This window comes from Brachybacterium sp. 107 (assembly GCF_052379725.1).
Classification (GTDB): domain Bacteria; phylum Actinomycetota; class Actinomycetes; order Actinomycetales; family Dermabacteraceae; genus Brachybacterium.
In genome coordinates, this window is the sequence record NZ_JBQSYW010000004.1 from 1 (window position 1) to 57,671 (window position 57,671).

Sequence of the window (57,671 nt, forward strand, 5' to 3'; positions counted from 1 at the left end):
CGACCTGGTCGTGGGCCTGGGCGACCTCGCCAACGGCGCCGTCGACCTGCAGAACGGGACCGCGACCCTCACCAGCGGAGCACAGCAGCTCAGCTCCGGCCTGGTCGAGCTCGACGAGAAGGGACGCCCGCTGCGCACCGGGGCCTCCGACCTCGCAGCGGGCACGGACCAGCTCGCCACCGGGGCCTCCGACCTCGCCAGCGGCGCCGGCCAGGTGGCCGACGGCACCCAGCAGCTCGACGACACGATCGCCGCCGCCCAGCAGCGGGCCGACGAGATCGGGGTGACCCCCGAGAGCGTCCAGAAGACCAGCGACGACCTGGTCACGGCCATCGACGACCTCGAGAGCGCGGCCGAGGCCGCGGACGTCTCCGGGCTGCTCGACCAGCCCGCGACCGATGCGGGGACCCTCTCCGACGCGGCGAGCAGCCTGGACAGCACCGCGACAGACGTCGCAGGGGCCGCGCAGACGCTCAGCGAGGACACCGCGGACCGTGCCGCCGATGCTCGCACCCTCCAGGACGGGGCCGCCACGATCCAGGAGGACGTCTCCGCGCTGGACACCTCCGTGCAGGACACGGCGCGCGCCACCGGGTCCGCGGCGGAGAGCGCCGAGACCTCCTCGAGCTCCGTGGACACCTACACGGGTTCGGTCGACGACCTCGCCGCCCACTGCGAGGAGTCCGGGGCCGACCCCACCTTCTGCGACGAGCTCGCCGGCGTCTCGGAGACCTCGCAGAGCACGCGCGACGACGCCTCGCAGGCCTCGACGGATGCGAGCACGGCAGACGAGACCGCCGGGGCCGCCGCGCAGCAGACCACCGACGTCGCGGACACCGCCACCGGGATGACCGATGCTGCCGACCGCATCGTCACCTACACCGATGACCTCTCCACGACCACGAGCTCCCTCGCCGAGGACGCCTCCCAGCTCTCCGACACCACCGGGACGCTCGCCGAGGACGCCTCCACGCTGAGCACCACGCTCGCCACGCTGCGCGAGGACGCCGGGACGGGCCTGCCCGACACCCCCGAGGGATCCTCCGCGAGCGACCTCGCCGCAGACCTCACGGCGCAGGCGCGCGCCGCGGCCGTCGCCCTGCCCGACGCCTACGCGACCCTCCAGCAGGGCGCCGACGACGTGCACCTGCTCAACTCCGGCGCGCAGGATCTCTCCTCGGGCGCCGCGCAGCTCGCCGAGGCCACCGACACCGCGAACTCCGGGGCGCAGGATCTGGCCTCCGGCGTGGGCCAGTACACCGACGGCGTGGGCACCGCCCGCACCGGCGCCGAGGACCTCGCGAGCGGATCCGCCGCCCTCGCCGACGGAGCGGGCCAGCTGGCCGACGGCACCTCCGACGCCCAGTCCGGGGCCGAGAAGCTCGCCGCCGGGGCCGGTGACCTCGAGGACGGCACCGGGACCCTCGCCGACGGGGCCGGGAAGGTCGACGACGGGGCCGGCGATCTCGCCGACGGCGCCGTGGATCTGGACGACGGCGCGGGTCAGCTCGCGGACGGCTCCGTCGAGCTCCGCGACGGGCTCGAGGATGCGAAGGGCGATGTGCCCTCGTACACCGACGAAGAGAGCGACGAGCTCGCCGGGACCGCCTCGGACGTCGTGCAGATGAGCTTCGAGCGCGATCACGAGCTGACGCGATTCGGCGAGGGCCTGGCCCCGCTGTTCCTGGCGATCAGCCTGTGGGTGGGCGGCATGTCCATCTTCCTCATGATGCCGCCGTTCTCCGCCGAGGCCGCCTCCCGCGGGGTCGGCGCGCTCCGGCTGCTCGCCGGCGGTCTGGTGCCCGCGTTCCTGCTGGGCCTGGTGCAGTCCGCCATCGCCGTGAGCGCCCTGCGCTGGGGGGTCGGGATCACCGTCGGGGACCTGCCGCTGATGTTCGGGCTCGCCGGGTTCACGAGCCTGGTGTTCGTGGCCCTGAACCATGGCTTCGGGGCGCTGTTCGGCCCGGTCGGGAAGTTCGTGGCACTGGTGCTGATCGCCCTGCAGATCTCCGGCGCGGGAGGCACCTATCCGGTCGCCACCCTGCCGCCGTTCTTCCAGGCCATCCACCCGTACCTGCCGATGACCCACGCCGTGGACACCTTCCGCGCCGCGATCGGTGGCGGCTGGATCGATCCTCGCGGTGACCTGCTGTGGCTGGGCGGCTGGCTCGCGGTCGGCGTGGTCCTGGGTCTGCTCGGGGCCATCGTCCAGCGCCGCCGCGCACTGCAGACCGACGGGCACGACGGGTCAGACGGGTCAGACGGGTCAGACGGATCCGATGGTTCCGACGAGTCCGACGAGAGCGAGGACGAGGGCACCTCGTTCTTCGACGACCCGGAGCCCGAGACGGCCTGACCCGTCCGTCCCCGCGCGGCCCCGCCCGGCCCTGCCCGGCCCTGCCCGGCCCTGCCCGGACCCACGACCGGCGGAAGCGGGGTTCGCGGACCCGGCAGTTCGTAGAGTGGGCGGGATGAACCAGAACCCCTCCGATGATCGTCTCGTGCTGCACCTGGGCCGGGACGAGCTGATCATCCGCCAGCGCTACGAGACGCTGTCGATCCTCAACGACGTCCTGATCGGGATCATCTTCCTCATCGGCAGCCTCCTGTTCTTCTCCGAGGCGACCATGACGCTCGCCACGACCCTCTTCGTCATCGGCAGCGCCCTGATGCTGGTGCGTCCACTCATCCGCCTCACCCGGCGCGTGCACCTCACGCGCATCCACGACGACGTCCAGCACCCGGCGGAGACAGCTCGGGACTTCTGAGCCGACCGCCTCGCCCCTATGCCTGTGCCGCGGTGTCGATCAGGGCATCCGCGACGGGGTCCCTCCGGTCCTGCGCGGGCAGCGTGGTCGGGGCATCGGGGCGGCCCAGCGCCCGGAACTCCCACCCCGCTGCGCGCCATGCGCTCGGGGTGAGCACGGTGCGGCCGTCGAGGATGCGCGGCCTCGCGACCAGCTGCGCGACGGCGACCGGGTCCAGGTCCCGGTACTCGCGCCACTCCGTGAGCAGGAGCACCAGCTCGGCGCCCCGCAGCGCCTCGGTCGTGTCCTGCACGGCGGCCAGGCCCTCGACCCGGCGGCGGGCGTTCTCGAGCGCCTCGGGATCGGTGACCGTGACGTGCGCCCCGGCGGCCATCAGGCGGGAGACGACCTCGAGGGCCGGGGAGTCGCGCACGTCGTCGCTGTCGGGCTTGAAGGCCGCGCCGAGCACGGTGATGCGTCGGCCGCGCAGGGTCCCGAGCATCTCGCGGGCCAGGTCCACCACCCGCACCCGTCGGCGCTGGTTGATGGCGTCGACCTCGCGCAGGAACCCCAGCGCCTGGCCCACGCCGAGATCCTCGGCGCTGGCGATGAAGGCGCGGATGTCCTTGGGCAGGCAGCCGCCGCCGAACCCTGCGCCGGCGCGCAGGAACTTGTTCCCGATGCGGTCGTCCATGCCGAGCGCGCGGGAGATGTCGGTGACGTCGGCGCCGGTCGCCTCGCACAGCTCGGCCATCGCGTTGATGAAAGAGATCTTGGTGGCCAGGAAGGCGTTCGCGGAGACCTTCACCAGCTCGGCGGCCTCGTAGCCCATGACCAGGCGCGGCACCCCGCCGCCGGGGCTGCCGGGGTTGTCGGGCCTGACGGGGTTCTCAGGGCCGTCGAGCCTGTCGGACCTGCCTGGGCCGTCGGACCTGCCGGGGCCGCCGAGGATCTGCGCGTAGACCGCGTCGAGCATCGCGATCTCCGGGCCGGCGGCCTCGGGGTCGCGCACGCCGTAGACGATCCGGTCGGGCTCGAGGGTGTCGCGCACCGCGAAGCCCTCGCGCAGGAACTCGGGGTTCCACAGCAGGTGCACGCCGTCGATCTGTTCGAGCCGGTCGGCGAGACGGCGGGCGGTGCCGGTGGGCACGGTCGACTTCCCGACCACGAGCGTCCTCGCCCCGGCGCGGGCCGGGAGCACGCCGGCTAGGGAGTCGACGGCGGCGTCCAGAGCGGTGAGGTCCGCACCGAACCCGTCGGCCCGCTGCGGAGTGCCCAGCCCCAGGAAGTGCACGTCGGCGTCGGCGAGGTCGGCGACGTCAGCGGTGAAGCGCAGACGGCCTGCGGCCAGGCCGCGGCGCAGGAGCTCGGGGAACCCCGGTTCATGGAAGGGCGGTTCGCCGGCGGAGAGCCTCTCGAGGCGTTCGGTGTCGACGTCCAGGCCGATCACCTCGTGCCCGAGCTCGGCCATGCTGGCGGCGTGGACGGCGCCGAGGTACCCCACACCGATGACGGAGATCTTCATCGCGGACCCGCTTTCTCGCGCTGCCCCGGGAGATCACCGGTACGGCCGACGAACCCCGCGGGGCCCGGACAGTGGCTCCAGCGTGGCGCGGCCACATGTCACGGGCGTGTCAGGGACGTGGCCGCGCGGTGGCGCGGGATCGAGGGTCGAGGGTCAGCTGACGGTCTCGTCCTGGGCGCGCAGCCAGGTCGTGAGGCGGCTGTCGGGGTCAGAGGCCAGGACCGCGGGCGTCCCGTCCTCGCGGACCTCGCCACCCTCGAACCACAGCACGCGGTCCATGGCGGTGACGGTCTCGGGGTCGCGGCTGCGCACGATCGCCGTGCGTCCCTCGGCCAGCGCCGCCAGGGCCGCGAGGACGGGACGCCGCTCGGCGCCCGACAGTCCGGCGTCGGCCGCATCGAGCACCACGATCGGGGCGTCGCGGAGCAGGGCGCGGGCGATCGCGACGCGGCGCCGCTGACCGTCGGTGAGGACATCGCCGCGGCGCACCAGCACGGTGTCGAACCCATTGCTGAGCTGGGAGATCACGTCATCGATCCCGGCCCGGCGGGCCGCGTCGCGCACCTCGTCGTCGGTGGCGTCGGGGCGGCCGATGCGGATGTTCTCCCGCACGGTGTCGGTGAACAGCACCGGCTCGCGCTGGACGACGGCGAGCTGGCGGCGCAGATCGCCCAGGGAGACGGCGCGGGTGTCGTAGCGGTCCAGCAGCACGCGGCCGGTGTCGGGCTGGTCGAAGCGCAGCAGGTAGGCGATCAGGGCGGCGGATTCCCGACCCTCCCGGTCCAGCAGGGCCACGTGCTGGCCGCTGGGGACCACGAGGGAGACCATGTCGAACAGGTTCCCGCCGCTCCCGGCCGCGGTGTCCGCGGCAGTGGGGACGGGGGTGCTGACAGCGGTGTTGACGGCGGAGAACACGATCTCGCCGCCCACCCGGTCCACGGGCTGAGTGCGCTGGGGCTCGGCGATCGAGGCCTCGCGCTCGAGCAGGTCGGCGATGCGATCACCGGCGGCAGCGGCTCCCCGCAGGGAGCCGACGTTCTCCAGCAGGTCGCGCAGCACGATGAGCAGGATCAGCACATCGACCAGCACCAGCACGAGATCGCCGGGGGTCATGGCATCGGCCGCGACCCGCGATCCGCACAGGAGCAGGGTCCCGACCACGCCGATCCCGGCGACGAGCTGCGTGAGCAGATTCTGCAGGGAGTCGACCCGTCGGGACCGGGTCAGGGCGCGGCCGGCGCGGAGACCCGCCTCGGTCAGCCCGCGCGAGGAACGGGTCTCCAGGCCGTAGGTCTGGACGGTGCCCGTGGCGGCGACGAGCTCATCGGCGGTGTCGGCGAGCATGCGGCTCTCGGAGCGGGCGGTGGCCGCGGCGGAGCGGCTGCGGCGCATCGAGAGGCCGATCGCCAGGGTGTACAGCAGCCCGGTCGCGAGCAGCACGAGCGCCCCGAGTGGCGCGACGATGACCGTCACCACCAGGAGAGTCAGAAGGGTCAGGATGCTCGCCGCGGCCCGCGGCCCGGAATGCGAGAGCAGGTCGCGCAGGGCCGCGACATCCTCGATCAGCGGCCGGGCGACGTCGTCCTGGTCGGCCTCGCCCTGACGAGCGGCGGATGACCCCGAGGAGGGTCGCCCCTCGGCGCCCGGCGTCAGCCGGTGCAGGTGGGACAGGAGACTCGAGCGCAAGCTGGTGGCGGTTCGGACCCCGACCCGGCCGAGCGCGGCGACTGCCGTGAAACGGGTCGCGACCTGCAGGACCAGCAGTGCGGAGAAGACGATGACGCCGATCGCGAGGCGGCGGCCCGGGTCGCCCGTGAGCTCGGCCAGCGCCGGCAGATCGGCCCCGGTGGAAGCCACCGCCGCATCGACCGCGTACTTCAGCGGGAAGGGCAGCGCGACCAGCAGCCACACGCTCAGCAGCAGGGCGATCGCCCCGGTGAGCAGAGCGGCGCGGTGGGTGCGCAGGTACGGGCTGAGCACCTGGAGGACGTGATGGAAGCGTCCGGTGGGCGCGTCGTCCTCGGGGGTGCTCTGCGAGGAGGACACGTCGGCCGCGCCGATCATACTGGTCACGCCGGGCGTGCTGGTCGTGCTGGTCGTGCCGGTCGTGCTGGTCGTGCCGGTCGTCGCGGTGGACGTCGCGGTGGACGTCGCGGCCGCCGTCGATCCGGCGTACCCGGTGGATGCCGCCGAACCTGTCGAGGATGCGGAACCCTTCGACGACGGCGTTCCGGGCGGGGACGAGGGCGTTCCGGTCGGGGGTGCGGAGTTCGCGGACGTCCCGGAGTCGTCGGGCGATGCGAGCCCGGCGGAGTGTGCGGAATCAGTGGTCCGGTCGTGCTCCTCGACGTCGGCAGAGCCGGTTCTCTCGGCTGTCGGGCTACCGGCTTTCGCTCCCCGCACGCTGCGCCAGAGGTTCTTGGCCTTCTCCGTCGTGGCCTTCTCCGTCCTCGGCGAGCGCGAGTCGGGGGCGTCGCCCGCACTCGGTGCCGGCTGGCCGGTCAGGAGCGACTCCCGCGACCAGCCGAACTTCTTGGCCTTGGGGGACATCGTCACCGGAACGGGGAACGCCGGCAGAGCGTCGCTGGCCGAGCCGCTCGGAGCGGAGTTGGGGTCAGAGGCGTCAAGGGCATCAGGGGCGTCAGGTGCGGCGCCCGCGTTGGCGTCGGAGTCAGAGGCGTCGCCAGCGTCGGCGTCGGCCGAGTCGCCGCCGTACTGGGCCGACTGCTCCCCCGGTTCATCGCCGTCGCGTTCGGCGCTTCCGGCGGATTCATCGACGACGGTCCAGCGGTTCCCCGACTCCGGGTCGAACAGCCCCGACTCGTCGCCCGGCTGGGGGTCGGGAGCGCCGGGCTGTTCACGGTCGGGCGCGAGCGCGGGGTCGCCGGACTGCTCGCGCTCGGCCGTATCCGCTTCAGTCACCGTCGCGACCTGGGCGTCGATGTCGTCGGCGCCGTCCTGCAGCCACGCGGCCTCCGGCGTCGCCGGTGCGTCGCCCGCCGGGGCCTCCAGACGCTCGTCCTGAAGCTCTGTCTCGTCCGACGGGACTGTCTCGTCCGAGGGGTCTGTCTTGTCCGACGGGACTGTCTCGTCCGAGGGGTCTATCTTGTCCGACGGGACTGTCTCGTGCGACAGGTCCGTCTCGTCCGACGGGTCCGTTGCGGACCACACATCGGTCTCCGCGGCCATCGACCACGAGAGCAGGCGCGGGGACCGCTCGGACGTGCCGGCCTCTGAGCTGGTCCCGTTCCCTGCCGACTCGTCCGGGACGTCCAGGGCGTCGGTCTCGGTCTCGGACGCGGACGCGGACGCGGACGCGGTCACGGACCCGGTATCAGCTTCGGCCTCGGCCTCGGCCTCGGCGGCAGTGAGCGGGGTGTCCGTGAGAGCCACGTCGTCGGCCTCCGCCGGAGCGGGCGTGGAGGGGAAAGCGGGCGTCACCGCAGCAGGGCTCGTCGGCCGACTCGTGGTCGCGCGGCCCGTGGTCTGATTCCGCTTCTTGCGCGAGCTCATCAGCGCCGTACCTCCAGGGGTCGCAGGACCGACTCCGCAGCTGCGGGGGTGGCCGCGGTGGGCTCGAGAGGGGAGAACAGCAGGGACATGAGCATCCTGGTCGTCATCGGGGCGGGCTCGCCGTGCGGCGACGGGCACCGTCCAGTGTGGCACCGTCAGTCGGGACATCCCCAGTGTGACCGGTGACCGACCCCAGAGGTCAGCCGAGGAGGGCAACTTCTCAGCACTCACCGTCTCGGCGAAGGGCATCCCGGAGCGCGACTCCGCTCGCGGCGTCCGCGTTGTGCCGGAGGCGAAAGGTGATCCCGGTCCTCGCCGGAACGCAGCCCTCGTAGTACCTTTTTCAAGCATCTAGGGGTTGCTGCCAGACGGCCGCACACCCATCCCCGCCTTGGAGGGCACGATGACCGAGAGCACCACCGGCCCGAGCACCCCGACGGGCGCCACCGAGCCGCTGATCACCGTCGATGTGTGGACCGACGTGGTCTGTCCCTGGTGCTACATCGGCGAGTCCCGCCTGCACGACGCGATCGCCGCCGAGGGCCTCGAGGGCCAGGTGCATGTGCGCGCCCACTCCTTCGAGCTGGACCCCACCTCCCCCACCGACGCCGTGCGCGACAACATCGCCCACCTGGTCGCCGCCAAGGGCATGCCCGAGGAGAGCGTGCGCGAGATGGAGGCGCAGATCCAGGGGATGGCGCAGGAGCTGGGCCGTGAGTACGTGATCGGCCGGCCGATGGCCAATACCCGCGGCGTGCATCGTGTGCTGCAGGCGCTCCGTGAGGTCAGCGGCATCGATGCGGCGACGGGCTACTTCATGGACCTCCAACGCGGTTACTTCACCGGCGCCTCGAACCCCTTCGACGCGGAGACCGTCGTGGCGCGCGCGGTCGAGGCCGGCCTGCCCGAGGATGCGGCGCGGGCCGCCTTCGCCGGCGAGACCCACGAGGCCGAGGTCGAGGCCGATGTGCGCGAGGCCGTGCAGATGGGCGCCCGCGGCGTCCCGTTCTTCCTGTTCAACGACACCTACACCGCTCCGGGCGCTCTGCCGCTGGATGCCTTCCGCCAGGCGCTGCGGCAGATCGCCGAGGAGACCCGGTCCGAGCGGGCGCAGTCATGACCAGCGCAGATCAGCGGCCCACCACCGCAGGCCCGCGGGCCGACGCGGCAGACACGCGGGCCGACGTGGCAGGCACGGCAGACTCGCGAGCCGACATGGCTGGCACGACTGGCGCCGCTGGCACGACCGCCTCCGAGCGCTCGGCTCCCCTGACCTCGCTGTCCTCGCTGCTCGGCGGAGAATTCGAGAGTGGCACCGCGTGCGCTGCGGACGGCACCTGCGACTGACCGGATCCCGCACGGACTGATCGGCCCCCGGTCGGCGGATTCCCGCTGACCTGCCCGCCACCGACAGGTCAGCGGTTCAGCGGCTCAGCGGGCCAGAAGCTCCTCGGTGCTCGTCCCGGGCAGGCTCACGGTGACGGGCGTGCCCCACGGGTCGCGCACGGTCACGGAACGCCCGTCGTTCGCGAAGGAAAGCTTGGCTCCGGTCAGGCGAGCGGTGAGAGCGTCGAGGTCCTCGCGGCCGGGTACGGTGATCGCCACGTCGGCCAGGCCGAGCGAGGTGGCGCGGGGACCGGCCCCGCGGCTGTTCCAGGTGTTCATCGCGACGTGGTGGTGGTAGCCGCCGGCCGCGGCGAACAGGGCGCCGGGGTGAGAGCCCACGGTGGTCTCGAAGCCGAGGGTGTCGACGTAGAACGCCCGGGCCGTGTCGACGTCGCCGACCTGGAGGTGCACGTGGCCCACGATGCCCGGGCGCACGCTCGGGGCGGCGGTGACCTCGTCGGTCAGGTGCTCGCGGAGATAGGCGTCGGGATCGAGGTGCAGGGTGTCCATCGCGACGTGGCCATCGGTCCAGGTCCACTGGTCGCGGGGGCGGTCCCAGTACAGCTCGATGCCGTTGCCCTCGGGATCGGCGAAGTAGAAGGCCTCGGAGACGAGGTGGTCGCTGGAGCCCGCAAAACGGGAGCGGGGATCCTGGGCGGCGCGCAGCACGGTGCCGGCGAGCGCGGCCTGGTCCTCGAAGAGGAAGGCGGTGTGGAAGAGGCCTGCCTGGCGGGGGTCGACGCCCGGCAGCCCGGGCGTGGCGACGAGGCGCACGAACGGGACGGCGCCGCGACCGAGGACCCGATGGATCTCGCCGTTCACGCGGGACTGCTCCTCGATCGGGGTGAGGGCGAGGGCGCTCTCGTAGTAGGAGCTCATGAGCTCGAGGTCGCCGACGCGCAGCGTCACGGCATCCATGGCGAGGTCGGAGGAGAAGTGCCGCCCGTCGACCGTGCCGGCCGTCGCGGAGGGGGTGGTCAGGGGCGAGGAGTTCATGGGGCGATCCTTCCGATCGATGTCGTCCCGACCATCATGCGCCCAACTAGATGAAACTTCAATAAGAATGTGATGGGCGCCCGCAGACTCCGGGCTCAGTGCTCAGTGCTCAGTGCTCAGTGCCCAGTGCCCAGTGCCCAGTGCCCGGCGCTCAGCCATCAGTCCCCGTAGACCCGTAGCGACACGATGCGCGCCGTCGGAGCCCCGTTCATCTCCTCGACCACGACGCGGAGGGAGTCGGTCCGCACCGGGCGGGCGAGCGGGAAGGAGCGGTGGCGTTCGCGGTTCTCCTCCATCCGGGCGATCTCCTGCCACTGCCCGTCCACGAGCGCCTCGACACGGGCGGTGTGCACCAGGGACCGCATCGTGTCGTCCGGGGTGCGGTGATGGTGGAGGTTGATGAGGTCCTCGTTGACGTCGTCGTCGAGCACGAGGTCGACCGTGGTGATCTCCTGCGGCTCCGCCCAGTCCAGCTGCAGCCAGGGCTGCGGGTCCTCGGCGGCGTCGGCCGAGACCCACATCGCCGGGCCGCCGTAGGGCCGTGCGTAGCCGCCGATCGCCTGCTCGGGGGCGAAGGCGCGGGTGGGAGAGGTCGCGCGGAAGCAGATGCCGTGCCCGTGCAGGGTCTCCTTCCAGGACCGCCACTGCTCGGGGGTCGCCTCGTCCAGCGGCAGGTCCCGGTGCCGCATCGTGACGGTGCCGGGCTCGACCCGCTCGGCCTGATGGACCTCGAGCAGCGGGTTCCTCCGCAGGACCACAACGGTGTTCTGGGCCTCGCCCGGCTCCCAGCTCAGATCCGCCCGTGCCCAGGACCGTCCGTGGCGGACCGGGACCACGGCGCTGCGCTCGCGGGCGGCCGGCAGATAGTTCTGCGGCCTGCCCACGCTGTGCAGCTCGACGAGGAGCTCGGTGTCCTCGGCGGCGTCGAGAAGGATCTCAACCTCCCCGAGCTCCGGGTCGACCGGCAGCACGAGGGCGAGATCGTGGTCCAGGGTGATCCGCCCGGTGCTCCGCGTCGAACCGAGCATCGTCTTCGAGGTGGACGCGCTCACCTCGGCGCCGAGCGCCAGGTTCGCCGGGTCGTCGTCACGGACGCCGAGCAGCGAGGCGTCGGCCCGCACCATCGCCCGGTGCAGCTCGGGCACGTGGTCGGCGGCGAGGTCGCGGGGGCTCGCCCCGAGGCGGCCGGCGACCGCGGCGGCGATCCCAGCGGCCTCGCCGAGGATGGCGCAGGTGGCCATCACCCGGGTGCTGCCGAAAGCGACGTGGCTGGCACTGATGTCGCGCCCGGCCATCCACAGGTTCGTGACGTTGCGCGAGTACAGCGCGCGCACCGGGATGTGGTAATTCCCGTCCGGGTGCCAGTGCCGCGATCCCTTCTCGCTCGCATAGACCCCGCCCACGGGGTGGAGGTCGATCGACCAGCCGCCGAAGGCGACCCGATCCTCGAACTCCGTCTGCCCGAGCACGTCGTGCTGGGTGAGGACGTGATCGCCGACGAACCGCCGGTACTCGCGCTTGCCGGGGACGGCCCCCACCCACTCGAGGCTGAGCGTGTCCGCGTCGTACTGCCCGGAGTTCTTGATGTGGTCCCACAGCCCGTAGCAGACGGCCTGCAGCTCGTCGCGGATCCGCTCGTTGTCGTGGACGACGTCGAGGTGGCCTCCCCATTCGATCCACCAGAAGTCACATCCGCTCATCGTCTGGCGGATCACCCGGTTCTGCGGGATCGCGGTCTGGGCGATGTCGATCGCGAAGGGCGGGGCGACGAACTTCTGCGGATGTCCGACGTCCTTGGTGTAGAAGAGGATCGTGGAGCCGAGCATGTCCTCCCCCGCCTGCTCGGGGGCCCAGGACTCGCCGAACTGCTCCCGCGGCTCGCTCCCCCGCATGACCTCCGCCCCGGCGAGATGCCCCACCAGCCCGTCGCCGCTGCAGTCGATGACGCTCCCCCCGGTGAAGGTGATCCGTCGTTCGGAGCCGCTCATCCATCCGGTGACGGACCGGATCACCCGGGCGTCCTCGGGCCCGTCGGCCTCGACCTCGGTGACATCGGTGTTGAGGAACAGCTCGATGCCGGGTTCGGCGCGCACCTTCTCCAGCAGCAGCAGATCCCAGTAGTAGGGGTTGCCGTCGGGGTTGCGGAACTGGTTCTCGACATACAGCTCGCCCATGATCCCGGTCTCGCGGGCGAAGAGGTGGATGCCGTGCGCCGTGGCGCCGCAGACCCACACCCGCACCTCGCTCGAGGAGTTGCCGCCGAGCACGGGCCGGTTCTGGATGAGGGCGACCCGGCTGCCCTGCCGGGCGGCTCCGATCGCAGCGCAGACTCCGGCGAGGCCTCCTCCCACCACGACGATGTCAGTGGTGACGGATTCGGTGAGCATGGGGTTCCTTCCAGCAGGTGGGGTGGTGGGGGTCGTCAGCTGTTGTCGAGGTCGGGGGCGGCGGGGGTGTGCGACTGCAGGGTCCCGTCGTCCACGAAGCGCATGGTGGGGTCGGCAGAGCGGCGCTGGGCGACGAGCAGCCAGAGCATGCTGGTCAGCAGGGTGTCGCTCGCGCGACCGGCGAAGTGCTGGGTCCACACGGAGCCGTTGCGGATGCCGGTGAAGAGCGGGATGTCGGCCGCCTGCTCGAGGGCGGAGCCGGGAACGCCGTGCACCGCGATCGTGGTCGCCCCGGCGCGCTCGGCGCTCCGGAGCAGCTCGAGCGCCGTGGCGTCCTTCCCGGAGCGGTTCAGCACCAGGACCACGTCCCGCTCGGTGAAGGTGCGGGAGACGAGATCGAGGGTGCGCGGGCCGGACTCATGGCACCAGACGGCGACGCCGATCCGCTGGAGGCGCAGGTAGAGCTCGCGCACGGCGATGGAGTCGCCCCATTCGCCGTGCAGGTGGACGCGCTCGGCCGCGGTGATCGCGTCGGCCGCGCGTTCGACCTGGGCCTGGTCGATCACGGCGGCGGCGTCGCGGAGCGCGCGGGCCGCGGTGCCGGCGAGGATGTCCAGGACATCCCCGGAGGAGTCGGCGGGCGTGATCGCCGTGCCGATGTCCCGCTCCCACCCGGACTGCGCCGCCCGCCCGTTGTCCAGGGCGATCGCCGCGCGCAGGGCCGGGAAGCCGGCGTAGCCGAGCTTGCGGGCGAAGCGGGAGATCGCGCCGGGGAAGGTCTCCGCAGCCGTCGCGAGCGCGGTGATCGAGGAGTCGCCGGCGGCGAGGGGGTCGGCGAGGATCGCCTCGGCGATCCGACGGTTTCCGGGGTTGAGCTGGGGCAGCTCCTCACGGAGTCGCCGCAGGGCCGACGGGGAGGCGGCAGGGTCAGGGGTGGTGCTCATGGGCGGTGGTCCTTGTGCAGTCGCGGGAGGCGGGAGGTCGTCGGGTCGGTTCGTCGGGCCAGACCGTCGGACCGGAACATCGATCCGGTTCGTCGGGCCAGCCGACGACGGAGCCCGGTGCGGGCGTGACCGGGGCCCTGCCCAGTGTGCTCGGTGCGGCAGGCCCGGAGCTGCTCCGTCGCCACGTCTCCTACTTCAGTGCGCTCTCGGTCATGGCGCGCACGAACCGGCGCTGGAAGATCAGGAACACCAGCAGGATCGGGATGATCGAGATGACCGACGCCGCCATCGACAGGCCGGCCGCCATCGCCCCGTTCTCGTCGGTGAAGCTGGTCAGCCCCATGGGGAGCGTGTAGTTCTCGGGGGTGGAGAGGAAGACCAGCGGGGTCTCGTAGTCGTTCCAGGACCAGACGAAGGTGAGGATCGCCAGGGCGCTGATCATCGACATCGCATTGGGCAGGTAGATCCGGACAAAGATCTGGAACTCGTTCGCGCCGTCGAGCCGTGCGGCCTCCGCGAACTCGTCCGGCTGGGAGATGAAGTACTGACGCATGAGGAAGGTGCCCAGCACCGTGAACATGCCCGGGAGGATCAGCGCCCACAGGGTGTCGTACAGGCTGAGCTTCTCGAAGTACACGAAGCGCGGCACCAGCAGCAGCTGGGCCGGGATCAGAGACGTGGCGAGGTAGGCGATGAACACCTTGCCGCGCCCGGGGAAGCGGAGCTTGGCGAAGGCGTACCCGGCCAGGGTCGCGGTGGTCAGCTCGCCGAGCACGCGCAGCGCCGCGACGAACACCGAGTTCCCGAAGGGGATGAGGATCGAGCTCTCCCCGAACAGCACCTCCGTGTAGTTCTCCCAGCGCGGCTGGTCCGGGATCCACTGCATGGGGATCCTGAAGGCCTCCAGATCCGGCTTCAGCGAGGTGGAGATCATCCAGGCGAAGGGCAGCAGGAACACCAGCGCGAGGATCCACATCGGGATGCCCCAGGCCCAGCGGCGCACGCGGTCCCGGCGCGTGCGCAGCGCCTGCCGCTGCGCCATGCCCGTGCCCCGGCCCGGCCCGCCGCCGGCCGTCGTGGTCGTCGTGCTCGCCGTCGTCGTGGTCGCCGTCGTCGTCGCGTCAGTCATGGAGCGCCCTTCCTCGCTGGGCTCGCCACATCAGGAGCATGATGGCGAAGATGCCGATGAAGGTCACCAGGCCCACGGCGGAGGCATAGCCGAACCGGTAGAACTGGAAACTGGTCTGGTACATGTAGAACGACAGCGTGGTCGTGGAGTCGCCCGGACCGCCGTTGGTGATCAGGGCGATCATCCCGAAGGTCTGCGAAATCCCCACGAACAGCGTCACCAGCAGGAACACTGTGGTGGGCAGCAGGGACGGCCACGTGATCGTCCGGAAAGACGCCCAGCGCCCGGCCCCGTCGATGCGGGCCGCCTCGTACAGCTGGGTGGGAGCGTCCTGCAGGGCCGAGAGGTAGATGAGGTTCGCGTAGCCGGCCTGGGACCAGATCGTCACCAGGATCAGCGCGGGCAGCGCCCAGTTCGACGAGGCGAACCACTGCGGCAGGTTCTCCGCTCCGAAGACCCCGAGCACCTGGTTCACCAGGCCTGCCTCCGGGTCCAGCAGCATCTGCCAGGTCATGCCGATCGCCACGATGTTCACGATGTACGGCACGAAGAAGGCGGCACGCAGCATGCCCCGGGCCGGGATGTCCCGGTTCAGGGCGAGCGCGAGCGCGAGGCCGACCACGAGGGTCAGCGGCACGGCGACCCCGGCGTACACGATCGTGGTCAGGAGGCTGCGCCAGAAGGTCGGGTCCCGGAACACGGCGAGGAAGTTGTCCAGGCCGACGAACTCGATGCCCCCGAAGCCCGAGACGAGGTTCCAGCGGGTGAAGGAGAGCAGCACCACCGAGATCAGGGGCACGAAGGTGAAGGCCAGCACCCCCAGGAGGTTCGGGGCGATGAAGAGCCAGCCGACGTATGCCTTCGGCTCCGAGGGCGCGCGGCCCGTGGGCCGCCTGAGTCGTCCGTCTGCCGCGGCGGCGGGCCCGTCGGCCGTCTCGATCCTGGTGTCGACGATCGCCATGTCAGTCCTCCTCGAACCGGTCGATGAGCGCCTGGGCGTTGCTGTCGACGTTCTCGATGGCCTTCTGCGGAGTCCGCTCGAGGAGCCAGCACACGTCGCGCTGCTGCTGGTACTTCTGCGTGATCTCCGTGTACGCGGTCAGCTCGGTGTCCAGGTGCATGCGCGGCTGGTCCTCGAACAGGGTGCGGCGGAACGAGTCGACGTCGAAGAACTCCTCCGCGCCCTCCCCGAGGATCCCGTCCAGGAGCTCGTCGTCCCCGACGTCGCCCAGCAGGGAGATGTACCCCGCCTTGACCACGTCCTGCGCGCTCTCCAGCAGCCAGAACTTGCAGAACTCCCAGGCCAGGTCCTGCTTGGGGCTCTTGGAGTTGATCTGGAGGAAGGCCCCGTACTCGCCGGTGTTCCAGTCGTTGCCGTCCAGGGTCGGCACGGGCGCACAGGCGACCTTGAAGTCGTGGGGGTAGTTCTCCTGGTCGGTGAGGAACCGCAGCGAGTAGGGCGCCGTGGTCCACAGCCCGAAGTCCTGGGCGATGAAGTTGTTCTGCTGGTACGCCTCGAGCTGTCGGGCCAGCGCCTGTGACCAGGGATAGAGCACACCATCGCGGATCAGCTCCGCAGCCAGCTCGAAGTGCTCCAGGAAGGCGGGGTGGGAGAAGTTGGAGTTCCCGTCCTTCGTGAAGCGGTAGTTGGGGCCGAGCTCGATGCGGGCGATGTCCGGCAGCACGTAGGTGCCGTACTTCCCGTCGTCGGCGAGCGCGCGGATGACCTCGAGGTACTCCTCGACGGTCCACTGCGTGGGCAGCTCGATCCCTGCGCTCTCCCGGAGGTCCTCGTTGAACAGCACCATCTGCGGGATCCGTGTCGTCGCGAGCGCGGTGATCTCGTCGCCGTCGATGAGGGCCTTGGGGTCCTCGGTATCCAGGAAGGCCTCCAGCTCGGGAGTGGCGCGCACGAGATCGCCGACGTCCGCGGCCAGACCGGAGTTGGTGCGCATGGTGAGGTTCGGGACGCCGTAGGTGAAGAAGACGTCGATGTCGACGCCGCCCTGCAGGGCGGTGTTCACCTTGAGGTTCCCGCGATCGTCGTTGACGTACCGCGTGTAGGTGACGTGGGTGCCCGGGTGCTCCTCCTGGAAGCGATCGATCACGGCCTGCGGGCCGCTCTCGGCGGGGACGCCTCCCCAGACCTGGAGGGTGTCCATGTCCTTCGAGGCGGAGGAGGAGCAGCCGGTGACGGCCGCAGCACCGGCCGCGGCGCCCATCGCGCCCGCGAACTGCCGGCGGCTCAGGGAGAGTCCGGATGCAGGGAGCATGCGACAACCTTCCGACGCGACGGTGCGTGGGTCGAGATCCTGGGACGATGCACAACTTTTGCATTTGAGTTCAACAACGTCAACCCTTGATGCACATTCTGTGCAGTTCTATCGTGGAGCGATGGCGACACCCACCGAGCCGACGCGCGAGCCCCCGGAACGCCCCTGCCGTCCGGGCCACCCGGCCGGGACCGGACCGTTCGATACCGGGTCCGACGGCACCGAGCCCGACCGCTTCGGGCCCGACGGCTTCGACGAGTTCTGGCGGACCACCCTCGCCGAGCACTCGGGCCGCGAGGCCGCTCGCTTCGAGCCGACGGAGTCCCCGTTGCGCAGCATCGACGTCTGGGACGTGACCTTCTCCGGGTTCGACGGGCATCCCGTGAAGGGGTGGATGCTGGCCCCCGCGCACGGCGGCTCGCGCGGGACCGTGGTCCAGTTCCTCGGGAACAACACCGGCCGCGGGATCCCCGAGCAGTGGACGCTGCTGCCGAGCTCCGGCTGGTCGACGTTCGTGATGGACAACCGCGGGCAGACCGGCCCCGCCTCGCCGGGCGACACCCCGGACCCCGTGGGCAGCGGTCCGCAGATCGTGGGCCGCATGACCTCGGGGATCCAGCAGCCGGAGACGTACTACTACCGCCGCCTGTTCACCGATGCCGTGTGCGCGGTCGATGCCGTGCGTGCCCGGCAGGGCTCGGGGGCCGGACCGCTCGTCGTCTCCGGCGGCAGCCAGGGAGGGGCGACCGCCCTGGCCGCCGCGGCGCTGCGCGAGGACATCTCCGGCGCCCTGGTGGAGGTGCCGCTGCTGTGCGACATCCCGCGCTCGGTGGAGACCGCCTCCGACGGACCGTTCACCCAGATCCGCGACTACCTGCGCACCAGGCGCGGGGACGAGGAGACCGTGCTGCGGACGCTGTCGTTCTTCGACGGCGTGCACTTCGCCTCCCGGGCGCAGGCCCCCGCCCTGTTCGCGGTCGGCATGCTGGACCCGGTGTGCCCACCGGCAGGAGTGCTGGCCGCCTACCAGGCCTACGCCGGTGCCGGGAAGTCCCTGCGCACCTACCCGTTCGACGGGCATGAGCACGGGCAGTGGCAGCACAGGCGCCGCCAGCTGGAGTTCCTCGAGGGGCTCAGCGAGGGGCGTTGAGCGGCTCGGAGTCGCGGGGCAGGGAACTGCGGGGCCCGGAACTGCGGGGCACGGCGGAACGCCCCTGGTGCTCCGCCGCGAGCTGGGCCGCCCGCTCGATCACCAGCGTGCGTCGGGTGTGGCTGGTGGCGACGTCCTGGATCACCCAGGCCATCGCGACCGCGCAGTCATCCAGGAGGAGGTAACCCTCCTCGCTCGCGGCGTGCGCGGCGAACTCGCGGGTGTGCAGGGCGCCGCCCGCCCCGGTGATGCCCACGAAGGGGTGCAGGCCCGGCACCCGCTGGGACACGTTGCCCATGTCGGTGGAGGCGGCCATGACGCCGAGCGATCCGGCGAGCGGGCGACCCAGGGCGGCCATCGCCTCGTTCCAGGAGATGCCGAGCACCTCGTCCTGCTGGAGCGGTTCGTAGAGGGGTTCGGAGGCCTCGATCTCCAGCGTGCATCCGGTGGCCACGGCCCCGGCCTCGAAGCAGGCGACGAGCTGGGTGCGCAGCTGCTCGAACTCGGGCATCGTCAGCGCCCGGCACTCGAAGTCGACCACGGCGGTCTCCGGCACGATGTTGGTGACCCCGCCCTGCTGGGGCACCAGGGCCAGGCGCTGGCCGTCCTTGACCCGCTGGCGCAGCAGACCGGCGGCGACCTGGGCGACCACGGCGGCGTCGTTCGCGTTGATCCCGTCGGTCGGGTTCGCGGCGGCGTGCGCCCCGCGGCCCGTGTAGGTGGCGCGCCAGCGGCCGACGGCCTGGCTCGTCGAGCCCAGCACGTCATAGGTGTCCGTGTGCGGGGTGGGGTGGGACATGAGTGCGAGGTGCACTCCGTCGAACACGCCGCGATCGATCAGCAGCTGCTTCCCGCCGCCATGCTCCTCGGCCGGTGTGCCGATGACCAGCAGCGTCACGTCCAGCTGGTCGACGACGTCGGCCAGGGCGAGGGCGGCACCGAGGGAGGCGCCGGCGATGAGGTTGTGCCCGCAGCCGTGGCCGATCTCCGGCAGGGCGTCGTATTCCACGCACAGCGCTGCGACGAGGGAGCCGGCGCCGAGGGTGGCGCGGAAGGCGGTGGGCAGCTCGGCCACGCCGCGCTCGACCGTGAACCCGGCGCCCTCCAGCAGGTCCGCGCAGCGGTCATGGGCATGCTGCTCGGTGAAGGCGGTCTCGGGGTCGGCGTGGATCGCCCGCGCGACGGTGAGCACGTCCTCCCGACGGGCCGCGAAGGCAGCGGCGATCGCGGTCTTGCGCGGGTCGGGGTGCGTGAGGGCGGCGTCGAGGGTCACGGGTCGATCCTGCCATGGTCTGCGGCGTCGGCCCCCGGGGTGCTCACCCCGGAGCGATCACCCGGAGGCGATCGCGGCCCACCGCCGTTCACTCCCCCGCGCGCAGCAGGGGACGCCGGTTCACTCCCCCGCGCGCAGCAGGGGCGGCACCAGAGAGGTGCCGGGGCCTGCGGAGTACAGACGTGCGGGGCGGCCGCCGGTGGGGGCGGCGTGCTTGTCGAGCTCGAGCAGGAAGCCCTCGGTGCGGGTGGCCTTGCGATGGAAGTTGCCGGCGTCCAGGGTGGTGCCCCACACGCTCTCGTAGACCCCGCGCAGCTGGGAGATGGTGAAATCCTCGGGCAGGAAGGTCACGGCGAGCGTCGTGTACTCGAGCTTGGCGCGAGCGCGCTCGATGGAGCACGCGAGCACCTCGGCGTGGTCGAAGGCGAGGTCGATGTCGGCCAGCTCCTCGATGGCCCACCAGCGGGCGTCGGCCACGTCGTCGCCGCGCTGAGGATCCGGGAGATCCGCGCCGAGGGCCATGAAGGCCACGGAGATGACGCGGGCGCGGGGGTCGCGATGCGGGGTGCCGAAGGTGCGGACCTGCTCGAGGTGCACGGCGCTGCTGCCCAGCGAGGCCTCGTCGGCGAGCACGCGGTAGGCGGCGTCGTCGAGGTCCTCCTCGAGCTCGATGAATCCACCCGGGAGCGCCCAGGCGCCCCGGTGGGGGTCGTCCTCGCGCTGGACCAGCAGAACGTTGAGGGCGTCCGCCCGCAGGGTCAGGACGATGAGGTCGACGGCGACGCGGATGTCTTCAACGGGGGAGGCCATACGGTCACCTTAGGGGTGGTTATGGTCAGCTTGACTGCTACTGCAGTGCGTGTCACAGAACGAAGTCAGCCGTCTTCGCCCGTCGCGGACCGGCGGGAACCGGCCTGCCCGGTGGTCACGCTGCGACCCTCGGGCAGGCGGGCGGACCCTTTCACTCCGAGATCCAGCGGCCCCACTTCTCGGCGCGGTGCTCCGCCTCGACGATGCGCACGGTGCCGGACTGGGCCCGCATCACGATCGACTCCGTGATCAGGTGATCGCGCTGGTAACGCACGCCCTTCAGCAGGTCGCCATCGGTGATGCCGGTCGCTGCGAAGTAGCAGTTGTCGGTGGTGACCAGGTCCGATGTGGTGAGCACCCGGTCCAGGTCATGCCCGGCGTCGATCGCCTTCTGCCGTTCGGCGTCGTCGATCGGGGCGAGCCGGCCCTGGATCATCCCTCCGGTGGCCTTCACGGCGCACGCGGCGATGATCCCCTCGGGGGTCCCGCCGGTGCCCAGCAGCATGTCCACCCCGGCGCCGCGCGCGGCCGCGATCGCTCCGGCGACGTCGCCGTCCATGATGAACTTGACGCGTGCGCCGGCGTCACGGATCTCCTGCACCAGGGGCTCGTGGCGCGGCCGCTCGAGCACGCACACGGTGACCTGGCTGACCGGCTTGTCCAGGGCCTTCGCGACCAGGGTGATGTTCTGCGCGACCGGCAGGCGCAGGTCGACGTAGTCGGCGGCCTCGGGGCCCACCACCATCTTCTCCATGTAGAACACGGCCGACGGGTCGTACATGCTCCCCTTCTCGGCGACGGCGAACACGGCGAGCGCGTTGTTGTAGCCGAGCGCGGTGAGGCGGGTGCCGTCGATCGGGTCGACCGCGACGTCCACGTCGGGGCCGGTGCCGTCCCCGACGCTCTCGCCGTTGAACAGCATGGGCGCTTCGTCCTTCTCGCCCTCGCCGATCACGACGGTGCCGTTCATCCGCACGGTGTCCATGAAGGTGCGCATGGCATCGACGGCCGCGCCGTCGGCCCGGTTCTTGTCCCCCGCCCCCACCCAGCGGGCGCCGGCGATGGCGGCCGCCTCGGTCACACGGACCAGTTCGAGGGCGAGGTTGCGGTCTGGGGCGGTCGAGGTGCTGGCAGGGCTGGTCATGAAGGCCTCCGTCGTCGTCGTCGGGGTCGGTCCATCCCGCGCATCCGGGCACCCGATCGTGACGGGCCGGGCGATGCGGTGCGGGTCCTTCGGACTCTACCCGGCGGACGGTCAGCGCTGGGAGGACTGCGGGTGAATCCGCTGTGCAGAACGCCTGTGCACGACCTCTGTGCGGGATGTCCGTGCAGGGCCTCTGTGCAGGGTCTCTGGTCAGGTGCTGGAACAGGCAGGAGCCCTGCTGGCCCGGGGTGAGGTCCCGGGGAGCTGGCCCGGGGTGCTGGCTCGGGATGCGGTCTCGGGATGCGGTCTCGGGGCGTGCTGTTCGTGCGCCTGCTGCCGCCTCTGCGTATCCACCGGCACCTCTGGCGTACAAGCAGCCCGTCTCCACGCATCCACTGGCACCTGGCGTACAAGCAGCCCGTCTCCACGCATCCACTGGCACCTGGCGTACAAGCAGCCCGTCTCCACGCATCCACTGGCGCCTGGCGTACAAGCAGCCCGTAGAGGGCGGAGCCTGCACACATGGCGCCAGTCGCGCCCTCGCTGCCCTTTCCTACGCATCCACTGGCCCATGCAACCAATGGCGCCTGGTGTGCAGGCAACCCGTATAGGGCGGTCCCTGCACACCAGGCGCCAGCGGGTGCGCTCTCGAGAGAGGTCAGGCGGTGACGGTGTTCTTCTCGAGGGCTGCGGTGCGGTCCTTGATGCCGGCGCGCACGGCGATGAACAGGGCCACGAGGCCGACGGTCAGGAGCATGTGGCCGAGGCCCGCGATGCCGGGGATGGCGGCGCTGGTGGTGGCGGGATCCTGACCGTCGAGGGTGAGGAAGCCGCGCACGGCCTGCATCGCCACGGTCACCACGAGGCCCACGTTGTAGGTCCAGTAGAAGACCGAGAAGGAGCGGCGGCCGCTGAGGGAGAACACCGCATCCAGGGCGAGGACCACGAGGAACATGACCATGCCCAGGACGAGCAGGTGGGTGTGGAGGGTGTTGAGCTGGGTGTGGGTGCCGAGGTTGTCGGTGGCCTTGGTGAACTCGCGGTAGAAGAGTCCGGAGGCGAGGCCGAGGATGATGTACGCGAAGGCGGTGTTGAGGAGCTTGTTCATGTCTTCGACTTTAGATTTCCGGGCTGACCTGGGGATCAACCGAAGGATTGATCGCCGTGGTGGCCCGGGCCACGCAGCGAGGGCCGTGCTGTCAGACGGCGACCCGCTGGCGGGTGGCCCGGAGGTGCCAGGCCCAGAACCCGCCGCCGAGCAGGGCGAAGGCGAGGGACGTGAGACCGAGCGCCACGAGGCCCGTGGTGACCAGCGGCGCGATCAACCCGGCGAGCAGGGCGTTGAGGACCAGGCCGAAGAAGGTGCCCAGTGAGGCCGCGGCGCCGCGCTCGTGCGGGAACAGGTCCAGCACCTCGAGCTGGATCGGCGCGAACAGCAGGGCGACCGTGAACGCGATGAGCATCGGTCCGATGACGGCGAGCAGCAGGCCCCAGCTCAGGCCGCCGGTGAACTCCGGCGCGAAGGAGACCAGCACCAGGTTCACGATGGTGGTGACGACGGTGCCGACGAACCCGAAGGTGATCAGTCTGCTGCGGTCCATGAGGTCGGCGACCCGGCCCACCACCCAGGCCCCGGAGAGCATGCCGATGATCAGCGGGATGAACAGCACCCAGAAGTCCCGCTCGCCGAGCCCCAGCAGCCGCACCACCACGATCGACGCCCCGGCGATGAACAGGAACTGGGCGGCGAACCCGAAGGCGGAGGCCGCGGCGACACGCAGCATCACCGGTGAACGGGCCACATGGGCGAGGGAGCCCAGCAGCGAGCGGACGCGCAGCGGGGTGCGGGCCTCGGGCGGGAGCGTCTCGGGCAGCCGCACGGTGAGGACCAGGACGAGCAGCGCGTAGACGCCGACCCCGGCGAACACCCACCGCCAGTCCCCCAGCAGCAGGAGCCAGCCCCCGAAGATCGGGGCGACCGCGGGTGCGACCGAGAAGATCATCATGACCTGGGCCATCAGCCGCTGCGCCTCGGATCCCGAGAACATGTCGCGGATGACCACGCGGGAGACGATCGTGGCGGCGCCCGCGCTCATCCCCTGCAGCACGCGCAGCAGGATCAGGGTGCCCATGCTGGGGGCGAGCACGCAGCCGAACATGCCGATCAGGTAGATGACAAGGCCACCGATCATGACCTTCTTCCGGCCCAGAGCGTCGGAGAGCGGGCCGTGGAAGATCGACATGACCGCGAACGCCGCGAGATAGGCCGAGACCAGCTGCTGCAGGGCGACCTCGTCCCCGCCGAACTCCGCGCCGATCCTGGTGAAAGCAGGGAACACCGTGTCGATGGTGAACGGGCCGAGCATCGCGAGCGAGGCGAGCGTCAAGGTGATCCGCGCGCCCGCCTTCGCCCGCCGCGGCGAGGTGGGCGGAACGTGGGAGGTGGGGAAGGGCGTGGTCACCGTGTCGATCCTAGGGAGGAACCGCCTCGCGGCGCACCTGCATCCCGCGGGTCGGGAACGCTCACGAAATGCCATGTACGGCGGCGGCCAGCGGGCATAGGCTCTCTCCCGGCGCCGCTGCCCCTGGCGACGCCGCCGGTCCCCTGCCCCGTGAGGTCACTTCATGAAGCACATCGCCATGCCGCACACCGATATCTCCGCACCCAACGTGGTGCTGGGGCTGATGCGCATCTCCGAGAAGTCCGACGACGAGATCCGCACCCTGGTGCGCACCGCTCGCGACGCCGGCATCGATTTCCTCGATCACGCCGACGTCTACGGCGGCGAGCTGCACCAGTGCGAGGCTCGTTTCGCCGAGGCGATGCAGCTCAGCTCGTCGGAGCGGGACCAGGTCACGCTCCAGACCAAGGCTGGCATCGTGCCCTCCGGCCCGTACTTCGACTACTCCTACGAGCATCTGATCGAGTCCGTCGAGGGGTCGCTGAAGGCGCTGCAGACCGACTACATCGACATCCTCCTGCTGCACCGTCCCGACGCACTGGTCGAGCCCGAGGAGGTCGCCCGTGCCTTCGACGAGCTGCATGCGAGCGGCAAGGTGCGCAGCTTCGGCGTCTCCAACCACACCCCTCGCCAGATCGATCTGCTCGCCAAGCACCTGAACCAGCCGATCGTCGCCAATCAGCTGCAGCTGTCGATCACGCACTCCACGTTCATCGCGCAGGGCGTCTCGGCGAACATGCAGGGCACCGACCAGGCGATCGTCCGCGACGGCGGCGGGATCCTGGACTACTGCCGCCTGCACGACATCACCGTGCAGGCCTGGTCGCCGTTCCAGGCCGGGTTCTTCGACGGCGTGTTCCTGGGCAACCCGGAGCACGCGGAGCTCAACACGGTCATCGACCGCCTCGCCGCGAAGTACGACGTCGCCCCCGAGGCGATCGCGACCGCGTGGATCACGCGTCACCCGGCGCAGATGCAGGTGGTGCTCGGCACCACCACCCCGCAGCGCGTCACGGACTCCGCCGCCGGGTCCGAGATCCCGCTGACCCGGCCGGAGTGGTACGAGCTGTTCCGCGCCGCCGGCTGGATCGTCCCCTGATCCGCGCCACGGCCTGACCCGCCGTGACCAGCAGATGGGGCCGGCAGAGCAGACAGCACCGAGGCGACGGAACCCTGCGCTGTGCAGGGTTCCGTCGCCACAGCTCTGTCTCGTCGGCTCCGTCGCCTCAGAGCCTCTCGCCCCGGGGTTCCGTGCTCAGCACGGGCCCCCGATCACGGCGAGGCCGCGCAGGGCGTGGACCACGGCGAGCGCGGTCAGAACGCCGGCCAGCGCGATCACGATCCACTGCTTGACGGGGTACTGGTACGGATGCTTCCGGCGCTGGACGATGCCGGCGACGGCGCACACGAGGCACACCGCAGCGGCGATCATCGCGCCGTAGTCCTGGTAGGAGCAGGTGGTCTGGACCCCGTTGACGGTGGTGGTCGCGGTGCTGGAGATGGAGACGACGAAGCCGAGCACCCCGATGGCCAGCCCGGTGTACAGCGCAGCCGGGATGTCCCGGAGGCTGGTGGTCGGCTCGGGGAGCAGGGGCTGTGCGTCCTTCGCAGTCATCGGAGTTCCTCGTTCTCGTCAGGGACGGGCACCGCATCGGCCCGTCGTCACCGCTGATCCTCTCCCGTCGGCCCGGGATCTGCGATGGGGAGGATGGCTCGGGGAGAACTCCCCATCGACCAGCACTCCCCCTCCGCAGGCACCGCGCGGCAACCCCTACCGCGTACGGCCCGGACAGACCAGGATGGGAGCACGATTCCCATCCGGATTCCCACCCACGTGCCGCATCGGAGCGGCGAGGAGGCCCAGCTCATGGCTCAGCGCGACAGGAGTATCGGACTGGTCGGGTACGGCGACGTGTCCGTCGTCCATGTCGGGGCGATCGGGGCGATCGACGGCCTGGAGCTCGTCGGCATCGCCGACACCGATCCCGCCGCCCGCGAGCGCGCCGCGGCCGCGACCGGCCTGCCGACCTTCGCCGGCGTCGAGGAGCTGATCGACGCCCTGGGACCGGACGCCGTGCATGTGACGACCCCGCACGACCAGCACGTCGGCCCGTCGCTGGCCGCTCTCGGGCGCGGCGTCCACGTGCTCCAGGAGAAGCCGCTCGCCCACACCCTGGCCGAGGGCACGCGCCTGGTGGAGGCGCTCGGGTCCGCCACCGCAGGACGCACCCCCACCGTCCCTCGGGCCGACGGCGGCCAGGGGGCCGCGAAGATCGGCATCTGCTTCCAGAACCGCTACAACCGCGCCAGCCGGGAGCTCGCACGCCTGCTGGGCAGCGGCGAGCTGGGCGAGGTGCGCGGGGCGTGGGCCTCGGTGGTGTGGAGCCGCACCGCGGAGTACTACGCCGCCAAGCCGTGGCGCGGGCGCTGGGAGACCGCCGGCGGCGGCCTGCTCATCAACCAGGCGATCCACACCCTGGACCTCGTGCAGTGGCTGCTCGGCCCGGTCGAGCGCACCGAGGGCCTCGTCTCGCAGAAGAAGTTCGCGGGGGTCACCGAGGTCGAGGACACCGCGGATCTCGTGCTGCACCATGCCTCCGGCATCACCACCACGTTCTACGCGACCCTCACGGCGCCCGTCGCCCGACCCGTGGAGTTCGAGGTCGAGACCGAGAACGCCTACCTCGAGGTGCGCTCGGGGCGCGGCGGCGGCCTGACCGTCCGCTGGGCCGACGGCCGCGTGGACACCTTCTCCGACAAGGTCGCCACCGCCGGTGGGCGCTCCTACTGGGGCGTCTCCCACGAGGAGCTGATCCGCGACTTCTACGCCTCGCTCGACGCCCCCGAGCCGTTCTGGATCGGCCCCGCCGAGGCCATGGGGTCGCTGCAGATCCTCAAGGACGCCTACGCCCACAGCGGCGTCGGGAACTGAGCCCGCGCCCTCCCCGCACCGTCGCCGCCGTCGCAGCGCACGCACGCAGACGTGCAGCGCCCGTCGGCCCTCTCCGGGGCCGACGGGCGCTGCACGTGCGATGGGGCCGTCGGTCAGATGACCGGGCGCCCCTCGGCGCGGGCTTCCTTGACATCCTTGGCGAAGCCGCGCGCGATCGCGAACAGGACGCCGAACACCAGCACGGGCCACATGAGCACATAAACGGTCAGCAGAGCAGTCATAGGGCTCTCCTCTCTCAGGGTGCGGCGGGGCGTGGGGCTCCGCCGCGCGGATGGTCGGTCAGCGTCCGGCCGGGGCAGGGATCTCGTCGGCCGGAGGATTGCCCTCCGCCCCGGAGGGCTGGTCGGCGTCGTCCTCGTCGTCGAAGTCGCCGGTGATCTTGCCGATCACCGCGAAATCGAAGTTCTGCGAGGACCTGACGCTCATCAGGTAGCAGACCAGGAACGAGACCGAGTAGGCGACGAGCGAGCCGGTCAGCGTCTCGTAGTCACGCAGGTAGCCGAAGCCGAACGGCAGGACCGCGACGGTCGCCACGATGCCGATGATCAGAGCGGGGCGCAGTCCGAAGAAGCCGAACGCCATGATCCCCAGCACCACGCCGACGCCGAGGATCGCGAGCGCCTCGACGGCGTACCCCCACGCCCCGGTGAGCGGGATGAGCGTGAAGCGCACCGGCAGGAACACCACGAGCGCGACGATGACCGAGACGGTGAACGCCTTGTTGGTGACCTTCTTCCAGTAGAAGGAGGCGATGACCGGGAACACCAGGCAGCCCCACAGGGCGCCGACGAAGACCAGCAGGTCCAGGATGTTGAACCTCGCGGTGGCGAAGAACAGGGCCGCAGCGGTCGCCACGATCATCGTGATCCGGCCGATCAGCAGCATGAACTTCGGGTCCACCTTCTTGCGCCCGACGGACTGGCCGTAGATGTCGGTCATGACGATCGAGCTCAGGGCCGACAGGTCCGAGTCCGCGGTGGAGGACAGTGAGCCGATGATCATGATGAACGCGAGAGCCACGAGGCCCACCGGCAGGTAGGTGCCGACCATCTGCGGCAGCAGGTTGTTGACGTCCCCGCCCATGGGCTCGACGCCCAGGTAGAGCGCCAGCACGCCGAGCATGCCGATACCGATCACGGTCGCGCCGTAGCCGATGGTCGCGGTGATGAAGGTGGGCTTGATGAGGTCCTCGCGCACGGCGAACAGACGCTGCGCGATGGTCTGGTTGCCGATCGCATAGGCGAGCACCGCGGCGATGTACGGGGCGCCCTGGTTCATGAACGCCTCGGAGGAGAAGAAGCTCTCCTGCTGCGGGGTGACGTGGCCGGCGGCGACGCCGTCGGCGAACATCTGCGGGCCGCCGACGACGAAGAACACCGCCGGGATGATGATGACGGCCGCGCCGAGCATCGCCATGACCTGCGCGAAGTCCGTCAGCACCGAGGCGCGGAAGCCCGACCACAGGGTGTAGAGCAGCACGCCGGCGGCGATGATCACGATGCCGGTGCCGAAGCTGAGCGGGGACAGCATCGCGATGATCGCGCCACCCGCGATGAAGTTCGAGGTCAGCGAGATGACCGAGCCGAGCACGTTGGAGCCGGCCAGCATCAGCTGCGAGGAGCGGCCGTGCCGGGCGTACATGACCTCGGCCAGCGTGTGCGCCTTGGGCGCGACCTTCCGGATCCGCTTGCCGAAGGGGTAGATGAACAGGATCATCAGGGCGCCCCATAGCCCGTAGTGGATGGGGCCGGAGACGCCGTACGTGTAGCCGGCCGTCACCGAGGCGTACATCGAGGACGCCCAGATCCAGGTCGCAGTCATCGACGCCGCGGAGACCCCGAAGCCGATGCGGTTGCCTGCGGTCATGTAGTCGTCGGCGTTCTCCTTCTTGCGGGAGATCGCGACCGACATCCACATCGTGCCGCCGTAGAAGAGCAGCAGGAGGAGGATCACGCCGATGATGCCGAGCTGGGAGATCTCCCCCGGTGACTCAGGTGGCACAGGACTTCCTTTCGTCGCAGACAGACCGGTCTCTCGTTCGTCCGGTCCTCCACGACGCGCGCTGTGGCGCTGAGTCCAGGGTGGTTCCCCACGTCGGGCCGACCGGCAAGCAGCCCCGTGGTGGTGGCCGTCCGACATCGACCCGGGCGATGCCACGCATCTGCTCCGAGGATGTGAACCACAACGGCCGCGGCGGGACCCGAGTCCTCTCGGGACTCGGTCCTGCACGTCACAACCACACATAGGACCTTGGGAAGAGTCGCACACTTATGCACACCCCGCCACCTGGGAAGTCACTGGGATGTCACGTTGCGCAGGTCAGAGCACCAAAAGGATTGTCCGACAAAACTGCGTCCCGCATCACATGACCGCAGTTCCGCATGAACATGCATTCGAGCGGTGACTGCGTGACCGCTGGGGGGTCACCTCGGCGCGGGTCAGCCCTTGATCGCCCCGGTCAGCACACCCTTGGTGAAGAAGCGCTGGGCGAACGGGTAGACGAGGAGGATCGGGATGGTGGCGACCACGACGATCGCCATCTGGACGGTCTGCGCGGGCGGAGCGGGGCGGTCCGGAGCCTGCAGATCGGACAGTGCGCTGCCCTGCACCACGTACTGGTTCAGCACCAGCTGGATCGGCCATTTCGTGGTGTCGTTGATGTACAGCAGGGCGTTGAAGAACGAGTTCCAGTACCCGACGGCATAGAACAGCGCGATCACGGCGAGGACGGCCTTGGACAGCGGGAGCACGATCGAGAAGAAGATGCGGAACTCGCTGGCCCCGTCGATCCGCGAGGACTCGAGCAGCTCCTGCGGGAGCTCCATGAAGAAGTTCCGCATGACGATCATGTTGAACGCGCTGATCAGGCCCGGGAGGATGAGCGCCCAGTAGCTGTCGAGCAGCCCCAGCTGTTTGATCAGCAGGTAGTTGGGAATGATCCCGGCGCCGAAGAACATCGTGCACAGCACGAGAACCATCGCGCCCTTGGCGAAGGGCACGTCCCGGGTCCGGGTGAGCCCGTAGGCGAGCATCGCGGTGAAGAACAACGACAGCGTGGTGCCGACGAGCGTGACTCCTGCAGTCACCAGCAGCGAACGAGTCACCACCCCGCCGGCGAAGATCGACTCGTACGCGACCGTCGAGAACGAGGTGGGGATCAGCTGCCCGGAGGTCACGGAGCCCGCATCCGCGAAGGAGAACATGATGACGTACAGGAACGGGTAGAGCATCACCACCCCGATCATCGCGATGACCACGACCTTCAGGGCGCGCGTGGTGGGCGAGGGTGTGCCCATCCATGGCGGGCGGCCCGTGGTGCGGCGCCGGCCCCCGTCACGGGGCCGATGATCGCGTGCGGGCTCGTCGATCTGGTCGATCTGGTCGATCTGGTCGAGGACAGCCATCAGAAGATCCCTCCGGTTCCGAGGCGCTTCGCGATGCGGTTCGCGAAGAGGACGAGGACAGTGGCGATGACGCCCTTGAGCAGGCCTGCTGCAGCAGATAAGCCCCAGTCCCCGCCCGCGATGCCGCGGAAGTAGACGAAGGTGTCCAGGACCTGCGCCGCGTTGGCGCCGACGGCGGGCTGCTGCAGCAGGAGCTGTTCGAACCCGACGGTCAGCACATTGCCGACGGTGAGGATGAGCAACAGGGAGATGACGGGGACGAGGCCCGGCAGGGTGATGTGCCACATGCGGCGCCAGGACCCCGCCCCGTCGGTCGCCGCGGACTCGTAGAGCTCCGTGGGGATCGCGGAGATGGCGGCGAAGAAGATGATCGTGCCCCAGCCGATGTCCTTCCAGATGACCTGGCTGACCACGAGAATCTTGAAGGTCTCGGGATTGGTCATGATGTTCACGCCGTGGATCCCGATCTGCTCGAAGAGCTGGGCGATCGGGCCCGCCCCGCCGAGGATCTTCTGCCAGATCGCGATGACGATCACCCACGAGATGAAGTGGGGAAGGTACACGACGGTCTGGATGACGCGCTTGATGCCTTCGCCCAGAAGGGAGTTCAGGAACAGCGCCAGGATGATCGGCGCCGGGAAGGCGAAGGCGATCTGCAGGAACGAGATGATCACCGTGTTCGCGAGAGCACGCATGACTTCGTCGTCGGTGAAGAGGTGGGCGAAGTTCTGCAGTCCGACCCATTGCGAGCCGAAGATGCCTCGGAAGGCCGAGAAGTCCTGGAACGCGACCACGTTGCCGGCCAGGGGGACGTAGGCGAACAGCAGGAAGAACAGCACGCCGGGCACGATGAACACATACATCTGCCATTCGCGTTTCATCCGTTGCCAGCGGGACTTCCTCCTGACGGCGGTCCCTGTCTGGCTCGGCCGGTCACGGCGGGGGCTCTGCGGGGTCTCGACGGGGATGTCGACGACCGCCTGGGCGATCACCGCGTCCTCGGAGACCCGTGCTCCGATGCTAATCGGATCTGTCCTTCCTGATGGTCCTGAGGGATGTCGCGATGGGTGCCGGAGCGACGGATGTCGGGCAGGTCGGCCGCCGGGGCGGAGATCCCCGGCAGTGCAGCCAGAGCTGCCCGCCGCACGGCGCACCGAGCGGCGGGCAGCAGCTCGAGGAGCTGGTCGAAGATCTCGTCGGCGTCCTGAGGTGCCGGCCCCGTCCCGGCCGCACAGCGCACGACCTCGTCCCAGCGATCGGGACGGGTGATGATCAGCGGTGACGTGGGGCGATCGACTTTCTTCCAGGTCCAGAAGGTCCAGGGGATGCCGTGCTGCTCGAACAGGCCGAAAGCCTCGGTGTACCACTGGTCATCGTTCTCACCGCTCTCCCCCATCCACAGCGGCAGGTCCAGGCGTTCACGCAGGTCGAGCATCGAACGGATGCTGTCGGTGCTCGGCTCCGACCAGTACTTGTGGAAATGGAGGCAGGAGTTCGGGTCCCACAGCTGATCGATGCCGTCGAAACGGGTCGCCCAGTTCCAGCCCTCGATCGACAGCAGGTGGTTCGGGTCGACCGCGCGGATCTCGGCCACGACGTCGCGGTAGAACTCCGCGAGCTTCGGCACGAGGGCCTCGTGCTTCTCGGGCAGGGGCTCGTTGAGCACGTCGTACGCCGCGACGACGGGCTCGTCGGCGTACCGGCTGGCCAGCAGACCCCACAGCCTCAGCCCCTCCTCGTAGGCGGCCGGATCGGTGAACAGCTCCGGCCGACGGTGCGGGGAGTCGTCGATGTTCTCGCCGGTCTGCCCGCCCGGTGCGCCATGCAGGTCCAGCACGCAGCTGATCCCCTCGTCCCGGCACCAGTCGACGGTGCGGTCCACGAGGGCGATGCCCTCGTCGATCAGGTCGGTGCCGTCGAACATGATCCGGGCGTTGATCGGCAGTCGCACGTGGTCGAAGCCGGCCGCGGCGATCAGCGCGATGTCCTCGGCCGTGATGAATCGACGACGGTATTCGCTCCAGAACCGCGCGGCCCGCTCAGGGCCGATGAGCTCCAGGACGAACTGCTCCATCCGACGCGGGGAATCGACCGGCGCCGGGAGGTCCCACATGTAGCCCTCGGGCAGCAGCCAGCCTCCCAGGCCCATACCGCGACGGAACTCCGGTGCGCCGTCCGGGGCGACGATCGACTGCCCCTCCCGGCGGTAGTACGCGGTCGCGCTCATCGCTGAGCCTCCGCCCGGGAGACCCTGATCGAGGCGCTAGTGTGCGCTCCATGTCCAGCACCTCCACGGATCCGACCGCCGTCCCCCTGGGACCGCGAGCCCGCCGCTCCGCGCTGCGGCGCACGGAGATCCTCGAATCGGCTGCGCGCACCATCGGGAAGCACGGTTATGCCGGAGCGACCCTGGCGGCGATCGCGGAGGACGTGGGGATCTCCGCGCCGAGCCTGCTGCACCACTTCCGCAACAAGGAATCCCTGCTCACGGAGCTCCTCGGCCACCGCGACGAGATCTCGCGCCACGACGGGACGACGTCGTTCGACGAGGGCGGCCAGGCGCTGCTGGACCACCTCGGGGAGACGGCGGAGTCCAACTCCCGCGACAGCGGTCTGACACAGCTCTACGCGGTGCTGCTCGGCGAATCGATCACCGAAGGGCATCCGGCGCAGAACTACTTCCGCGACCGTTTCCGCGGACTGCGAGCCCCCGTGCGCGACGCCCTGCTGACCGCTGTGGCCGACCCGTCGGTCTCCGAGGACGACGTGCTCGAGACCGCCGCAGCGATCGTCGCCGTGATGGACGGTGTGCAGTACCAGTTCCTGCTGGAGCCGGGCTCTGTGGACATGGCTGCGGTGACGCGGCGTACCGTGCGCGCCCTTCTCGCGGATCTTCGATCGCGCTCCGGTCGGCGAGGTGACTGACATCGATCAGGATGCCTTGTCGAGCGCTTCGGTGAACTCGTCGCACAGGGTCTGTCCGCCGCCGCTCAGCCAGGCGTCGCGGTACGCCTGGAGCTCGCTCAGCGGGCGACGGCCGGTGATGAACCCGTTGCGGTAGTCCTCGTTGAGCGTGTCGAGTTTCGCGTTGAGGGTCGCTGCGCTCGGCGCGACGATGCCGGCCACCGGGTTGGGGACCGTCGAGGAGACCAGCTGCTCCATGGTGGTCTTGAAGTTGTCGACATAGTCGCTGAGCGTCGCCTTGATCGAGTAGATCGGTGAGTTGAAGGCACCGAGCCACTGCAGCGCGGCGCGGTCGGCATCGGCCTGCTCGTCCCCGAGCCCGACGACCTCGTGGTCCGGGCCGAACTCGTAGTTGACGCCTTCGGTGCCGGAGCCGATGAACAGTGCCTCCTCGGAGCCGAAGGGGGCGCGCCAGTAGTTGATGACGCCCAGCAGCTCCTGCAGTCGCTTCTCGTCCTCCGCGGCTTCTGCGGAGATCGCGACGATGCCCCAGTAGCCGTCGTCGCGCTGGATGACGATGTCGCCCCCGTCGAACGCCGGCGGGACGAAGAACTCGGGCTCGGCCTCCGGGGTCGAGTCCACGACCTGCCCGATGATCGGATTCCCGAAGAAGCCGTTGAACGAGTCGATGGTCAGGGCCAGCTGGCCGGTGGTGAAGAGGTCGCCGAGCTCACCCCCGATGCCGTCGGGGTGGACGACGCCGGCGTCCCAGAGCTTCTTCTCGAACTCCATGACCTGCTCGAAGGCGTCGGTCATGAGCACATTGGTGACCTTGCCGGAGTCGTCGAGCTGCCAGGTGGTGCCCGCACGGAACATCCACTCGAACATGGCCTGCTCGTTCCCGGCGATGGTGGCCATTCCCCAGAACTTCTTGCCGTGCGCCTGCCCGAGACCGGCGATGTCGGTCATGACCTGCAGCCATTCCTCGGCAGTCGAACCCATCGACTCATGGCCGGCGAGGCGCATCAGGTCTGCACGGACAAGGGGGAAGTTCGTGAGGAACGGATTCTCGTTGGGGACGCCGTAGATGTGGCCGTTCTTGGAGGAGACCTTCCAGGCGTTCGTGGAGACGTTGGCGAGGTTCGGCCACGCCAGGACGTTGTCCCCGGAGAGCACCTCGGAGAGATCCGCGAAGGCGCCGTCGGAGAGGGCTCGCTGGCCGATCGCGTCGGTGTCCTGCACGAACGAGAGATCCGGGACGGACCCGGAGGCGATCGTGGTGGAGAACTTGTCGTTGTAGCCGTCGGCCGCGGTGAGGGTCGGCGTGAACGTGACGTTCAGACGCTCCTCGAGCTTCTGCCAGTAGTCGTTCTTGTCCCGCGGCCGCGGAGGTGCGCCCCAGAGGACCTGGAAGGTGGTGAGGTCCTCGCCGCCGCCCGGGGGTTCTTCGACGGAGGTGAAGTACTCCGCGATCGGCGCAGTGAAGATCATCGGCATGCCCTCCACCTCAGAGGCGATGCCGCCGTCGGGAACGGGCGGCTCGACGTAGGTGGGCAGCGCGACGTCCTGTTCCTCGAAACCACCGGAGCCCGCACCGCCCGAGGACCCGCAGGCGGCCAGGCCGGTGAGGGCGACGGCTGTGGCACCGAGGCCGAAGGTGGCACGGCGCGAGGGGCGGAACTGGCGGGACGGAACCTGGGTCATGACGCTCTCCCTTGAGGTCGGGGCCGCGGTACGGCCAAACGCCTAACGGTCGTTAGACGTTAATGTCGAGGAGCATATACCGGGCCGTCGGCAGCGGCTGAGGCGCACCTCATCACGATCACGTAACGGGATCCGGGGCTCCTCGCGCGCGCGAACTGCGCAGCGCGGAGGTCGTCTCCGGCGGGGTCGAGAGCTCCCGGCGGGGTGTCCATCCATCCCGGCACAGGGCTACTGTCGGCGCCACTCCACCCCCGACAGCGCACCTTGCTCCCCCGAACCGTGCCGCTGACCTGGACGTGCAGTGAAACAGTCGTCGCAGAGCCGCGGCGGCACGCCCTGAGAAAGGTCTCCCCATGCCCAGTTCCCCTTCCCGCCGGACGGTCATCGCCGCCCTCGGCGTCTCCTCGGCGACGCTCCCCTTCGCCGGGGCCGCCGCAGCGGCCGGGACCCCCACGGACCCCGCCCGCTCGAACGGCGGATCCCCCGCCGGAAACCCCTCAGGGAACCCTGCCGCCAGCACACCTCGATCCGGTCGAGGCGACGACTGGATGGGAATGCTCCCGCAGCACCACCGCGTCGATCGCAGCGGAGGAGTCGTCGCCACGCACGGCGAGCGCGAGCTCGTCTGGGAGCAGGTGGCGACCTCGCCGGCCGACGCCGGATCGACGGTCGAGGCGACGATCGAGGTGAAGCCCGACGAGGAGCATCACCCCCTCGAGGGATTCGGCCCGGCCCTGACCCACTCGGCGGCCTGGCTGCTGCTGCGGATGCCGTCGGCTCGACGGCTCGCGCTCCTGCGGGAGATGTTCTCCCCGACCGGTCCGCTCCGGCTCACAGCGCTCCGGATCCCCATCGGGACCAGCGACTTCGCCCCCGCTTCCGGCGATTCCACCTACTACACCCTTGCCGATCAGGAAGGGCCGGAGAACGACCCGCTGGCGCACTTCTCCATCGCTCGCGACGAGGACACGATCCTACCGGTGCTGCGCGAGATCGTCGACATCGCCGGCCCGCTCACCGTGGTCATGTCCCCGTGGTCCGCCCCGGCCTGGATGAAGACCAGCGGGTCCCTCGTCGGTGGCCGGCTCCACGACGACGAGGAGACGCGACAGCTCTGGGCCGAGTACCTGGCGCGCACCGCGGAGGAGTACGAACAGGCGGTCCCGGGCCTCACCGTGGACGCGCTCACCGTGCAGAACGAACCCCTCCACGAGACCGCGCAGTACCCGTGCATGGGGATGACACCCCAGGCCCAGGCCGACATCATCGCGCGACTGCTGGACGAGCTCGACCGGCGCGGGCTCGAGACGAAGGTCCTGAGCTATGACCACAACTGGGACCGGGTCGACTACCCCTCGGATGTGCTCGACGACCTCGCTCGCCGTGGCGTCGACATCGACGGGGATGCCGCCAGGGTCGGGTCCGCCTTCCACGCCTACGCCGGGGCCGCGAGCGCGGTCGACCCGCTGCATGACGCGCATCCGAGCGCACCGATCTGGTTCACCGAACAGAGCGGGACCCAGGATCCGTCCAAGCCCTACGACGCCGATTTCGCCGACGGGATCTGGTGGATGTCCAACGAGCTGTTCCTGCCGGCACTGCGCCACCATCACCGCGGAGTCATCCTCTTCAACCTGGTCCTCGATCAGGACGGCGGACCGGGGCCCGCGACCTTCACCAACGGCACCGGTCTGTTCCAGCTCGACGAGGCCACCGGCGACCTCACCCCGAACGCCGAGCTGTACGTGATGGCGCACCTGAGCCGGTTCATCCCTGCGGGGTCACCGGTCCTCACCTCGACCGCTTCCGAGGATCTCCCGAACGTCGCCTGCCGACGTCCCGACGAGTCCGTGGTCGTCGTGCTCCACAACAACGCGCCCGCTCGGACGATCACCGTGCGGAGCGGGGATCGCGAGCTGACCGCGGCGCTCCCGGGATGGACGCTGGCGACCTACGTGCTCACGTCGCGTCAGCAGGTGCGCGGGCGGCGGTGATCCGATGGCCGATGCCGCGTCCTGGCGACTGCCGCCCACCCCACTACGCTCGGTCCCATGACCCGTATCGGCATCGTCGTCGCCCATCCGCAGCCCGCCGGCATCGAGACCGACACCTCCCTCGATGCGGTGCCGCTCGTGGAGGCGCTGACCCGGCGCGGGGTCCAGGTGGAGATGACCCCGTGGCGCAGCAGGGATGTCGACTGGGCGTCCTTCGACCTGCTCGTGATCCGCAGCCCGTGGGACTACGCCCTCCATCCTGAGGAGTTCGCGCGCTGGCTGGACCTCGCCGCGTCGAGCAGCCAAGTGCTCAACGAGCCCGACCTGGTGCGCTGGAACATGGACAAGCGGTATCTCGCGCAGCTCGAGGGGGCAGGAGTGGCGGTCATCCCGGCGACCTATCACCGGGAGATCGACTCCTTCTCGCGGGCCCTCGAGGAGTTCGCGAGCCGGGCCGCGAGCGTGGTCGTGAAGCCGACCGTCGGCGCAGGGTCCCAGCTCGTCGGCCTGTTCTCGGCCACGGACCCCGCCGCGCTGGCCCTCGCCCAGCAGATCCTGACGTCCGGGGGCGTCGCGATGCTGCAGCCCGAGGTGCCCGAGCTGTCCGCAGGGCACGAGAAGGCGCTCTACGCGGTCGACGGGCACTTCACCCATGCGATCTCCAAGGGCGCCCTGCTCGCCGAGGACGGCGGGCTGCGCGGAGGCGTTTATCAGGAGCGGCCTGTGGTCGTGGAGGCCACAGCGCAGGAGAAGGCCTTCGCTGAACACACGCTGTCCGCGATCTCCCAGGTCACCGGCCTGTCCACGCCGCTCTACGGGCGCATCGACACCGTGGACTCCGCGGAGCACGGACTCGTGCTGCTCGAGGCCGAGCTCTTCGAGCCGCTGTTCAACCTGCCTCTGGTCCCCGAGGTCACGGAAACCTTCGCCGACGCGATCCTCGCGAGGATCTGACCTGCCCGGCCCTCTCCTCCTGGATCCGCGACCCACTCCGGCCTCGCGACTCCTCCTCTCATGCCCTCGGCCGCCCGTCGAAGCGCTTCTGTGATTCTTCGTCGATACGGTCCCCTTTCCGCATCGGCCACGAGACAATAGAGGCGACGCGGAGCACCTCCGCAGCAGTCGAGCAGGCACAGCCCACCGGTCCTCACGGCGGCGCGGCGGACAGGAACGCAGATGGCCACGATGACCGATATCGCCCAGGAAGCCGGAGTCTCGCTGAGCACGGTGAGCTATGCCCTCAGCGGGAAGCGTCCGATCTCGGAGTCCACGCGCACCCGCATCGACGCCGCGATCGAGAAGCTCCAGTACCACCCCACCGCGAGCGCGCGCGCCCTGGCCCTGAAGCGCACCTCCCTGCTGGGCCTGGCCGTGCCCCAACGGCCCGACGTCGACGATCACGTGATCATGGAGTTCGTCGGCTCGATCCTGAGCGCCGCCCACGAGGAGGACTACGACGTCCTGCTGGTCACCGCCGAGGACCGCGCCCGCACGCTGCGGATCGTCGAGGAGGGCAAGGTCGATGCTCTCATCGTCATGGACCTCGTCGAGGACGACGAGCGCATCCCCTCCCTCGCCAGGCTCCACAGCCCGGTGGTGCTCATCGGCAACCCACAGAACGCCGGCGGCCTGGCCTGCGTGGACTTCGACTTCCTGGCCGGGGCGATGCTCGCCGTCCGCGAGCTGCACAGCCGGGGCGCCTCCCGGATCGCCCTGCTCAAGCCGCCGTCGGCCGGTCCCGACGGGCCCGTGCCGACCTACGCCCGTCGCGCCCGCCTGGGATACACGATGGCCTGCGCCGAGCTCGGTCTCGACAGCGAGGTCATCGAGGTTCCCGCCACCCCCGAGGCCATCACCGCCTTCGTGCAGGAGCAGATCCTCGCGGGCGCCCGGTTCGACGGGCTCGTCGTGCACCATGAGCCCGCGCTGGCCATGCTGGGGCGCGCCATCTCCGGCGCCGGGATCGCCTACCCGGACGAGGTGCAGGTCGTCGCGATCGCCCCGGCGGATGTCGCGATGAACGGCCCATGGGAGGTCTCCGCCGTGGACCTGCCGATCCCGTCGATCGGCCGCACCTCGGTCGCCATGGCCGTCGAGCGGCTCAGCGCTCACGACGTGCCCGCGCACTCGCGGCTGCTCAGCCCCACCTTCGTCCCGCGCGCGACCACCCGCCCCTGACCGCCGGGGGCTCTGCGCGCTGTGGTCTGCACTGCGCCCCGCCCACGCACACGCACACGTACACGTACACGTACACGTACACGTACACGTACACGTACACGTACAACGTCGCACAACGCCGCGCCGCACAACGCCGCGCCGCAAAGGGCCGCCAAAGCACAGCACCGCACCGCACCGCACCGCACCGTCCAGTGCGACCTTCCAGCTGCTCTGACTGACGCAGAACTGCTGGAAGGTCGCACTGGAACCCGGCCGCGGCCCGGCCATGGGGAGGAGCCCACCGCCCGGCCGCGGCCGGCCTGTCGCGCATCTCGAGCGGCATCCGGACCGGACGCCGGGATCGAGGTGCGCGGGCATGTGTCCCGCTTCCGGGTGGTGTCCCGCTGCCGGGCACCGCTGCGGTCAGCCGAACTCTGCGGCGATCGCCTCGCGCTGGGTGTTCTGCTCCTTCGCATTGGCCATGTCGACGTCGAGGACGGTCTGGTAGCCCAGGCCCTCTGCGGTGTCCTGCATGGTCTTCAGCAGGGAGTCGAACTCGGCCTGGTCCGCGGCGAAGGCCATCTTCCAGGAGTTCTCCACGATGACGGCCTTGACCTGGTTGCGGATCGTCTCGACCTCGGAGGAGTCTTCGGGCGCGACATAGCTGGCGCCCGTGCCGACCAGGAGCATGTCGTTGTCCTGCAGATACTCCATCGTCGTGGAGGCGCCACCCATCTTCGCCGCCCAGTCTTCGGTCAGCGGGTTGGCGACCGACGCCTGGTAGGTCTCCCACATCTTGTAGTTGTAGGGGTAGCCCGTCTCCGGATCCTCGTCGTTGCCCAGCACGGTCGTGACGTTCAGCCAGGAGGTGCCGTCGATGTACGAGCCGCCGCCCCATTCATCGGGCACGGTGGCGCCACCGGCGAGGAGGGCCTCGCGTCCGAAGTCGGTGAGCTCCGGCTTCCCGTCGTCGTTGAGCTCCCAGGTCAGGCCCTGGGGGCCGGCGGCACCCATGGTCTGGCTGCTGTTCGCGTAGACGCCGGCCGGGGAGTAGAGCCAGTCGATGAAGGCGGCCGCTTCATCGCCCGCACCTACGACGTGCACTCCCTCGGCGTCTACGCCCGGGCCGGCTCCCGCGCCGCGCAGCTCGTGCGCGGCGAGGAGGTCACGGCATGAGCGCGCACGAGGCCCCTGCCAGGGAGACGACGAGCCCGTCTGCCCAGGACATACCCGCCGTCCCGTCGGCCCCAGCCGCCCCGTCGGCCGCGTTCGCCCCCTCGGCGTTCCTGTTCGGCGGCGACTGGAGCCCCGAGCAGTGGGACCGCGACACCTGGCGCGAGGACATCGAGCTCATGCGCCGCGCGAGGGTCAACACCGTGTCGCTGGGGATCTTCTCGTGGGCCTCCCTCGAACCCGCCGAGGGGGTCTACGACACCGGATGGTTGGACGAGGTGATCGAGCTGATCACCGCGGCCGGGATCGGGTTCTTCCTGGCCACACCCACCGCCTCGCCGCCGCCGTGGTTCACCCTCGCCCACCCCGACGCGATGCCGGTGCGGGAGGACGGCGTGCGCCTGACCCATGGCTCGCGCGACACCTATGCGGTCAGCGCCCCCGCCTACCGTGACGCCTCGCGGCGCATCGCCAGGATGCTCGCCGAGCGGTACGGCAGCCATCCGGGGCTGCGCGGCTGGCATCTGCACAACGAGTACGGGACCCTCGACCACGGCCCGCACGCGGCACGCTCGTTCCGTACCTGGCTGCAGCGCCGCTACGGCAGCCTCGAGACGCTGAACCAGGAATGGTCCACGGCGTTCTGGTCCCAGCGCTACGGCGACTGGGAGGAGATCACCCCGCCGCGCACCACCCAGTACCTGCACAATCCCGCGCAGCTGATCGACTTCCGGCGCTACAGCTCCGACGAGATGCGCTCGGCGATGGTCGAGCAGCGCGAGGAGATCCGGGCCGCGGGCTCGAGCGCCCCGATGACCACCAACTTCATGCTCCCCACCTGGAACCATCTCGAGCAGTGGAGCTGGGCCGACGAGCTCGACGTGGTGTCGCTGGACCACTATCTCGACACCACCGGACCGGACGCGGAGGCCCACGTCGCCTACGGCTCGGACCTGTCCCGCTCCTGGTCCGGCGGCCCGTGGGTGCTCATGGAGCAGAACGCAGCCGGGATCTCGCTGGGCGATCGCACGATCCCCAAGAGCCCCCAGCGGATGATCCGCCACTCGCTGGGCTACATCGCGCGCGGCTCCCAGTCCTCGCTGTTCTTCCAGTGGCGCGCCTCGCTCGGCGGCTCCGAGCAGTGGCACAGCGGGCTGGTCCCGCACGCCGGGGCGTCCACCCGACGCTTCGAGGCCGTGTGCGAGCTCGGGTCGATCCTCGAAAGGATCGCCCCGGCGGTGCGGCTCCCGGCCGACGGGCCCCTGGTCGAGGCGGAGGTCGGAATCCTCTGGCACGCCGACGGCTGGTGGGCGCTGGAGACCCCGCACCTCCCGAGCGACACCATCCGGTACTCCGACGAGGTCCGAGCCACCCACCGCTCCTTCTGGCGCGCCGGGATCCCCGTGGACTTCGTGCGTCCGGGCGCCGACGCGAGCCGGTACCGGCTGCTGGTCGTGCCCTGCCTGTACCCGCTCTCGGACGAGCAGGTCACCTGGCTCGAGCAGTACGTCGAGGCCAGCGGCGAGCTGATTGTGACGTACCTGTCCGGGATCTCCGACGCCTCGCTGCGGATCCAACCGGGCGGCTACCCGGGGCGGCTGCGCGAGCTGCTCGGGGTGCGGGTCCAGGAGATGCTCCCGCTCGAGGCCGGCGTACAGGTCGCGCTGGACGACGGCAGCGTCGTCGAGGAGTGGACCGAGCTGCTGGAGACCACCGATGCGGACGTGCTCGCCGTCCACGCCCAGGGCGAGCTGCGCGGGCTCCCCGCGATCACGAGCAGCGCCCGCGGATCCGGGCACGCCGTCTACCTCTCCGCCCGGCTGCGTCAGGACTCCCGCGACGCCTTCTTCGCGTCGGCCGCGGAGCGCCTGGGTATCGCCCCGACGCTGACCGGCGCGGCGGAGCAGGGCCTGGAGGTCGTGCGCCGGCGCGGTGACGGCCCCGATCACGTGTTCCTGCTGAATCACGGCAGCGAATCGGTGACCGTGCGCGGCGACGGACCTGAGCTGATCTCCGGACAGGACGGCGCCTCCGGGGTGAGAATCGACCCCGGTGACGTCGGTGTGATCGCCCTGGCACCAGGCGCACCGCTCGACCTGCTCCCCCACACCCCGTCCTGAACCCCAGTCCTGAAAGGGCCTCCGATGCCGCTGTTCGACCTCCCGCTCCCCGCTCTGCACGAGTACCTCCCCGAGCTCGACGAGCCGGCCGACCTCGACGAGTTCTGGGCGGGCACGCTGGATCGCGCCCGCACCGTCGAGCCGATCCTCGAGGTCCGGCCCGTGAAGACCGGGCTGTCCCTGGTGGACACCTGGGACGTCACCTTCGCCGGGCACGACGGGGCCCCGATCCGCGCCTGGTACCTGCGCCCTGCCGGCATCGAGGCCGACCTGCCGGTGGTCGTGCGGTACATCGGCTACGGCGGCGGCCGCTCGGAGCCGATCGAGCATCTGCTGTGGCCGAGCGCCGGCTACGGGCATCTGGTGATGGACACCCGCGGCCAGGGCAGCCGCTGGGGCTCCGGCGGGGACACCCCGGATCCCGTCGGCTCCGGACCCGCCGCGCCGGGATCCATGACCCGCGGCATCGAATCCCCCGAGACCTCGTACCTCACGCGGCTCATGACCGACGCCGCGCGTGCGGTCGATGCGGCCCGCGCGCTCCCGGGCGCCGACGGGCGCGTCGTGGTGACGGGCGGCAGCCAGGGCGGCGGGCTCGCGATCGCCGCGGGCAGCCTGGTGCCCGACGTCGACGCGGTGATGGCGGACGTGCCTTTCCTGTGCCAGATCCGTCGGGCGATGGACATCACCGACGCCGACCCCTACCAGGAGATCGTCCGCTATCTCGCCGTGAAACGAGGCCGCGAGGCGGCCGTGGAGAACACGCTCCGGTACGTCGACGTCGTGCATCTCGCGCGCCGGGCCCGGGCCGACACGCTCTTCTCGGCGGCGCTGCGCGACATGACCTGCCCACCCTCGACGGTCTTCGCGGCGTACAACCACTACGCCGGACTCAGCGGCGCGACCCCGAGCAAGGACATCGAGGTCTACCCCTTCAACAACCACGAGGGCGGCGCGGCCACCCAGAGCATGATCCAGCTGGCCTGGCTGCGCGACCGGGTGCCGGCCGAGGCGACTGCTCGCTGACCCGGCTGGCCGGAGCGGGGCGAGAGGCACGGCCGGGGCGACCGGGGCGACCGGGGCGACCGGGGCGACCGAGCAGGTCTGGACGAACGGCACGACCGGCACGACCGGCACGACCACTATGACCGCTACGACCGAAGGTCTCCGTCACCCGGGCACCATATCGAGCGGCTAAATGTTCTCTGCAAGACCGACGCGTTGTAGAAAGTTTTCTAGAAACATTTCTCATGGCACCGACCGTGCACGCCGCGATACGCCAAGGCCACGCCGCTGACAACCCCGCCACCATGCACATCGTGCGAACCCTTGACGAGCACCGCCGAATTCCCTACCCTCAACTCACCTGAATAGGATTCCTGCATTTTCGGAAACTTTCTAGTTGTCTTCAGGGGACGTCGGACGGTGGCAGTGACGCCACCGTCGGCCGTCGCAGTCCACGGCTCGCCACCTCCGCGCCGGCCGTGCCCCGGGGAGCGGCGATGGGCCCTCCTCGCTGATCGACACCTTCGAGCCACACCGGGAGTCCCTCATGACCCGTCCGACCCCAGGCCCCTTCACCAGCCGGCGCAGCTTCGTGGGCCTCAGCGCCGCGGCCTTCAGCACCTTCGCGCTCGCCTCGTGCGGCAGCAGCTCCCCCGAGGACGCCGCCGATCCCTCGACCCTGGACGTCGGGGCGATGGAGTCCTTCGAGGCGGACCAGCAGTTCACCGCCACGGAGCCGATCACGCTGTCGATCCTGTGGACCGACTGGCCCGAGAACCCCGTGCAGGACACCTGGCAGGTGTTCGACCGCATCAAGGAGCTCACCAACGTCGAGCTCGAGCTCACGCACGTCCCTTTCAGCGACAACGTGGAGAAGCGGAGCCTGCTCCTCAGCGCGGGGGACGCCCCCAGCGTGATCCCGCTGATCTATCGCGGCGACGAGACCCAGTTCGTCTCCTCCGGCGCGATCCTGCCGATGAGCGACTACATCGAGCACATGCCCAACTTCCGCAAGTACGTCGAGGAATGGGACCTCGGAGAGATGCTGGACAACATCCGCCAGGCCGACGGGAAGTACTACATGCTCCCCGGCCTGCAGGAGGTCTGGGTCCCCTCCTTCTCCCTGATCATCCGCAAGGACGTCTGGGAGGAGATCGGCATCGGCATCCCCACCACCTGGGACGAGGTCCACGAGGGGCTCACGGCGATCAAGGAGAAGTACCCCGACTCGCTGCCGCTGGCCGACGGCTTCGAGGGCCAGTCGCTCATCAACTACGGCGGCTACGCCTTCAACACCCGCGCCGGCTGGGGCTTCGGCGACGGCATGATGGGCGGCCACGACGGCCCGATGACGTACGCGGCCACCTCCGACGAGTACAAGGCGATGGTCGAGTACTACCGGAGCCTGGTCGAGGAAGGGCTTCTGGACCCCGAGTCCCTGACTGCCGCGAACGACGGCAGCGGCGCCGCGAGCATCGACGCGAAGTTCGCGAAGGAGACCTGCTTCGCCGCCTCAGGCTCCTCGGGCACCGTCTTCGAGTTCGCCCAGGCCATGGACGAGACCCTCGGCAAGGGGAACTACGAGCTGCAGCTCATCCCGCCGCCTGCCGGCCCTGGCGGGAACATCATGGGGCCCCGGAACTTCTGGCACGGGTTCATGCTGAACTCCGAGATCGCCTCGTCGGAGAACTTCCTGGCGATCCTGCAGTTCATGGACTGGCTGTACTTCAACCCCGACGCCCGGGAGATGACCCGATGGGGTGTCGAGGGCGAGACCTACACGAAGGCGGAGGACGGCGAGATCACCCTCAACGAGGGGTACTCGCTGGACAGCTTCGAGCTGAACACCGGCGCCGGGACCGACATCCTCAAGGATCTCGGCTTCTCGACCTACCTGGCGGAGGCCACCGAGTCCCGATCACTGAAGCAGTCCTACAACTCCGAGGACTTCACCGCCTATATCGACGGGGTGCTCGAGAGTCTGGAATCGATGCCGCCCTGGGCCCCCGCCCCGCTGGAGGAGGGCGAGCTGGAGCAGGCGTCGCTGATGGCGACCCCGATCAAGGACGCCGTGGACACCGCCACCTTGCAGTTCATCATGGGGGAACGGGACATGAGCGAGTGGGAGGCGTTCGGCCAGGAGCTCGAGGCCGCCGGCCTGCCCGCCTACGTGGACCTGATCAACACCGCACGCGATCGGTTCGTCGAGAAGAAGGGCTGAGTCCCCCGCTCGCGCCCTTCCGGCCCGTGCACCGCGAGCGCCTCGCTCGCGGTGCACGGCCGGTGGTCAGGAACCCTGCGGGGAGACAGGCGCCGTCGACTCCCGCTGCACCAGGTGCGTCTCGAGCTTGAACGGGTGGGCGAACAGCCCCGGGTCCGAGGAGAGCGCGAGCAGCCGCTCCACGGCCACCTGTCCCATCGAGAACAGCGGCTGACGCACGGCGGTGAGCTGGGGATGCGTCCAGCTGGCGATCATCGTGTCGTCGAAGCTGACCACGCTGAGCTCCTCGGGGACGCTCACGCCCAGCTGCCGGGCCGCGCGCAGGGCGCCCACGCCGAGGGTGTCCGCGACGGCGAAGATCGCGGTGGGAGGCTCGGGCAGCCGCAGCAGCTTCTCGGCATTGCGCTGGCCGTCCTCGTAGCCGAAGGATCCGTGCTGGATGAGCGCGGGGTCCACCGGGATCCCGGCCTGCGCGAGGGCGCTGTGATAGCCCTGCACCCGCTGCCGGGCGGGGACGGAGCCCTCGGGCCCGCCGATGATGCCGATCCGTCGGTGACCGAGGTCCAGGAGGTGCTGGACGGCGAGCGACCCGCCCTCCCAGTTGGTCGCCGAGATGGTGACGACGCCCTTGGTGTCCGGGCCGATCGTCACGGGGTCCACGGCGATGAGCGGCAGCTTGAGGTCCTTGCTCCAGCGGGCATGCTGGGTCCCGATCGGGGAGGTGACGGCGATGAGACCCTCGATGCCGCGCGCTGCGATGTCCGCCATCTGCGCGCGCGTGGGCCCGGCATAGCCCTCGCCGCGCTCGTCGACGCTGATGACCAGCAGGTCCACGTCGGCCCGACGGGCGGCGCGCTCCGCACCCTCGAGCACCTGCAGCGCGTACGGGCTCGTGAGCGTGTCGAAGTGGATCATCACCGAGCGACGACGGTCGGTATCGCGTCGCTTCGGCTGATAGCCGAGCTCTCGGGCCACCTCGGCGACCTCCTGGCGCGTGGAGTCGCGCACGTCCGCGCGACCGTTCATCACCTTCGAGGCGGTCGCCAGCGAGACCCCCGCCTTCTCGGCGACGTCCTTCAGGGTGACCCGGCCCTGCCGGGCAGCATCCTCTGGCATGTCCACACCCTCACCTCTCGACACGAAGCCCTCGTCGGCACCGATCACCCGAGGGTAACCGTGCCGGACACCCTTCATCGCAGGGCACCCGCCCCACAGCCTAAACTCTGATCGAAGTTTCGATCATGCTTTCGGATGTTTTCTGCAGAGATCGTCAGTCACTCCGAGGAGTGGGCGGCCGATCCGAGGATCGACCGCCCGCTCGCACGTTCGCACGTTCGCCAGCACGCCAGCACGCCAGCTCGTACGGTCGCGTCAGCCCTTGACGGAGCCGAGCATGATGCCGGAGACGAAGTACCGCTGCACGAACGGGTACACGCTCAGGATCGGGATGAGGATCAGGATCATCGTCACCGACTGGATGTTGGCGTTGATGTCGCTGACGCTGCCGCCGGACGCCGCAGCCCCCTCGGAGGCTGCCGTCGAGGCCCCGGCGATCAGGTTCCTCAGGAACAGCGTGACCGGGAACAGATCCGTCTTGTCGAGGTACAGGAACGCGGCGAACCAGTCGTTCCAGTACTGCACCGAGTAGAACAGCACCATCGTGGCGATGACCGCCTTGGACAGCGGCAGCACGATGCGGAAGAAGATCCCGAACCAGGTGAGACCGTCGATATGCGCGGCCTCCTCGAGCTCGGTGGGCAGGTTCTCGAAGAACGCCTTCATCACCAGGAGGTTGAAGACCGACAGCGCCGGCGGCAGGATCACCGCCCACATCGTGTTCTTCATCCCCAGGGAGGAGATGAGGACGTAGTTGGGGACGATGCCGCCGTTGAAGAACATCGTGAACACGGCGATGCCGATGAGCAGACCGCGGCCCTTGAGGTGCTTCTTGGACAGCACGAAGGCGTACGAGGTGGTCAGGACCATCGCGATGGTCGTGCCGATCACGGTGTAGACCACGGTGTTGCCGTAGCTGCGCCAGAAGGCGCCGTTGTTCGCGACGGCCTTGTAGGTGTCGATGTTGAAGTCGACCGGGAAGATGCTCACCTTGCCCGCGTTGATCGCCCCCGCCGAGCTGAAGGACTGCGCCAGCAGCATGACGAACGGGTAGAGCATCAGGGCGCACATGAGCACCAGGACCGTCATGTTGACGACGGTGAACACCTTGTACGAGGTGGAGTCCTTGATACGGGACGTCCGGGCCGCGACGGGCGCCTTGCGGGGCGTGTCCGGGGCCATTGCTTCGATCACCACAGGCTCGTCCCCACCAATCGCTTCGAGATGAAGTTGGCGGACATGACCATCGCGAATCCGATGATCGCCTGGAACAGGCCGATGGCCGCCGCATAGCTGAGATTGTTCGACACCAGGCCGACGCGGTACAGGTACGTCGAGATGACATCTCCGGTCGAGTAGGTCATGGGGTTGTAGAGGAGCAGGACCTTCTCGAACCCGACGTTGAGGAAGTTGCCGATGTTGAGGATCAGCAGCGTGACCATCGTCGGCCGGATCCCCGGGATCGTCACGTGCCAGGTCTGCTGCCAGCGGTTGGCCCCGTCGATGCGCGATGCCTCGTAGAGGCCGTCGTCCACGGCGGTGAGCGCGGCGAGGTACAGGATCGTGCCCCAGCCGACGGTCTGCCAGGCCTCGGAGGCCACATAGATGAAGCGGAACCATTCGGGCTTCTGGAGGAACGAGACGGCGTCCCCGCCGAAGGCCTCCGTGATCTGGTTGACCGTCCCCTGCAGGGACAGCAGCTGGTAGACCATGCCCACCACGATCACGACCGAGAGGAAGTGCGGGAGGTAGCTGATCGACTGCACGATCTTCTTGAAATGCGTCCGACGCACCTCGTTGAGCATGAGCGCCAGGATGATCGGCAGCGGGAAGCAGACCACGAGGGTCATGCCGCCGATGATCACGGTGTTCGTGAAGACGTTCCAGAAGGCGGGATCATGGATGAACATATCCACGTAGAGCATTCCCACCCACTCGTCGCCGAAGATGTTCCCGCCCGGCCGGAACCGGCGGAAGGCGATGACGTTGCCGAGCATCGGCAGGTAGCGGAAGATCGCCAGGAAGATCAGGGGCGCGATTGCGAAGGTGTACAGCGGCCAGTCGCGCCGCAGCGCCCGCTTCCACGCTCCCGGTCGGCGTTTCGGGGCCGGGGGTCGCGGCGCAGGCTCCTGCGCCGCGACGTCCCGTGTCTGTGCCAGGGTCATGTGATCACCCGTTCCGTCTGCTGATCAGCCCCGCTCAGCCGTTGGCCTCGACGAAGCGGTCCCGTGCGGTGTTGAGCAGCTCGAGGTACCGGTCCACACCGGCCGCCTGCAGCTCACCGACGAAGGCGTCCCACTCGCTCATGTCGCGCTCGCCCATGATGAACTGGAGCGTCCCGGTGTCCACGGCGTCCTTGATCGGGGTCGCCAGGAGCGAGGCCTGCTCGAGCTCGGTCTCGTCCATCGGCGTGGGCGGGAACGGCTCGCGCGGGGTCCGCGTGGTCAGCACGTCGTCGATGTACTGGACGAACTCGGGCGTGCTGTAGGACTCCTTGAGCGCCCGGGACTCGGTGGACTCGGCCGGGAAGGTCGAGAAGCCGAGGTCGACCTTGATATCGGTCTCGGCACCGGCGTTCAGCGCATAGTCGTCCAGCGAGTACCCCTTGTCGAGCTCGATCGTGCCGTCGTCCGCCTTCGTGAAGGTCACGTCCTTCTCGCCCCAGCGCAGCATGTCGCGCGCGTCGGGATTGAAGTAGAGCCAGTCGACGAACTGCAGCGTGGCCAGGAAGTTCTCCGACTTCGTGATCTCGGAGCTGAGCATGAAGCCGTGCCAGAAGTTGCGTGGCTCGACCTTGTCGCCGGCGGGACCGCCGGGCGGCGGGATGAGCGCGACGGAGAAGTTCCCGTCGCCCACGGTCTCGTTCAGCGCGGTGGCGAACTCGATCGCCGTGCCGGAGGAGCCCGAGGCCGCGAAGCACTGCTCCTTGGCGAACTTCTCGTCGACGCCCGCTGCGCCGCTGCCGTCGTTCGAGGCGGTGAGGGACTCCTTGTCCAGCAGGCCGTCCTCGACCAGTCCGCGGAAGTAGTCCACCAGCTGCTTGTACTCGTCGGTGGTGGCGACGTAGGTGAGCTTGCCGTCGCTCCCCTCGATCGCTCCGTCGCCGAAGCCCCAGCCGGCCTTGGTCCCGAAGGCGTGGGCTGCGTAGTTGAGCATGGACTGCGCCTCGAAGCCATCTGCCAGCGGCACGGAGTCGGGGTACTTCTCCTTGATGAGCTTGAGCCCCTCGTGGACCTCCTCCCAGGTGTTGGGCACAGCGCCGGTGACCTCCTCGAAGATGTCCTTGCGGATGACCAGGCTGAACACCGGGACGGAGACCTCCTGCAGGCCCGGCACCATGTAGTACTTGCCGTCGGCCTGCTTGAGGTTGTTGATCATGTCGGCGAGGTCCCACTCCTCGATGTACTTCTGGAAGTTGGGCATCTTGTCCGCATAGTCGCTCAGCGGCACGACGGCGCCGGAGGACACGAAGGGGGAATCCTCGCCGGTGTAGACCAGCGGGATCAGGGTCGGCGCATCGCCGGCGCTGATGAGGAGGCTGCGCTTCTCGGTGGCATCGCTGAACGGGATGTGCGTCAGCGTGACGTCGACGTTCGTGAGCTCCTTGATGAGATCGAAGATCCGCCAGGAGTCCTCGACGGGAACCTCGGGCCAGTCCGTCCACAGCATGCTGACCTCGAACGGCTCAGCGGCCGTGAACTGCGTGTCCGCGGCGTAATTCTCCATCGCTCCCACGTTCTGGGACTCGACGTCGACCTCCTCTCCGGAGTCGGAGCCGCAGGAGGCCAGAGCGAGCGTCCCGAAGGCCGCTGCGGAGAGTCCCACGAAACTGCGGCGGGTCTGCGAGAGATGGAAGGGGTGCGACGTCGTCATGGCCGTCTCCTCGTCGAGATCATGGCCGTACCGCAGAAAGCGGCCGGCTGAACGGGTGGAGCATGAACTGCTGGCACTGCTGAGTCCGATGGAGTGATGCTGCGCCCGTCCTGGGCGGCATCCGGATCGGTTCTCGAGGGAGCAGGGCGGCGATGATCGACCGCACCCTGTTCCGTAGGGCTGACTGCCGCGCGTCATCGTGCGGCAGGAAAGCGCACCAATACTTTCGCTGAAGTTTCGGTGTGAAACTTAACCTAGCGGGCACGAGCGTGCTGGTCAAGAGGTTGGGTATCACGTGAGAACCCCAGTGACGCTCGCGCCGACATGGCATTCACCAGCACGTTCTCGTGAATGTGCGAGAGAGCGCTCTCCCGAAGGGCCTGAAACGCAGGTAACAGTTGCGCATCGTCGGGGCCTGAGAGAGCGAAAGTTTCTCTTTTCGGCGCAATACTGGAGGGGGGCGCCGGGTAGCCCGACAGCCCATCACGCCCTCGAAGGAGGCCCGATGTCACCCGCACGGCAGAACCGCAGCGTGCTCACCGGTGTCACCGAGTGGGTCTACTGGCTCGTCGCGATCGACGTGCTCCTGGTTCTCGCGAGCTCCCCCATGATCCTGGTGTGGACGATGCTGTCGGCGGACCCTCGCAACGCCCTGCTCCTGGTCATCGCCGCCCTGCCGGTGGTGCCGGCCGTCTCCGCGGCGCTCTACGCCTGGCGCCGGCGGTCCGAGGACCGCGACCTGGTGCCCGCCTCGCGCTTCCTGCACGGATACCGGGCGAACCTGCTGGACAGCCTCAAAGTGGGTGTTCCGGCGGTGCTCGTGCTCGGGATCCTCACGGCGAACGTCACCTTCGGGACCCAGCTGGGCACGGCGAGCTTCAACGCCGCCTTCCTGGTGCTCGGGGCGCTGGTGCTGCTGGTTCTGGTGCGGGCCCTGACGATCGTGTCGAACTTCCGCTTCCGCGTCGTGGACGTGCTGCGGCTCTCGATGTTCACCCTGCTCACGAAGCCGCTCTCGACGCTGGCCCTGGTCTCGCTCGGGGTGCTCACCCTCGGGCTCGTGCACTTCGTCGGGAGCTTCATGCTCCTGCTGGCCGGCTCGCTGCTCACGGTGGCCCTGTGGCACTCGGAGAAACCGGTCGCCCGGCTCCTCCGAGAGCGCTTCGTCAGCCCCGACGCGGACGACCAGGAGCCGGCGCCGGCACCTGCTGCGTGAGGAGTCCCCCGCGCGGCACCGTGACCTCGTGGACCTGCCCGTCGGTCTCGACCGTGTAGTCCCCGGCGAATCCCTGCAGCTGGACCATGCCGTTCTCGTCGGCCCGATGCTCGGCGCGATGCACCCACCACTGATCGCGGATGAGCTCGCGCAGGGCGTGATAGCCCGGCTTCGGGGTCCCCTCGGCCCTCACGAGGCCCGCGGGGGCGCCGAGCCAGGCGGAGGCGTCGTCCAGCCCCCAGTAGGTGAGCGATTCCGCGGCCGGGTGCGCGAGCACGGTGCGGTAGTGGCGCACGAGCTCATCAGCCTGGCGCTCCTCGCCCGCGGGCGTCGAGGGCCAGGAGTCGACCACGTAGTCGTTGAGATCGCCGATGTGGGAGGGCATGAGATCGCCCGAGACCAGCGTCGTCTCGGTCATCTGCAGGGGCAGACCGAAGCGGGAGAAGCGCTCGAGCACCTCGGCGATCTGCTCCTCGCCCCGATACCCCTGATGCATGTGGGTCTGCAGGCCGATCGCATCGATCTGCACGCCGGCCTCGAGGCATTCCTCGATGACGTCCTCGTAGGCGGGGGTGAGGTCGAAATCGTTGAGCACGAGGCGCGCCGTGGGGTCCGCGGCGCGGGCGGTCTCGAAGGCGAGGCGGATGACGTGCATCCGGCCGCGGGCCTGCGCCAGGCGCGTGACCGCGTTCTCCTCGGCCTCGAAGACGGGCAGGATGACGGTCTCGTTGATCGCATCCCACTGGTCGACGAGCCCGGCGAATTCGCTCGCCTCCCGGGTGATCCGCGCGCGGATCGCGTCCTCGACGCCCTGATCGTCCTTCTCCTGCAGCCAGGTCGGCGCGAGGGTGTGCCACAGCAGCGGATGACCCTTGATCCGCACGCCGCGGTCGCGGAGGTGCGCAGCCAGGGCCCGCAGGCGGTCCGCGTCCGTGGTCCCGGGGGTCTGCTCGTACCAGCGCCAGTAGAAGGGCAGCGTGGCGGTGTCGAACAGGTCCAGCCACAGCCCCTCGAGCTCGGCGGCGGCCTGGTCGCCGGGCTGCGCGAGCGCGAAGGCGGTGCAGCCGAAGCCGAAGGCGTGCCGGGCCTGCTCCACCGTGACCGACGCTCCCGGGCGCGGCGCGCCGTCGGCGTCCACGACCTGCAGCTCGATCGGTTCGAGCCGGTCGCCGGGCGCCGATGCGGCCGACGGGGCCGCCATCAGAGCCCCTCGGGGACGCTCGCGGCGGCGGTACCGGCGCCCCCGACAGCAGTGCCGACGTGCGTGCCTGCGGTGTCGGCGGGCGTGCCTGCGGTGTCGGCGGGCGTGCCAGCAGTGCCGGCGGGCGCTCCTGCGGCGACCGACGCGGACGGCGACGGCGCCTGCCCGCCCCGCAGCCGTGCGACGTCGGACGGGGTGTCGAGCACCCGCTCGCCGTCGCCGACCACGCGCACCGCGCCGGTGATCCGGAAGGACTCCTCGAGTCGCATGTCCTCGCTCGAGGAGCCCACCCGCACGCGGAACTCGCCGGGCTCGACGATCCGCTGGTAGTCCTGGCCGAGGAACGAGGTGCGGTCGGCGTGGAGGCGGAAGGTGACCCGGGCGCTCTCCCCGACGGCGAGGGCGATCTTCGTGAAGCCCACCAGGCGCTTGAGCGGGCGCACCACGGAGGCGACCGGATCGCTGAGGTAGAGCTGGGCGACCTCCTTGCCGTCGCGGTCACCGGCGTTGGTGACTGTGGCCGCGATCTCCACGGTGCCGTCAGCCGCGATCTCCGCGGCGGAGAGCTCGAGGTCCGAGTACTCGAAACGGGTGTAGCCGATGCCGAAGCCGAAGGGGAACAGCGGCTGGGGGTCGATGTTCGAGATGCCGTCGCTGACCCAGGCGAGCACCGGGGCGAGGTAGGTGCCGGGCTGGCCGCCCATGCCGCCGGGGATCCCGATCGGCAGGCGACCGGAGGGGTTCACGCGCCCGGAGAGCACACCGGCGAGCGCACTGCCGCCCTCCTCCCCGGGCATGAACGCCTGCACGATGGCGGCGCAGCGGTCCACGTAGGCGCCGAGCGCGTAGGGCCGCCCGGTGACCAGCACCAGCACCACGGGGGTGCCGGTCCCGAGCACGGCTTCGACGAGCTCGTGCTGGGCACCGGGCAGCTGCAGGTCGGCGACGTCGCAGCCCTCACCGGAGGTGCCGGCGCCGAACAGGCCCGCGATATCCCCCACGGCGAGCACGGCGACGTCCGCGGCCTCCGCGGCGGTCACGGCCTCGGCGATGCCGTCGGTCGAGGTATCGGTGAAGTCGGTCCCGGCCACCGTGGTGACCGTCGAGTTCGGGAACTCGGCGGCCAGGCTCTCGGCGAGCGAGGGCACGGCGACCGAGGTGCCGTTGTCCTCCAGGCGGGAGAGCACGTGGTTGGTGAAGCTGTAGCAGCCCAGGAAGCTGCGCGGCTCGACGGCGCTGGGGCCGATGAGGGCGATGCGGCCCGGTGCGGCCAGCGGCAGCACGGCGGACTCGTTGCGCAGCAGGACGATGGACTCCTCGGCCACGCGGCGGGCGAGATCGCGGTTCTCCGCGGGGTCCAGGTCGATGGCCTCACCGGTGGTGGCGGGGTCGAACTCGGGATCCAGCAGGCCCAGCTCGACCTTCTGGCGAAGCACGCGGCGCACGGCGGTGTCGAGCACCTCGACCTCGAGCTCGCCGGCCGCGATGGCGTCCAGCAGCTCGGGGAAGGTGTTGGTCTCGGGCAGCTCGACGTCCATCCCGGCGCGCAGGGTGGTCACGGCGGCGTCGCGGGTGGTCTCCACGACGCGGTGCATGGACTGGAGGAAGTTCACGGCCCAGTAGTCGGAGACCACGGTGCCCTCGAAGCCCCAGGTGTCCCGCAGCAGCTCGGTCATCATCCAGCGGCTGGCCGCCGGGGCGATGCCGTCGATGTCGGCGTAGGAGTTCATCACGGAGCGGACCTTGCCCAGGCGCACGGCCATCTCGAAGGGCACCAGGTCGATCTCGTGCAGCTCGCGCATGCCGATGGAGACGGGCGCATGGTTGCGGCCCGCGCGGGAGGCGGCGTGGCCGGCGAAGTGCTTCAGGGTCGCGATGACCCCGGAGCTCTGCAGGCCCTTCACGTACTCGGTGGCCAGGATGCCGGTGAGATACGGGTCCTCGCCCATCGTCTCCTCGATGCGGCCCCAGCGGTAGTCGCGCACGATGTCCAGCACCGGGGACAGGCCGTGGTGGGTGCCGATCGCGCGCATGTCCGACCCGATCCGTGCGGCCATCTCGCCGATCAGCTCGGGAGCGAAGGAGGCTCCCCAGGCGATCGCGGCGGGGTAGGTGGTGGCCTCATGGGCCATGAGCCCGGTCAGGCACTCCTCGTGGGCGATCGCCGGGATGCCGTGCGGCGAGCCGGCGGTGACGGCGCTCTGCAGGCGGCGCAGGTTCGACACGCCCTCCTCGGCGGTGAGGGGCGCGCTGCCGAAGGCGCGGGTGATGTGCCCGAGGCCGTTCTGGACGGCGTCCTCGAAGGGGTCGCGGCCTTCATCGAAGGTGGACTGCATGGGCGCGAAGCCCTCGGCGTCCCCGATCTCGGGCCGCTTCCAGTAGCTGCCGAGCTGGGCGATCTTCTCCTCGGGGCTGAGATCGGCCAGCAGCGACTCCACGCGCTGCTCGACGCTCACGCTGGGGTCTCTCCACGGGGCAACGGTCATGAGGTGCTCCTTCGCACGGCCGACGAGGTGGCGGCGTTCCCGCGCATCTCGGATTTCAGGCAGTTTTTGAAAGCTTTCTGTTCACTTTCGGTCCTCCTCAGGCTAGAGCAGGCACCGGGGCGTGGTCAATGCCCGGTCACCGGGCGTTGTATCGACCGCACGACGAAGCACCCCACCTGAAAGTTTCAGATGGGGCGCCCTGCGTCGTGCCGACGTGTCGTCGTCTCGGCGCGCTGTCGCTCCTTCGGGCAACCGCCGGATCGCGCGGACGGGGCCCGTGATGGAGGACCGGCGGCGCCTCCTCGGGATCAGCCCTTGGCGGTCCAGTCCGCGGTGCGCTCCTTGAGCTCACGGTAGGCGCCGAGCACCTCCGGGGTAGGCTCCGCCTCGACGGTACGGCTGCCGGTGAGCTCCCAGGTCGGCGGCTCCTGCTCGCCGGAGAGAGCCCAGGCGGCCTGACGCGCGGCGCCGAGGGCGACGTATTCCGCGGCCGGGGCGATGGTCACCGCGCGCCCGAAGATGGCCGGAGCGATCTGCTGCACGGCCTGGCTGCGGGCCGCGCCGCCGATCAGGGTGATTCCGGCGGCTGCGGTGCCGGTGATGTCCTCGAGGGCGGAGATGCCGTCGGCCAGCGAGCACAGCAGGCCCTCAACGTAGGCGCGGGCGATGTCCTCCCGGGTGGTGGACGTGCTCATGCCGGTGAGGGTCGCACGCGCCTCGGGACGGTTCGGGGTGCGCTCGCCGTCGAAGTAGGGCAGCAGCGTCACGCCGTGCGCGCCGGGCGCGCTGGCCAGGGCGAGTTCGGCCATCTCCTCATGGCTCACGCCGAGCAGGGCGCGGCCGGCCTCGAGGATGCGGGCGGCATTGATCGTGGTGGCCATCGGCAGGAAGCGACCGGTGGCGTCCGCGAAGCCCGTGACCGAGCCGGTGGCGTCGTTCGGACGAGTAGGGCTGACCATCGCGCACACGCCGGAGGTGCCGATCGAGACGGAGACGTCGCCCTCGCTCTGCGAGAGCCCCAGGGCCGCCCCCATGTTGTCTCCGGTGCCGGCGGCGATGGCGGCGCCCCCGGGCGTGCGTGCCATGATCTCCTGCGGCGACCCGGGCAGGCGCGGCAGGTCGAGTGAACGGCCCAGGGCCAGCTCGACCAGCTCGGGCTTCCACTCCTCGGTGCGGGTGGAGTAGTACGCGGTGCCGGAGGCGTCGCCGCGGTCGGTGAAGGCCTCTCCCCCGCCGGCCAGGTGACGGGAGACGTAGTCGTGGGGCAGCAGCACGCTCGCCGCACGCTGCGCGTTCTCGCTCTCGTTGTCCCGCACCCAGCGCAGCTTCGAGGCGGTGAAGGAGGCGACCATCAGGCTGCCGATCTCCTCGACGGACGCCTCGGCGCCACCCATCTCCTCGATCAGGGCCTCGGCCTGCGGAGCGGACCGGGTGTCGTTCCACAGGAGCGCGTCACGCACCACCTCGCCCTGAGCATCGAGCAGCACCATGCCGTGCTGCTGGCCGCCCACGGACACGGCGTCGGCCCGCTCGAGCAGGGGGCCGGCGGCCTCGTCGACCGCGTCGAGCCAGGCGCGCGGGTCCACCTCGGTGCCGTCAGGATGCGCGGCGCGGCGCTCCTCGAGCACCACCCCGGTCTCCGCGTCGACGAGAAGGGCCTTCGTGGCCTGGGTGGAGGAGTCGATTCCGAGAACCGTGGGTGCCATCGGGGGTCCTTTGCGTCGTGGGCGTCGGGAGCGGGTGGGCCGCGAATGCGGGTGGCGTCATGAGTGCCGAATGGTCGTCTGCGTCGTGGTCATGCGAGAGGTCGCGGCGCTGGGCCGTCCGACGGCGGACGGAAAGCTCGAGAGGCGCGCTACGACTGCCCCACCAGGCTATGACACCCGCCGCGCGTCACTCGAGGAACGGCGGGAACGGAGGGAACTGCGGGATCCAGGCGCCGGACGAACAGGCTGCCCGCGCATCGACGGGCGGCAGGCGTGCAGGCAGGCCTCCATACAGGGAGCGTGCACATATAGCGCCACCGGATGCGAGGGCCGAGCCGCGCAGGCCGTGCCCGAGCCCACCCGGGAGAACGGGCCACCTTCACCTCGACTGGCGGTATGTGTGCAGGCAGGCCCGCATACGGGAAGCATGCACACATACCGACACCGGATGCGACGGCCACGCCACGTGGCCCGGGCGGAACAGCAGAGCGAGGCGGGGCCGCACGGGCCCGGGCGGAACAGCAGAGCGGGGCGGGGCCGGCCGGGCTGACTCGCCCGAACGGCCCCGCCCCCACCGGATCAGGCGCGGAAGCCGAGCAGGTGCTGCATGGCCAGCTGCTGCAAGCGCACGAAGCCGAAGTTGCGCTCGCCGGCCTTGTCCGCGTCGAACTCCTCGAAGGTGGAGCGATCCGCGAGCAG

Annotated in this window: 43 protein-coding genes (1 of these 43 running past the window's edge); 14 read left to right on the forward strand and 29 right to left on the reverse strand. The window is 69.9% G+C overall.

All coding sequences use genetic code 11. The features are described 5' to 3' along the window. Both ACT3UL_RS06505 and ACT3UL_RS06510 read left to right on the forward strand, forming a co-directional pair. A partial coding sequence (locus ACT3UL_RS06505) for a YhgE/Pip family protein (protein WP_444577308.1) occupies nt 1–2,356 on the forward strand: 2,356 nt, incomplete at its 5' end. Between the two features lie 115 nt (nt 2,357–2,471). Beyond that, complete coding sequence (locus ACT3UL_RS06510) at nt 2,472–2,768, forward strand: YrhK family protein (protein ID WP_444577309.1); 297 nt, start codon at nt 2,472–2,474, stop codon at nt 2,766–2,768. Between the two features lie 16 nt (nt 2,769–2,784). On the opposite strand, the gene ACT3UL_RS06515 is transcribed toward ACT3UL_RS06510, so the two are convergent. Then, entirely contained in the window at nt 2,785–4,272 is a 1,488-nt protein-coding gene (locus ACT3UL_RS06515; RefSeq protein WP_444577310.1) for a UDP-glucose dehydrogenase family protein, read from the reverse strand. A gap of 153 nt (nt 4,273–4,425) precedes the next feature. Further along, nucleotides 4,426–7,785, reverse strand: a complete 3,360-nt coding sequence (locus ACT3UL_RS06520; RefSeq protein WP_444577311.1) for an ABC transporter transmembrane domain-containing protein — start codon at nt 7,783–7,785, stop codon at nt 4,426–4,428. 403 nt (nt 7,786–8,188) lie between these two features. Between ACT3UL_RS06520 and ACT3UL_RS06525 the strand changes: the two genes are divergently transcribed. Beyond that, entirely contained in the window at nt 8,189–8,905 is a 717-nt protein-coding gene (locus ACT3UL_RS06525; protein ID WP_444577312.1) for a DsbA family oxidoreductase, read from the forward strand. A 311-nt stretch (nt 8,906–9,216) separates the two neighbouring features. On the opposite strand, the gene ACT3UL_RS06530 is transcribed toward ACT3UL_RS06525, so the two are convergent. The 6 genes from ACT3UL_RS06530 to ACT3UL_RS06555 all read right to left on the reverse strand — a co-directional run bounded on the left by ACT3UL_RS06530 (nt 9,217) and on the right by ACT3UL_RS06555 (nt 16,900). Beyond that, complete coding sequence (locus tag ACT3UL_RS06530; RefSeq protein ID WP_444577313.1) at nt 9,217–10,167, reverse strand: VOC family protein; 951 nt, start codon at nt 10,165–10,167, stop codon at nt 9,217–9,219. Nucleotides 10,168–10,325: 158 nt separating this feature from the next. Continuing rightward, a complete protein-coding gene (locus ACT3UL_RS06535; RefSeq protein WP_444577314.1) occupies nt 10,326–12,554 on the reverse strand; it encodes an FAD-dependent oxidoreductase in 2,229 nt (742 codons plus the stop codon). Between the two features lie 35 nt (nt 12,555–12,589). Continuing rightward, nucleotides 12,590–13,498, reverse strand: a complete 909-nt coding sequence (locus ACT3UL_RS06540) for a MurR/RpiR family transcriptional regulator (RefSeq protein WP_444577315.1) — start codon at nt 13,496–13,498, stop codon at nt 12,590–12,592. Nucleotides 13,499–13,688: 190 nt separating this feature from the next. Further along, nucleotides 13,689–14,627 (reverse strand): carbohydrate ABC transporter permease, encoded by a 939-nt coding sequence (locus tag ACT3UL_RS06545; protein WP_444577316.1) that lies wholly within the window; start codon nt 14,625–14,627, stop codon nt 13,689–13,691. Beyond that, nucleotides 14,620–15,588 carry a carbohydrate ABC transporter permease gene (locus ACT3UL_RS06550; RefSeq protein WP_444577317.1) on the reverse strand — a complete coding sequence of 323 codons (969 nt, stop codon included), beginning with the start codon at nt 15,586–15,588 and terminating at the stop codon, nt 14,620–14,622. Before ACT3UL_RS06550 ends, ACT3UL_RS06545 begins: the two co-directional genes overlap by 8 nt. A gap of 1 nt (nt 15,589) precedes the next feature. Then, nucleotides 15,590–16,900: an ABC transporter substrate-binding protein gene (locus tag ACT3UL_RS06555; RefSeq protein WP_444577318.1), complete on the reverse strand. Its 1,311-nt coding sequence runs from the start codon at nt 16,898–16,900 to the stop codon at nt 15,590–15,592. 121 nt (nt 16,901–17,021) lie between these two features. On the opposite strand from ACT3UL_RS06555, the gene ACT3UL_RS06560 reads away from it, so the two are divergent. Continuing rightward, entirely contained in the window at nt 17,022–18,050 is a 1,029-nt protein-coding gene (locus tag ACT3UL_RS06560; protein WP_444577319.1) for an acetylxylan esterase, read from the forward strand. On the opposite strand, the gene ACT3UL_RS06565 is transcribed toward ACT3UL_RS06560, so the two are convergent. The 5 genes from ACT3UL_RS06565 to ACT3UL_RS06585 all read right to left on the reverse strand — a co-directional run bounded on the left by ACT3UL_RS06565 (nt 18,034) and on the right by ACT3UL_RS06585 (nt 23,739). Beyond that, complete coding sequence (locus ACT3UL_RS06565; protein ID WP_444577320.1) at nt 18,034–19,323, reverse strand: amidohydrolase; 1,290 nt, start codon at nt 19,321–19,323, stop codon at nt 18,034–18,036. The two genes, ACT3UL_RS06560 and ACT3UL_RS06565, sit on opposite strands and share 17 nt — an antisense overlap. 120 nt (nt 19,324–19,443) lie before the next feature. Continuing rightward, nucleotides 19,444–20,133, reverse strand: coding sequence for an NUDIX hydrolase (locus ACT3UL_RS06570; RefSeq protein ID WP_444577321.1), 690 nt, complete (start codon nt 20,131–20,133; stop codon nt 19,444–19,446). A gap of 151 nt (nt 20,134–20,284) precedes the next feature. Next, nucleotides 20,285–21,277 carry a class II fructose-bisphosphatase gene (gene glpX / locus ACT3UL_RS06575; protein ID WP_444577322.1) on the reverse strand — a complete coding sequence of 331 codons (993 nt, stop codon included), beginning with the start codon at nt 21,275–21,277 and terminating at the stop codon, nt 20,285–20,287. Nucleotides 21,278–21,935: 658 nt separating this feature from the next. After that, nucleotides 21,936–22,385 (reverse strand): DUF2871 domain-containing protein, encoded by a 450-nt coding sequence (locus ACT3UL_RS06580; RefSeq protein ID WP_444577323.1) that lies wholly within the window; start codon nt 22,383–22,385, stop codon nt 21,936–21,938. A gap of 91 nt (nt 22,386–22,476) precedes the next feature. Next, the gene (locus ACT3UL_RS06585; RefSeq protein ID WP_444577324.1) at nt 22,477–23,739 is read right to left on the reverse strand and encodes an MFS transporter; all 1,263 of its coding nucleotides are present in this window, start codon (nt 23,737–23,739) and stop codon (nt 22,477–22,479) included. Between the two features lie 163 nt (nt 23,740–23,902). On the opposite strand from ACT3UL_RS06585, the gene ACT3UL_RS06590 reads away from it, so the two are divergent. Beyond that, a complete protein-coding gene (locus ACT3UL_RS06590) occupies nt 23,903–24,838 on the forward strand; it encodes an aldo/keto reductase (protein ID WP_444577325.1) in 936 nt (311 codons plus the stop codon). 156 nt (nt 24,839–24,994) lie between these two features. On the opposite strand, the gene ACT3UL_RS06595 is transcribed toward ACT3UL_RS06590, so the two are convergent. Then, nucleotides 24,995–25,354 (reverse strand): hypothetical protein, encoded by a 360-nt coding sequence (locus tag ACT3UL_RS06595; RefSeq protein ID WP_444577326.1) that lies wholly within the window; start codon nt 25,352–25,354, stop codon nt 24,995–24,997. A gap of 252 nt (nt 25,355–25,606) precedes the next feature. On the opposite strand from ACT3UL_RS06595, the gene ACT3UL_RS06600 reads away from it, so the two are divergent. After that, complete coding sequence (locus ACT3UL_RS06600) at nt 25,607–26,671, forward strand: Gfo/Idh/MocA family protein (RefSeq protein WP_444577327.1); 1,065 nt, start codon at nt 25,607–25,609, stop codon at nt 26,669–26,671. A gap of 113 nt (nt 26,672–26,784) precedes the next feature. On the opposite strand, the gene ACT3UL_RS06605 is transcribed toward ACT3UL_RS06600, so the two are convergent. From ACT3UL_RS06605 to ACT3UL_RS06625, 5 genes are all read right to left on the reverse strand, one after another. Beyond that, entirely contained in the window at nt 26,785–26,913 is a 129-nt protein-coding gene (locus ACT3UL_RS06605; RefSeq protein ID WP_444577328.1) for a putative transporter small subunit, read from the reverse strand. Between the two features lie 58 nt (nt 26,914–26,971). Next, a complete protein-coding gene (locus tag ACT3UL_RS06610) occupies nt 26,972–28,609 on the reverse strand; it encodes a sodium:solute symporter family protein (protein WP_444577527.1) in 1,638 nt (545 codons plus the stop codon). Nucleotides 28,610–29,130: 521 nt separating this feature from the next. After that, nucleotides 29,131–30,096 carry a carbohydrate ABC transporter permease gene (locus ACT3UL_RS06615; RefSeq protein WP_441461954.1) on the reverse strand — a complete coding sequence of 322 codons (966 nt, stop codon included), beginning with the start codon at nt 30,094–30,096 and terminating at the stop codon, nt 29,131–29,133. Continuing rightward, nucleotides 30,096–31,088 (reverse strand): ABC transporter permease, encoded by a 993-nt coding sequence (locus ACT3UL_RS06620; protein ID WP_444577329.1) that lies wholly within the window; start codon nt 31,086–31,088, stop codon nt 30,096–30,098. The genes ACT3UL_RS06615 and ACT3UL_RS06620 overlap by 1 nt, the downstream gene beginning before the upstream one ends. Next, on the reverse strand, nt 31,085–32,323 hold the full coding sequence (locus ACT3UL_RS06625; RefSeq protein ID WP_444577330.1) for a glycoside hydrolase family 5 protein: 1,239 nt from the start codon (nt 32,321–32,323) through the stop codon (nt 31,085–31,087). The genes ACT3UL_RS06620 and ACT3UL_RS06625 overlap by 4 nt, the downstream gene beginning before the upstream one ends. Nucleotides 32,324–32,373: 50 nt before the next feature. Between ACT3UL_RS06625 and ACT3UL_RS06630 the strand changes: the two genes are divergently transcribed. After that, nucleotides 32,374–33,021: a TetR/AcrR family transcriptional regulator gene (locus ACT3UL_RS06630; protein WP_444577331.1), complete on the forward strand. Its 648-nt coding sequence runs from the start codon at nt 32,374–32,376 to the stop codon at nt 33,019–33,021. A gap of 6 nt (nt 33,022–33,027) precedes the next feature. Here the strand turns inward: ACT3UL_RS06630 and ACT3UL_RS06635 are convergent, their stop codons facing one another. Beyond that, nucleotides 33,028–34,704 (reverse strand): extracellular solute-binding protein, encoded by a 1,677-nt coding sequence (locus ACT3UL_RS06635; protein WP_441461948.1) that lies wholly within the window; start codon nt 34,702–34,704, stop codon nt 33,028–33,030. A 353-nt stretch (nt 34,705–35,057) separates the two neighbouring features. Between ACT3UL_RS06635 and ACT3UL_RS06640 the strand changes: the two genes are divergently transcribed. The 3 genes from ACT3UL_RS06640 (at nt 35,058) to ACT3UL_RS06650 (ending at nt 38,876) form a co-directional block, all read left to right on the forward strand. Continuing rightward, nucleotides 35,058–36,698, forward strand: a complete 1,641-nt coding sequence (locus ACT3UL_RS06640; RefSeq protein WP_444577332.1) for a glycoside hydrolase family 30 protein — start codon at nt 35,058–35,060, stop codon at nt 36,696–36,698. 57 nt (nt 36,699–36,755) lie between these two features. After that, entirely contained in the window at nt 36,756–37,652 is an 897-nt protein-coding gene (locus ACT3UL_RS06645; RefSeq protein WP_444577333.1) for an ATP-grasp domain-containing protein, read from the forward strand. 222 nt (nt 37,653–37,874) lie between these two features. Next, a complete protein-coding gene (locus ACT3UL_RS06650; RefSeq protein WP_443415707.1) occupies nt 37,875–38,876 on the forward strand; it encodes a LacI family DNA-binding transcriptional regulator in 1,002 nt (333 codons plus the stop codon). 402 nt (nt 38,877–39,278) lie between these two features. On the opposite strand, the gene ACT3UL_RS06655 is transcribed toward ACT3UL_RS06650, so the two are convergent. Next, nucleotides 39,279–39,959 (reverse strand): hypothetical protein, encoded by a 681-nt coding sequence (locus ACT3UL_RS06655; protein ID WP_444577334.1) that lies wholly within the window; start codon nt 39,957–39,959, stop codon nt 39,279–39,281. 68 nt (nt 39,960–40,027) lie between these two features. Between ACT3UL_RS06655 and ACT3UL_RS06660 the strand changes: the two genes are divergently transcribed. The 3 genes from ACT3UL_RS06660 to ACT3UL_RS06670 all read left to right on the forward strand — a co-directional run bounded on the left by ACT3UL_RS06660 (nt 40,028) and on the right by ACT3UL_RS06670 (nt 45,374). Continuing rightward, on the forward strand, nt 40,028–42,148 hold the full coding sequence (locus tag ACT3UL_RS06660; protein ID WP_444577335.1) for a beta-galactosidase: 2,121 nt from the start codon (nt 40,028–40,030) through the stop codon (nt 42,146–42,148). A gap of 24 nt (nt 42,149–42,172) precedes the next feature. After that, nucleotides 42,173–43,174, forward strand: a complete 1,002-nt coding sequence (locus ACT3UL_RS06665) for an acetylxylan esterase (protein ID WP_444577336.1) — start codon at nt 42,173–42,175, stop codon at nt 43,172–43,174. Nucleotides 43,175–43,700: 526 nt separating this feature from the next. After that, nucleotides 43,701–45,374, forward strand: a complete 1,674-nt coding sequence (locus ACT3UL_RS06670) for an ABC transporter substrate-binding protein (protein WP_444577337.1) — start codon at nt 43,701–43,703, stop codon at nt 45,372–45,374. A 66-nt stretch (nt 45,375–45,440) separates the two neighbouring features. Here ACT3UL_RS06670 and ACT3UL_RS06675 read toward each other — a convergent pair whose 3' ends face one another. The 4 genes from ACT3UL_RS06675 to ACT3UL_RS06690 all read right to left on the reverse strand — a co-directional run bounded on the left by ACT3UL_RS06675 (nt 45,441) and on the right by ACT3UL_RS06690 (nt 50,363). Then, nucleotides 45,441–46,490 (reverse strand): LacI family DNA-binding transcriptional regulator, encoded by a 1,050-nt coding sequence (locus tag ACT3UL_RS06675; RefSeq protein ID WP_193118698.1) that lies wholly within the window; start codon nt 46,488–46,490, stop codon nt 45,441–45,443. A 255-nt stretch (nt 46,491–46,745) separates the two neighbouring features. Beyond that, complete coding sequence (locus ACT3UL_RS06680) at nt 46,746–47,672, reverse strand: carbohydrate ABC transporter permease (RefSeq protein WP_444577529.1); 927 nt, start codon at nt 47,670–47,672, stop codon at nt 46,746–46,748. 8 nt (nt 47,673–47,680) lie between these two features. Continuing rightward, nucleotides 47,681–48,655, reverse strand: a complete 975-nt coding sequence (locus ACT3UL_RS06685; protein WP_444577338.1) for an ABC transporter permease — start codon at nt 48,653–48,655, stop codon at nt 47,681–47,683. A gap of 34 nt (nt 48,656–48,689) precedes the next feature. After that, entirely contained in the window at nt 48,690–50,363 is a 1,674-nt protein-coding gene (locus ACT3UL_RS06690) for an ABC transporter substrate-binding protein (protein WP_444577340.1), read from the reverse strand. Between the two features lie 505 nt (nt 50,364–50,868). Between ACT3UL_RS06690 and ACT3UL_RS06695 the strand changes: the two genes are divergently transcribed. Beyond that, the gene (locus tag ACT3UL_RS06695; RefSeq protein ID WP_444577341.1) at nt 50,869–51,579 is read left to right on the forward strand and encodes a DUF624 domain-containing protein; all 711 of its coding nucleotides are present in this window, start codon (nt 50,869–50,871) and stop codon (nt 51,577–51,579) included. Here ACT3UL_RS06695 and ACT3UL_RS06700 read toward each other — a convergent pair. The 4 genes from ACT3UL_RS06700 to xylA all read right to left on the reverse strand — a co-directional run. After that, on the reverse strand, nt 51,530–52,780 hold the full coding sequence (locus ACT3UL_RS06700; protein ID WP_444577343.1) for an endo-1,4-beta-xylanase: 1,251 nt from the start codon (nt 52,778–52,780) through the stop codon (nt 51,530–51,532). The genes ACT3UL_RS06695 and ACT3UL_RS06700 overlap by 50 nt on opposite strands. Beyond that, a complete protein-coding gene (locus ACT3UL_RS06705; RefSeq protein WP_444577344.1) occupies nt 52,780–55,266 on the reverse strand; it encodes a beta-glucosidase in 2,487 nt (828 codons plus the stop codon). The genes ACT3UL_RS06700 and ACT3UL_RS06705 overlap by 1 nt, the downstream gene beginning before the upstream one ends. A 308-nt stretch (nt 55,267–55,574) precedes the next feature. Beyond that, nucleotides 55,575–56,972, reverse strand: a complete 1,398-nt coding sequence (gene xylB, locus ACT3UL_RS06710) for a xylulokinase (RefSeq protein ID WP_444577346.1) — start codon at nt 56,970–56,972, stop codon at nt 55,575–55,577. 579 nt (nt 56,973–57,551) lie between these two features. After that, on the reverse strand, nt 57,552–57,671 hold the end of the coding sequence (gene xylA / locus ACT3UL_RS06715; RefSeq protein WP_444577347.1) for a xylose isomerase. It continues 1,074 nt past the right edge of the window; the window shows 120 of its 1,194 coding nt (coding positions 1,075–1,194); its start codon lies beyond the right edge, outside the window — the gene reads right to left on this strand; its stop codon occupies nt 57,552–57,554.

What these genes read in the sequence shown, in the direction of transcription:
- ACT3UL_RS06510 (WP_444577309.1), top strand. Translation starts at nt 2,472, where the DNA reads ATGAACCAGAACCCCTCCGATGATCGTCTCGTGCTGCACCTGGGCCGG.
- ACT3UL_RS06515 (WP_444577310.1), bottom strand. Translation starts at nt 4,272, where the DNA reads ATGAAGATCTCCGTCATCGGTGTGGGGTACCTCGGCGCCGTCCACGCC.
- ACT3UL_RS06520 (WP_444577311.1), bottom strand. Translation starts at nt 7,785, where the DNA reads ATGAGCTCGCGCAAGAAGCGGAATCAGACCACGGGCCGCGCGACCACG.
- ACT3UL_RS06525 (WP_444577312.1), top strand. Translation starts at nt 8,189, where the DNA reads ATGACCGAGAGCACCACCGGCCCGAGCACCCCGACGGGCGCCACCGAG.
- ACT3UL_RS06530 (WP_444577313.1), bottom strand. Translation starts at nt 10,167, where the DNA reads ATGAACTCCTCGCCCCTGACCACCCCCTCCGCGACGGCCGGCACGGTC.
- ACT3UL_RS06535 (WP_444577314.1), bottom strand. Translation starts at nt 12,554, where the DNA reads ATGCTCACCGAATCCGTCACCACTGACATCGTCGTGGTGGGAGGAGGC.
- ACT3UL_RS06540 (WP_444577315.1), bottom strand. Translation starts at nt 13,498, where the DNA reads ATGAGCACCACCCCTGACCCTGCCGCCTCCCCGTCGGCCCTGCGGCGA.
- ACT3UL_RS06545 (WP_444577316.1), bottom strand. Translation starts at nt 14,627, where the DNA reads ATGACTGACGCGACGACGACGGCGACCACGACGACGGCGAGCACGACG.
- ACT3UL_RS06550 (WP_444577317.1), bottom strand. Translation starts at nt 15,588, where the DNA reads ATGGCGATCGTCGACACCAGGATCGAGACGGCCGACGGGCCCGCCGCC.
- ACT3UL_RS06555 (WP_444577318.1), bottom strand. Translation starts at nt 16,900, where the DNA reads ATGCTCCCTGCATCCGGACTCTCCCTGAGCCGCCGGCAGTTCGCGGGC.
- ACT3UL_RS06560 (WP_444577319.1), top strand. Translation starts at nt 17,022, where the DNA reads ATGGCGACACCCACCGAGCCGACGCGCGAGCCCCCGGAACGCCCCTGC.
- ACT3UL_RS06570 (WP_444577321.1), bottom strand. Translation starts at nt 20,133, where the DNA reads ATGGCCTCCCCCGTTGAAGACATCCGCGTCGCCGTCGACCTCATCGTC.
- glpX (WP_444577322.1), bottom strand. Translation starts at nt 21,277, where the DNA reads ATGACCAGCCCTGCCAGCACCTCGACCGCCCCAGACCGCAACCTCGCC.
- ACT3UL_RS06580 (WP_444577323.1), bottom strand. Translation starts at nt 22,385, where the DNA reads ATGAACAAGCTCCTCAACACCGCCTTCGCGTACATCATCCTCGGCCTC.
- ACT3UL_RS06590 (WP_444577325.1), top strand. Translation starts at nt 23,903, where the DNA reads ATGAAGCACATCGCCATGCCGCACACCGATATCTCCGCACCCAACGTG.
- ACT3UL_RS06595 (WP_444577326.1), bottom strand. Translation starts at nt 25,354, where the DNA reads ATGACTGCGAAGGACGCACAGCCCCTGCTCCCCGAGCCGACCACCAGC.
- ACT3UL_RS06600 (WP_444577327.1), top strand. Translation starts at nt 25,607, where the DNA reads ATGGCTCAGCGCGACAGGAGTATCGGACTGGTCGGGTACGGCGACGTG.
- ACT3UL_RS06605 (WP_444577328.1), bottom strand. Translation starts at nt 26,913, where the DNA reads ATGACTGCTCTGCTGACCGTTTATGTGCTCATGTGGCCCGTGCTGGTG.
- ACT3UL_RS06610 (WP_444577527.1), bottom strand. Translation starts at nt 28,609, where the DNA reads ATGTGGATGTCGGTCGCGATCTCCCGCAAGAAGGAGAACGCCGACGAC.
- ACT3UL_RS06615 (WP_441461954.1), bottom strand. Translation starts at nt 30,096, where the DNA reads ATGGCTGTCCTCGACCAGATCGACCAGATCGACCAGATCGACGAGCCC.
- ACT3UL_RS06625 (WP_444577330.1), bottom strand. Translation starts at nt 32,323, where the DNA reads ATGAGCGCGACCGCGTACTACCGCCGGGAGGGGCAGTCGATCGTCGCC.
- ACT3UL_RS06630 (WP_444577331.1), top strand. Translation starts at nt 32,374, where the DNA reads ATGTCCAGCACCTCCACGGATCCGACCGCCGTCCCCCTGGGACCGCGA.
- ACT3UL_RS06635 (WP_441461948.1), bottom strand. Translation starts at nt 34,704, where the DNA reads ATGACCCAGGTTCCGTCCCGCCAGTTCCGCCCCTCGCGCCGTGCCACC.
- ACT3UL_RS06640 (WP_444577332.1), top strand. Translation starts at nt 35,058, where the DNA reads ATGCCCAGTTCCCCTTCCCGCCGGACGGTCATCGCCGCCCTCGGCGTC.
- ACT3UL_RS06645 (WP_444577333.1), top strand. Translation starts at nt 36,756, where the DNA reads ATGACCCGTATCGGCATCGTCGTCGCCCATCCGCAGCCCGCCGGCATC.
- ACT3UL_RS06650 (WP_443415707.1), top strand. Translation starts at nt 37,875, where the DNA reads ATGGCCACGATGACCGATATCGCCCAGGAAGCCGGAGTCTCGCTGAGC.
- ACT3UL_RS06660 (WP_444577335.1), top strand. Translation starts at nt 40,028, where the DNA reads ATGAGCGCGCACGAGGCCCCTGCCAGGGAGACGACGAGCCCGTCTGCC.
- ACT3UL_RS06665 (WP_444577336.1), top strand. Translation starts at nt 42,173, where the DNA reads ATGCCGCTGTTCGACCTCCCGCTCCCCGCTCTGCACGAGTACCTCCCC.
- ACT3UL_RS06670 (WP_444577337.1), top strand. Translation starts at nt 43,701, where the DNA reads ATGACCCGTCCGACCCCAGGCCCCTTCACCAGCCGGCGCAGCTTCGTG.
- ACT3UL_RS06675 (WP_193118698.1), bottom strand. Translation starts at nt 46,490, where the DNA reads ATGCCAGAGGATGCTGCCCGGCAGGGCCGGGTCACCCTGAAGGACGTC.
- ACT3UL_RS06680 (WP_444577529.1), bottom strand. Translation starts at nt 47,672, where the DNA reads ATGGCCCCGGACACGCCCCGCAAGGCGCCCGTCGCGGCCCGGACGTCC.
- ACT3UL_RS06685 (WP_444577338.1), bottom strand. Translation starts at nt 48,655, where the DNA reads ATGACCCTGGCACAGACACGGGACGTCGCGGCGCAGGAGCCTGCGCCG.
- ACT3UL_RS06690 (WP_444577340.1), bottom strand. Translation starts at nt 50,363, where the DNA reads ATGACGACGTCGCACCCCTTCCATCTCTCGCAGACCCGCCGCAGTTTC.
- ACT3UL_RS06695 (WP_444577341.1), top strand. Translation starts at nt 50,869, where the DNA reads ATGTCACCCGCACGGCAGAACCGCAGCGTGCTCACCGGTGTCACCGAG.
- ACT3UL_RS06700 (WP_444577343.1), bottom strand. Translation starts at nt 52,780, where the DNA reads ATGGCGGCCCCGTCGGCCGCATCGGCGCCCGGCGACCGGCTCGAACCG.
- ACT3UL_RS06705 (WP_444577344.1), bottom strand. Translation starts at nt 55,266, where the DNA reads ATGACCGTTGCCCCGTGGAGAGACCCCAGCGTGAGCGTCGAGCAGCGC.
- xylB (WP_444577346.1), bottom strand. Translation starts at nt 56,972, where the DNA reads ATGGCACCCACGGTTCTCGGAATCGACTCCTCCACCCAGGCCACGAAG.